General features: G+C 31.8%; 45 protein-coding genes and 4 tRNA genes (1 of these 49 running past the window's edge). 14 read left to right on the top strand and 35 right to left on the bottom strand.

The genetic code is table 11. From position 1 onward, the window contains the following. The 4 genes from BM072_RS05595 to BM072_RS05580 all read right to left on the bottom strand — a co-directional run. Positions 1–1,180: the 5' end (the start) of a hypothetical protein gene (locus tag BM072_RS05595; RefSeq protein ID WP_092907396.1), read on the bottom strand. The gene continues 1,391 nt to the left of window position 1, outside the view; only the first 1,180 of its 2,571 coding nucleotides appear in the window; it begins with the start codon at positions 1,178–1,180; its stop codon lies beyond the left edge, outside the window. Then, positions 1,177–2,166, bottom strand: a complete 990-nt coding sequence (locus BM072_RS05590) for a hypothetical protein (RefSeq protein ID WP_245752062.1) — start codon at positions 2,164–2,166, stop codon at positions 1,177–1,179. Before BM072_RS05590 ends, BM072_RS05595 begins: the two co-directional genes overlap by 4 nt. Positions 2,167–2,217: 51 nt before the next feature. Next, positions 2,218–3,468 (bottom strand): type IX secretion system plug protein, encoded by a 1,251-nt coding sequence (locus BM072_RS05585; protein ID WP_092907394.1) that lies wholly within the window; start codon positions 3,466–3,468, stop codon positions 2,218–2,220. 87 nt (positions 3,469–3,555) lie between these two features. Further along, a complete protein-coding gene (locus tag BM072_RS05580; protein WP_092907727.1) occupies positions 3,556–5,973 on the bottom strand; it encodes an alpha-ketoacid dehydrogenase subunit alpha/beta in 2,418 nt (805 codons plus the stop codon). Between the two features lie 119 nt (positions 5,974–6,092). On the opposite strand from BM072_RS05580, the gene BM072_RS05575 reads away from it, so the two are divergent. Next, positions 6,093–8,834: a M16 family metallopeptidase gene (locus BM072_RS05575; protein ID WP_092907392.1), complete on the top strand. Its 2,742-nt coding sequence runs from the start codon at positions 6,093–6,095 to the stop codon at positions 8,832–8,834. Between the two features lie 217 nt (positions 8,835–9,051). Then, positions 9,052–10,071 (top strand): kinetochore Spc7 family protein, encoded by a 1,020-nt coding sequence (locus BM072_RS05570; RefSeq protein WP_092907390.1) that lies wholly within the window; start codon positions 9,052–9,054, stop codon positions 10,069–10,071. A 65-nt stretch (positions 10,072–10,136) separates the two neighbouring features. Here BM072_RS05570 and BM072_RS05565 read toward each other — a convergent pair whose 3' ends face one another. The 10 genes from BM072_RS05565 to BM072_RS05520 all read right to left on the bottom strand — a co-directional run bounded on the left by BM072_RS05565 (position 10,137) and on the right by BM072_RS05520 (position 25,475). Then, complete coding sequence (locus tag BM072_RS05565) at positions 10,137–11,738, bottom strand: class I SAM-dependent methyltransferase (protein WP_092907388.1); 1,602 nt, start codon at positions 11,736–11,738, stop codon at positions 10,137–10,139. A gap of 120 nt (positions 11,739–11,858) precedes the next feature. Next, the gene (locus BM072_RS05560) at positions 11,859–12,452 is read right to left on the bottom strand and encodes a PepSY-like domain-containing protein (RefSeq protein ID WP_177190263.1); all 594 of its coding nucleotides are present in this window, start codon (positions 12,450–12,452) and stop codon (positions 11,859–11,861) included. Positions 12,453–12,533: 81 nt separating this feature from the next. Then, the gene (locus BM072_RS05555) at positions 12,534–13,913 is read right to left on the bottom strand and encodes an alpha-amylase family glycosyl hydrolase (RefSeq protein WP_092907384.1); all 1,380 of its coding nucleotides are present in this window, start codon (positions 13,911–13,913) and stop codon (positions 12,534–12,536) included. Positions 13,914–14,001: 88 nt separating this feature from the next. Then, entirely contained in the window at positions 14,002–15,660 is a 1,659-nt protein-coding gene (locus BM072_RS05550; RefSeq protein ID WP_092907382.1) for an alpha-amylase family glycosyl hydrolase, read from the bottom strand. 69 nt (positions 15,661–15,729) lie between these two features. Next, positions 15,730–17,901, bottom strand: a complete 2,172-nt coding sequence (locus BM072_RS05545) for a glycoside hydrolase family 97 protein (RefSeq protein ID WP_092907380.1) — start codon at positions 17,899–17,901, stop codon at positions 15,730–15,732. Positions 17,902–17,986: 85 nt separating this feature from the next. After that, a complete protein-coding gene (locus BM072_RS05540; protein ID WP_092907378.1) occupies positions 17,987–19,849 on the bottom strand; it encodes a glycoside hydrolase family 13 protein in 1,863 nt (620 codons plus the stop codon). Positions 19,850–19,957: 108 nt separating this feature from the next. Beyond that, positions 19,958–22,255, bottom strand: a complete 2,298-nt coding sequence (locus BM072_RS05535; protein ID WP_092907376.1) for a glycoside hydrolase family 65 protein — start codon at positions 22,253–22,255, stop codon at positions 19,958–19,960. A gap of 30 nt (positions 22,256–22,285) precedes the next feature. Further along, positions 22,286–22,942: a beta-phosphoglucomutase gene (gene pgmB, locus BM072_RS05530; protein WP_092907374.1), complete on the bottom strand. Its 657-nt coding sequence runs from the start codon at positions 22,940–22,942 to the stop codon at positions 22,286–22,288. Positions 22,943–22,947: 5 nt separating this feature from the next. Continuing rightward, entirely contained in the window at positions 22,948–24,294 is a 1,347-nt protein-coding gene (locus tag BM072_RS05525) for an MFS transporter (protein ID WP_092907372.1), read from the bottom strand. Positions 24,295–24,455: 161 nt separating this feature from the next. After that, complete coding sequence (locus BM072_RS05520) at positions 24,456–25,475, bottom strand: LacI family DNA-binding transcriptional regulator (protein WP_092907370.1); 1,020 nt, start codon at positions 25,473–25,475, stop codon at positions 24,456–24,458. 224 nt (positions 25,476–25,699) lie between these two features. Between BM072_RS05520 and BM072_RS05515 the strand changes: the two genes are divergently transcribed. From BM072_RS05515 to BM072_RS05505, 3 genes are read left to right on the top strand one after another with little or no spacing between them, the layout of a single operon-like run. Continuing rightward, positions 25,700–28,630, top strand: a complete 2,931-nt coding sequence (locus tag BM072_RS05515; RefSeq protein WP_092907368.1) for a SusC/RagA family TonB-linked outer membrane protein — start codon at positions 25,700–25,702, stop codon at positions 28,628–28,630. Positions 28,631–28,643: 13 nt separating this feature from the next. After that, positions 28,644–30,266 carry a RagB/SusD family nutrient uptake outer membrane protein gene (locus BM072_RS05510; protein WP_092907725.1) on the top strand — a complete coding sequence of 541 codons (1,623 nt, stop codon included), beginning with the start codon at positions 28,644–28,646 and terminating at the stop codon, positions 30,264–30,266. 1 nt (position 30,267) lies between these two features. Then, a complete protein-coding gene (locus tag BM072_RS05505; RefSeq protein WP_092907366.1) occupies positions 30,268–31,323 on the top strand; it encodes a SusE domain-containing protein in 1,056 nt (351 codons plus the stop codon). A gap of 77 nt (positions 31,324–31,400) precedes the next feature. Here the strand turns inward: BM072_RS05505 and BM072_RS05500 are convergent, their stop codons facing one another. The 4 genes from BM072_RS05500 to BM072_RS05485 all read right to left on the bottom strand — a co-directional run bounded on the left by BM072_RS05500 (position 31,401) and on the right by BM072_RS05485 (position 34,263). Then, positions 31,401–32,117 (bottom strand): LOG family protein, encoded by a 717-nt coding sequence (locus BM072_RS05500; protein WP_092907364.1) that lies wholly within the window; start codon positions 32,115–32,117, stop codon positions 31,401–31,403. 68 nt (positions 32,118–32,185) lie between these two features. Continuing rightward, positions 32,186–32,929 (bottom strand): Bax inhibitor-1/YccA family protein, encoded by a 744-nt coding sequence (locus tag BM072_RS05495; RefSeq protein ID WP_245752061.1) that lies wholly within the window; start codon positions 32,927–32,929, stop codon positions 32,186–32,188. A gap of 49 nt (positions 32,930–32,978) precedes the next feature. After that, complete coding sequence (pnuC, locus tag BM072_RS05490; RefSeq protein ID WP_092907362.1) at positions 32,979–33,641, bottom strand: nicotinamide riboside transporter PnuC; 663 nt, start codon at positions 33,639–33,641, stop codon at positions 32,979–32,981. After that, the gene (locus BM072_RS05485) at positions 33,634–34,263 is read right to left on the bottom strand and encodes a 4'-phosphopantetheinyl transferase family protein (RefSeq protein ID WP_092907360.1); all 630 of its coding nucleotides are present in this window, start codon (positions 34,261–34,263) and stop codon (positions 33,634–33,636) included. The genes pnuC and BM072_RS05485 overlap by 8 nt, the downstream gene beginning before the upstream one ends. 78 nt (positions 34,264–34,341) lie before the next feature. Between BM072_RS05485 and ahcY the strand changes: the two genes are divergently transcribed. Both ahcY and BM072_RS05475 read left to right on the top strand, forming a co-directional pair. Further along, complete coding sequence (ahcY, locus tag BM072_RS05480; RefSeq protein WP_092907358.1) at positions 34,342–35,655, top strand: adenosylhomocysteinase; 1,314 nt, start codon at positions 34,342–34,344, stop codon at positions 35,653–35,655. 173 nt (positions 35,656–35,828) lie between these two features. Then, a complete protein-coding gene (locus tag BM072_RS05475; RefSeq protein WP_338061007.1) occupies positions 35,829–36,401 on the top strand; it encodes a hypothetical protein in 573 nt (190 codons plus the stop codon). A 32-nt stretch (positions 36,402–36,433) separates the two neighbouring features. On the opposite strand, the gene BM072_RS05470 is transcribed toward BM072_RS05475, so the two are convergent. Further along, positions 36,434–37,060 (bottom strand): hypothetical protein, encoded by a 627-nt coding sequence (locus BM072_RS05470; RefSeq protein WP_092907354.1) that lies wholly within the window; start codon positions 37,058–37,060, stop codon positions 36,434–36,436. Between the two features lie 172 nt (positions 37,061–37,232). Between BM072_RS05470 and BM072_RS05465 the strand changes: the two genes are divergently transcribed. Then, complete coding sequence (locus tag BM072_RS05465) at positions 37,233–38,567, top strand: aspartyl protease family protein (RefSeq protein ID WP_092907352.1); 1,335 nt, start codon at positions 37,233–37,235, stop codon at positions 38,565–38,567. A gap of 29 nt (positions 38,568–38,596) precedes the next feature. Here BM072_RS05465 and BM072_RS05460 read toward each other — a convergent pair whose 3' ends face one another. The 10 genes from BM072_RS05460 to dnaE form a co-directional block, all read right to left on the bottom strand. After that, a complete protein-coding gene (locus BM072_RS05460) occupies positions 38,597–39,184 on the bottom strand; it encodes a hypothetical protein (RefSeq protein WP_092907350.1) in 588 nt (195 codons plus the stop codon). After that, a complete protein-coding gene (locus BM072_RS05455) occupies positions 39,174–39,605 on the bottom strand; it encodes an RNA polymerase sigma factor (protein WP_245752066.1) in 432 nt (143 codons plus the stop codon). Before BM072_RS05455 ends, BM072_RS05460 begins: the two co-directional genes overlap by 11 nt. A 78-nt stretch (positions 39,606–39,683) precedes the next feature. Continuing rightward, on the bottom strand, positions 39,684–39,947 hold the full coding sequence (locus BM072_RS05450; protein ID WP_092907346.1) for a hypothetical protein: 264 nt from the start codon (positions 39,945–39,947) through the stop codon (positions 39,684–39,686). A 116-nt stretch (positions 39,948–40,063) separates the two neighbouring features. Next, on the bottom strand, positions 40,064–40,471 hold the full coding sequence (locus BM072_RS05445; RefSeq protein ID WP_092907344.1) for an NUDIX hydrolase: 408 nt from the start codon (positions 40,469–40,471) through the stop codon (positions 40,064–40,066). A 90-nt stretch (positions 40,472–40,561) separates the two neighbouring features. Next, a tRNA-Asp gene (locus tag BM072_RS05440) sits at positions 40,562–40,638 on the bottom strand. 58 nt (positions 40,639–40,696) lie between these two features. Next, positions 40,697–40,770: transfer RNA gene (locus tag BM072_RS05435), tRNA-Asp, on the bottom strand. Positions 40,771–40,816: 46 nt separating this feature from the next. Next, positions 40,817–40,890: transfer RNA gene (locus BM072_RS05430), tRNA-Asp, on the bottom strand. A gap of 44 nt (positions 40,891–40,934) precedes the next feature. Beyond that, positions 40,935–41,008, bottom strand: a tRNA-Asp gene (locus BM072_RS05425). A gap of 128 nt (positions 41,009–41,136) precedes the next feature. Continuing rightward, positions 41,137–41,454, bottom strand: coding sequence for a thioredoxin (gene trxA / locus BM072_RS05420; protein WP_092907342.1), 318 nt, complete (start codon positions 41,452–41,454; stop codon positions 41,137–41,139). A gap of 109 nt (positions 41,455–41,563) precedes the next feature. Further along, the gene (gene dnaE, locus BM072_RS05415) at positions 41,564–45,967 is read right to left on the bottom strand and encodes a DNA polymerase III subunit alpha (RefSeq protein WP_092907340.1); all 4,404 of its coding nucleotides are present in this window, start codon (positions 45,965–45,967) and stop codon (positions 41,564–41,566) included. 119 nt (positions 45,968–46,086) lie between these two features. Between dnaE and BM072_RS05410 the strand changes: the two genes are divergently transcribed. The 3 genes from BM072_RS05410 to BM072_RS05400 all read left to right on the top strand — a co-directional run bounded on the left by BM072_RS05410 (position 46,087) and on the right by BM072_RS05400 (position 48,561). Further along, on the top strand, positions 46,087–46,497 hold the full coding sequence (locus BM072_RS05410; protein WP_092907338.1) for an RDD family protein: 411 nt from the start codon (positions 46,087–46,089) through the stop codon (positions 46,495–46,497). Between the two features lie 306 nt (positions 46,498–46,803). Then, positions 46,804–47,859 (top strand): DUF2971 domain-containing protein, encoded by a 1,056-nt coding sequence (locus BM072_RS05405; RefSeq protein WP_092907336.1) that lies wholly within the window; start codon positions 46,804–46,806, stop codon positions 47,857–47,859. Between the two features lie 276 nt (positions 47,860–48,135). After that, entirely contained in the window at positions 48,136–48,561 is a 426-nt protein-coding gene (locus BM072_RS05400) for a hypothetical protein (RefSeq protein WP_125113363.1), read from the top strand. A 374-nt stretch (positions 48,562–48,935) separates the two neighbouring features. Here the strand turns inward: BM072_RS05400 and BM072_RS05395 are convergent, their stop codons facing one another. Together BM072_RS05395 and BM072_RS05390 are read right to left on the bottom strand one after the other, a co-directional pair. After that, positions 48,936–49,307, bottom strand: coding sequence for a MerR family transcriptional regulator (locus BM072_RS05395; protein ID WP_092907332.1), 372 nt, complete (start codon positions 49,305–49,307; stop codon positions 48,936–48,938). 9 nt (positions 49,308–49,316) lie between these two features. Continuing rightward, positions 49,317–50,216: a M23 family metallopeptidase gene (locus tag BM072_RS05390; RefSeq protein ID WP_177190262.1), complete on the bottom strand. Its 900-nt coding sequence runs from the start codon at positions 50,214–50,216 to the stop codon at positions 49,317–49,319. Between the two features lie 150 nt (positions 50,217–50,366). Here BM072_RS05390 and alaS point away from each other — a divergent pair, with 150 nt between their 5' ends. After that, a complete protein-coding gene (gene alaS, locus BM072_RS05385) occupies positions 50,367–52,976 on the top strand; it encodes an alanine--tRNA ligase (RefSeq protein ID WP_092907328.1) in 2,610 nt (869 codons plus the stop codon). A gap of 64 nt (positions 52,977–53,040) precedes the next feature. Here alaS and BM072_RS05380 read toward each other — a convergent pair whose 3' ends face one another. The 3 genes from BM072_RS05380 to BM072_RS05370 are packed head-to-tail and all read right to left on the bottom strand — an operon-like array spanning position 53,041 to position 55,731. Beyond that, positions 53,041–54,135 (bottom strand): toxic anion resistance protein, encoded by a 1,095-nt coding sequence (locus tag BM072_RS05380; RefSeq protein WP_092907326.1) that lies wholly within the window; start codon positions 54,133–54,135, stop codon positions 53,041–53,043. A 35-nt stretch (positions 54,136–54,170) separates the two neighbouring features. Then, complete coding sequence (locus tag BM072_RS05375) at positions 54,171–54,944, bottom strand: hypothetical protein (RefSeq protein WP_092907324.1); 774 nt, start codon at positions 54,942–54,944, stop codon at positions 54,171–54,173. Positions 54,945–54,948: 4 nt separating this feature from the next. Beyond that, the gene (locus BM072_RS05370; RefSeq protein ID WP_092907322.1) at positions 54,949–55,731 is read right to left on the bottom strand and encodes a hypothetical protein; all 783 of its coding nucleotides are present in this window, start codon (positions 55,729–55,731) and stop codon (positions 54,949–54,951) included. Positions 55,732–55,830: 99 nt separating this feature from the next. On the opposite strand from BM072_RS05370, the gene BM072_RS05365 reads away from it, so the two are divergent. Beyond that, on the top strand, positions 55,831–56,745 hold the full coding sequence (locus BM072_RS05365; RefSeq protein WP_092907320.1) for a DMT family transporter: 915 nt from the start codon (positions 55,831–55,833) through the stop codon (positions 56,743–56,745). Positions 56,746–56,790: 45 nt separating this feature from the next. Next, entirely contained in the window at positions 56,791–57,231 is a 441-nt protein-coding gene (locus BM072_RS05360) for a DUF805 domain-containing protein (RefSeq protein WP_177190261.1), read from the top strand. A gap of 27 nt (positions 57,232–57,258) precedes the next feature. On the opposite strand, the gene BM072_RS05355 is transcribed toward BM072_RS05360, so the two are convergent. Then, entirely contained in the window at positions 57,259–57,579 is a 321-nt protein-coding gene (locus tag BM072_RS05355) for a hypothetical protein (RefSeq protein ID WP_092907319.1), read from the bottom strand. Between the last annotated feature and the right edge of the window lie 92 nt (positions 57,580–57,671).

Raw genomic sequence — 57,671 nt, 5'->3', positions numbered from 1 at the left:
CCTTATCCGTCGTTTTTTCTGCTTGTTGTTTTGCCAAAGTAATCAATTCATTTATTTGAAAACCTTGTGCTACATTTTCTTCTGCTGTGGTGTTATAAGAACCAAAATCGCTCGTTTTTACAGGTAAAAATAAATCTGTTGGCTTTTTTTCTGGTTTAGAATTGTCCCAATAATATCCGCCAGGATTTTGATCTAAATATTGCCGCTCCGTAACGTTTATTGCGCGCGCAAATAAAACACGTGCCTGCAAAGCATTTGGATCATTGGCAATAATATTTTTCATAGCTGCAACCGGATTCGAAAAATCATTATAACCTATTAATAAATACAAATCATTTTTTTCTTCGTTGGTTTTTGCTTTCGCTAACATTTTTTCAAAATCCAAATCTTGCGTTACTTTCATTGATTGATAAGCGCTTAATTTACGGTCATTTGAATGAGAAAACACTTCGAAAAAATCATAATTTGCTTGAATATAATTTCCTAAACCTCGCTCTGCTCCACCTTTTTGATCTAATGCGTAAAAATACATTGGCGATTTTACACCTTGAGATTCTACATACATTTTGAAATAGTTGATCGCATCATTATATTCATGAAAATAATGTGCAAAACGAACCAATTGATACCCGTAACGAACTTTTAAATCTTTATCTGTTTCGGCATTCCAGCTTTTCTTTAAAACATCTAAAACTTTTTTATAGTTCAGATTATTTACATTTTTTTCGGGACGCACAGCATACGACCATTCACCATTATCTATGTAATAAAACGCCATGTAGGGCTCTAAATACTTGGAATATGAAAGATATAAAAGCGATTGTTTATTGTTTTTTACAAAATCTGAAGTCGCAAAACTATAGTTGTTATTAGATGATTTTCCATTTTTTATCATCAAATCAATTTCTTGTTTTGAAGCTTTAAAAACCAAATTATACGCTTGCTCGTAACTAATACCTAATGTTTTTTGCCACGATTGGATATTCTCATTTTTCTGATTTTGATCTGCATCAAAAAACGGATTATCCATTGTTAGTAAAAACGGTGAATATTGTGGCGCAGCACTTAATGTTTGCGAAAATAAATTATAGTAATAATAATCTTCTCCTCCACCATCTGCACACGCAAAAGCTTGTGTCAAACCAAAAGTTAAACTTAATGTTAGTAAGATTTTTTTCATAATTCGGTTGGTATTGTTTTCAAAAATTTTGAATCTAAATGATAATAGATCAAACGATAATCGTACGTTATTTTTTGATCGATAAATGATTTTGTTTTGACTAATAATTCGGGCGAAATAGTTTCTACTTTTATCGTAAAACCTTTGCTTACATAAAATTTTTCGACAAAAAAATCTGCTGTAACTTCGTAAAAACCATCTCTAATTTTCTTTACAGGTTTTCCTATCAAATCTTGCTCCGAAAAAGAATTAACTAATTTTACTTTACCCAAATGATTGGTTAAAATTGCCCACGAATAAATAGGCAAAGCGACATCTAATTTTATAGGATATTGTTCTAAATTCTGAAGATAATCTTTGGCAATATTTAAATCTAAAATTGAATTATTTTGAGATTGATCAGTCGGATTTTCTGTTGCATAACACATCAAAACCATTTTATCTAATGGCGGAATTCCTTCTTTATCTTTAAATTTGACTTGATGTAAACGCAGGGTTGCCGAAAGTTTTTTGTTCGAAATATGTTTCAATTCTGAAAGAAATAAAAAGTAATTTTCTCGCGTTGATTTTGTCCAATCACAATCAATTTGAATTTCTTCGAAGTGATTTAATTTTCCTCTATTCGCTGTTTCATTCAAAAAATTAAATACATTTTTTGCTAAAATTTTTACTTGATCTTTTGATGTATTGATAAACGTACGATTGGTAATAAAAACTGTCGGAATATAATTGACATTTAATTTTGACGCATCAAAATTTCGGATAATTCCAATTGGTTTTATCTGATCTGCAGTTTTGTCGACATCAAAAAATCGAACATAAATTTTTTGAACTTTTAACGAATCAACTTCTTTTTTTTCGATTTCATTAATTGTGTAATTACTTCGCCAATAATAAAAATCTATCGGCGATTTATTTGGTTTTGAATGACAACCAAACAAAATAATTAAAAAGAAAACCGAAATAATTTTACCTAAAAATTTCATAGTCAAACTTACTTAGAAATCAGATCAAAAACATCGATAATTTTAGTGATTTTATTGTCTAGAATTACCAGATCCATAGCCCATCAAAATATCATAGCGTTGTCCCCAAGGTCGGTAATAAAACAAAGCTTGGTACTGATTTTCTGTCTGCCAAAAACTTCCGCTTACATAACTTGGGTCTATTTGTCCAGTCTTTGTATTTTTTACCACATATTGATAATTGTAATACCCTTGTTTCAAAAATAATTCGGTTACCCAAAGTCCATTATCATCTTTATGTAATTTAGAATCTTCGTTAATTTCCCATTTATTAAACGCTCCAACTACATAAGGTTCGTACAACCCGTTTTGATCTTCAAAAGCATCTAACGCAAAATAAACCCACGAATAATCTGCCTCAGAATTGGCTGCATATTCGTTACCATAACGGTTATTTCTAATGTAAAAATTACCATCAATATCTGGATAATCATCGTAAGGTAAGTTGTATTTCGGAATATCTACACGTAAAACGGTATTGTAAACACTATCTTTTCTAAAAGTTTGTTCGGTTGTTAAACTAGGAACTTCGAGGTTTTTATTATCAAACCAATTGTATTCTGAACCTCCAGCAAAAACAATATTTGTATCATTATACGTTAATTGATTTGGGCGCGAAAAAGTTGGACGATCTACAAATAAACCTTCGTTCCAATTGTTATTTTTCATCAAAAATAACTTTGCACCATCCGGAACTTCAGTTAAATTTTGTGTGCCACTTGCAACTTGAATTTGTAAACGCTGATTTAACTCTTTTATCGTTGGATTATTGTAACGAGAAACCATAACACCAACATCTGCAATTGGCTGATAAACGGCAAAACGTTGCGTAAAAACTGGGTTAGAATCGTTGTCTAGATAGACTTTTAATACATAATTTCCCGAAAGTTTAACATTCATTGCATTGTTCGGAAACTGAATTTGATAATTGGTATACTTTTGATAGGTATTGAATGAATTTTTATACGTGCGCGCATAATCATTATTCATTCCTGTTAAAAACTCAGATTGAAAAATATTAGATTCTGACCAGTCTGCATTTCGATGCTCAATCGAATAATTGTAGCGTTTGTAACCTGCATTTATATCGTCAAACAAAAACAATAAATATTCGCTTGAACCTAGCTTGATAATTGGTGTATTATCATTTGTTTGCGGATTAAAAACTTGCAAACTTTTAATATTTTTGGGTGGTTTAATTTCCTGAAATTGTCCAAAAACTATCGAAGCAATTAAACAAACTATTATCGAATAAAATTTCATTTCCTTTCGTTATTTACGTAAACATACAAAAAAAGCGCATGTACTTTTGTTAAGTACATACGCTTTTATAACTCCATTTTTTATTTTTTAGTACAAAGCAGGAAACTGATTAGGTTTTGCTTCGTGCATTATTTCGTACACTTTTTCTACCATATCATCTACTGATGGTTTAGAGAAATAATCTCCGTCTGTTGCATACGCAGGACGGTGAGCTTTTGCTGTAAGTGTTGTTGGCGCGCTATCTAAATTAAAATAACCACCTTGTTTTTCGATGATTTCTTGTAACAAGAAAGCACTTGCTCCACCAGGAACATCTTCGTCAATAATTAATAAACGATTTGTTTTGGCTAAACTTTTTGCAACATCTCCTTTAATATCAAAAGGCAATAAAGATTGTGCATCAATTACTTCCGCAGAAATACCTAATTGCTCTAATTCTTTTGCTGCTTCCATCACAATTCTCCATGTAGAACCGTATGTTAACAACGTAATATCTTTACCTTCTTTTGTTACTTCAACTTCTCCAATTGGCGTTGTAAAATCACCAATATTTGTTGGTATTGGCTCTTTCAAACGGTAACCATTCAAGCTTTCTACAACAATTGCAGGCTCATCTGCTTGCATCAATGTGTTATAAAAACCTGCGGCTTTTGTCAAATCACGAGGAACTAAAACATTTACACCACGAACCAAATTAAGAATTCCTCCCATTGGCGAACCCGAATGCCAAACACCTTCTAGACGGTGACCACGCGTACGAATAATAACTGGCGCTTTTTGACCTCCGTTAGAACGATAAAGAACTGTTGCCAAATCATCTGAAATTCCTTGTAAACAATAAAGGATATAATCTAAATACTGAATTTCTGCAATTGGGCGTAAACCACGCATTGCCAACCCAATTCCTTGTCCTAAAATTGTTGCTTCGCGAATACCTGTATCCGAAATACGATCGATTCCATATTTTGCTTGTAAACCTTCTAAACCTTGGTTTACATCGCCAATATTACCTGCATCTTCTCCAAAAATTAATGCTTTTGGATATTTCTCGAAAATTTTATCAAAGTTATCACGAACAATTACACGACCATCTTCCATTTCTGGATTTTCTGGATAACTTGGTGCAACTTGCGCTACATTAGTTGCTGTTCCTGAAACTAATTTTGTTGAATAAATTTCTTCTTCAATCTTAAATTGATTGTCTAACCAAGAAATTATTTCTGTTTTAGCAGCGTTATTTTCTTCTCTTGTTAAACGAATCACTTTACGAATTGCACCGTAAACATCACGTTTAAAAGGAGTTTTCTTCGCTTTAAGATTATTAATTTCAATGTTGATAAATGCAGCATTAGAACTTGCATCCGCAACATTTTGTAATAACGCTAATCCTTTATTTTTTAATTCAAGAATTGGGTTTAAATAGTCGTCCCAACATTGTTTTTGAGCAGATTTAACTTCTGCTTTAATTTGATTTTCTACTGCTTCTAATTCTTCAGCAGAAATTATAGATTCTGGCGAATTATCTCCAAAAGCTAAAATATATTCACGGAACTTTTTAATTCCATCAAAATCTTTTTCCCACTCCAAACGATCTTCAGATTTATAACGTTCGTGCGAACCTGAAGTTGAGTGACCTTGTGGCTGCGTACATTCTTGTACATGCACAATACATGGAATGTGGTGCTCACGTGCAAAACTTTCTGCACGAGAATATGCTTCTATCAAAGCTGCATAATCCCACGCTTTTACAGAAATTATTTCGTAACCTCTTTCTTCTGCTGTTCTTTCGAAACCAGATAATAATTCGGAAAGATTAGATTTTGTACGTTGAAATTTAGCTGGTACAGAAATTCCGTAACCATCGTCCCAAATAGAAACAATCATCGGAACTTGTAAAACTCCACCTGCATTTATAGTTTCCCAAAAATGTCCTTCAGAAGTACTTGCGTCACCAATTGTTCCGAAACCAATTTCGTTTCCAGTTACAGAAAATTGTTGTTCTGTATCTGCTTCTGGTACATTACGGTAATATTTTGAAGCTTGTGCTAATCCCAACAAACGTGGCATTTGCCCTGCTGTTGGAGAAATATCTGCACTAGAATTTTTTTGATCAGTTAATTTTTTCCAAGATCCATCTTCATTTAAAGAACGTGTACCAAAGTGAGATGTCATTTGACGTCCACCCGATGCTGGTTCTTTTTCTAAATCTGTTAATGCATACAATTGTGCAAAAAACTGTTCTACTGTTAATTGTCCTATTGCAAACATAAATGTTTGGTCGCGGTAATATCCAGAACGAAAGTCTCCATTTTTGAATACTCTTGACATTGCAATTTGAGGTAACTCTTTTCCATCACCAAAAATTCCAAATTTTGCTTTTCCTGTAAGCACTTCTCTTCTACCTAGAAGACTGACTTCGCGAGACATAAAAGCTGTTTTATAATCAGTAATGATTTGGCTTTTAAATTCTTCGAAAGTAATTTTATTTACCTCTTTTGTTTCCATTTCTTTTGTTTGTTGCAACACAAATTTAACAAAAGATTTGTAACTTAATCACAGAATTTACATCTAATTAGAAGATTAACTATTTATAGAAGACAAACAAATACACTAAAAATTAACGTATGAAAAAAACTTTACTGAGTCTTTGCCTTGTTTTTGCGCTTGCAAATACAAGTTTTGTTATGGCTCAAACAAAAAATCAGGGCGCTACTTTAGTTACCCAAGTAGAAGGAATTAAAGAATATAAATTGCCAAATGGTATGCAAGTTTTATTAATTCCAGATCCTTCTCAAAGTAATATGGTTGTAAATATTGTATACCATGTTGGTTCTAAACACGAAGGTTATGGCGAAAAAGGAATGGCACATTTATTAGAACATATGCTATTTAAATCGACAAAAAACCTTGGTGATATCAAAAAAATGTTGTCTGATAAAGGTGGAGATGCCAACGGAACAACGTATTATGATAGAACAAATTATTATGAAGTTTTTCCTTCTTCGGACGAAAATTTACGTTGGAGTTTAGAGATGGAAGCAGATCGTATGATTAATGCAACGATTAAACAAGAAGATTTAGACAAAGAATTTTCGGTTGTACGAAATGAATTTGAAATTGGAGAAAATAATCCATCAAGTGTTTTAATGGAGCGTGTAATTTCTGCAGGTTATTTATGGCACAATTACGGAAAATCTACCATTGGTTCTAAAGAAGATATAGAGCGAGTAAAAGCACCACAATTAAGAAAATTCTACGAAAAATATTATCAACCAGATAATGCAACTTTAATTATTGCAGGAAAATTTGATGAGAAAAAAACAGTCGAATATATCAATCAATATTTTGCTTCAATACCAAAACCAACGCGTGTTTTAGATGAAATTTTAACAGTAGAACCTGCACAAGATGGTGAAAAATTTGTTGAAATAAAACGTGCAGGCGACAGCCAATCGGTTGGTATTATGTATCACGTGGCGTCTTATAGCGACAAAGATTATGCAGCAATTGATGTTTTAAATCAAATTTTAACTTCAGATCCGTCTGGTTATTTATACAAAGCTTTAGTCGATTCGCACAAAGTTGCTTCAATTTGGGCATATAGTCCCGAAGTTAGAGATGCAAGTTTCTTTTATATTGGAACAGAAATTCCGAAAGATAAAAACCTTGAGCAAATAAAAAATGATATTAGAACTGAATTAGATAAAGTTTCTACGATTAATTTTACGGATCAAGATGTGCAACGTGCAAAAGCAACAATTGTAAAAGGAATCGAAAATAATAAAAATAATACGATTAATTACGCCGTTAATTTAACTGAAATTGTAGGTGCTGGAGATTATCGTTTAGGATTTTTGTACCGTGATAATATCGAAAAAATAACGAAAGAAGATATAAAACGTGTTGCCGAAAAATACTTTAGAGCAAATAACAGAACGGTTGGAACTTTTATCCCAACAAAAGATGAGATTCGTGTAAAACCAAATGAATTTACAAATAAACAAATTACCGAATTAGTCTCAAATTACAAAGGTCGTGCAGTAGAAAAAGAAGCAAAATCTTTTGAAGCATCTATTCAAAACCTGAAAGCTAATTTTGCTGAAGGAAAATTAAATAATGGATTAAAATATGGTATTATTGACAAAGAAATAAAAGGAGAAAAAGTTATTTTATCGTTCAATTTACCAGTTTCTAACGAAAAAGATTTAGCCAACAAAAGCGCAATCGGAATGTTAACAGCCGAATTATTAACTGCTGGAACAAAAAATCTAACAAAAGAACAAATCAAAGATCAATTGGATGCGTTAAAATCATCTGTTGGATTTAGATTTAATGGACAAACTTTATCCGTAAACATCAATACGTATAAAAATTCGTTAGATAAAACGATGGATATTGTTCATCAAATAATTACAGAACCAACTTTTCCAGAAGCAGAATTGGTTAAATCTGTAAACGAATATGTAACTTATTTGGATGCAAATACAAACGATCCGCAAGCTTTGGCGTTTAATGAAATTCAGCGTTTAACATCAAATTATCCAAAAACTTCTATTTATTATACTTCATCTTTCCCAGAATTAACGGAAGATTTGAAGAAAATAAAACAAGCGGATTTAGTTAATTTCTATAAAAATATTTTAGGTGCACAAAATGGTGTAGTTTCTATTGTTGGAACAAATGATAAAACTCAAATCGAGAAATTATTAAACACAACTTTTGGTCAATGGAACAGTAAATCGACTTACCAAAAAGCTTATCCAACATTTACGCCAACTAAAAAAGAGGATAAATTATATAACATTCCTGACAAAGAAAATGCGGCTGCCGTTGGTACAGTTAATTTCAAAATGAATAGAGAAAGTGCAGATTATGCAGCAATGCTTATGGCGAACGAAATGTTAGGAAGCGGTGGTTTCTTATCGGCTCGTATTCCGATGCGTTTACGCGAAAAAGAAGGAATTAGTTATGGTGCGGGTTCTTATGTTTCTATTCCGAACGATTCGAAAAATGATGTTGCTTCTTGGAGTTATTATGCTTTCCTAAATCCGACAAAACGTGATGCAGTGGAAAAAGCATTGAAAGAAGAAGTTTCGAAAGCATTGAAAGATGGTTTTACAGCAGACGAATTAAAAACAAATATTGTAAGCTGGAAAAATAGTAGAAATACTTCTTTAGGAACGGATGGAACGTTGTTAGGTTTATCAAATAATTATTTACTAAACGGAATAAAATTTGACGAATTTGATAATTTAGAGAAAAAAGTAGATGCACTAAATGTGAATCAAGTAAATGATGTCTTGAAAAAATACATTTCTTTAGACAAATTAACTTCTGTTTATACAGGTACTTTTGATAAAAAATAATCAATTTTTTTACTTCATAACAAAAGCTTCAGCATTGCTGAAGCTTTTTTATTTGATGCATATACCTAAAAAATTTCTGTATAATTATTCAAATTAGGTCCAAAACTTAAAAAATTTTGTTAAAAAAGCCTCATTTTAACATTTAAGAAACATTTTGGTATAATAATTTCTTATGGCTAAACACAGAAAAAACAATTAACCGTAAAAAAGAAACAGGATGGAAGGATTAGAAGATAACAATAATCAATCGACGAGTAAAGGAAAAAATGGTTTGGTTTTACCATTAGCATTGGTCGGATTATTACTTGCAGGTAGTGTCGGGTACAATGTTTATCAGGCAAACCAAGTTAGTTCACTTGAAAAAAATGAATCTTTAAATTCTCAGATTCTTAAAAACGAAACAGGTCAAAAAGATCAAGTAAGAAGACAATATGATTCGATTCTGAATGATTATACACAATACAAAGCCCGTATCGAAGATCGCAACAATTTATTAGGTGATAAGGAAAAGATGATTCAGTTGAAAAATCAAGATATTCAACAAATCTTAGACAAAGACAATCCGACACCTGAGGAAATGAATAAAGCGAGAAAAATGATTAATGATTTAGAAGGTAGTGTTAAAAACTACAAATCTGAAGTTTCTCGTTTACAAAAAGAAAATGCTATTTTGGTGCGTAATGTAGAAGATTTAAACAATAAAAATTCTGCTTTAACTACGGATAATAACAATCTAAAAACAAGCAACAAAGAGTTAACATATAGCTACGAAACAGAGAAAAATGTTCGTACAAAAGATAACGCTATTTCAAAAGGTAAAATAAACGAATTAAGTTCTACTTTATCTGTTTCTAACCAAAAAATTACTGGAATTAGAGTAAGAAGTAGCGGAAAAGAAGTTGAAAAAACAAGAGCAAAACGAATTGATAAAATTAGAGTTTCTTTTGATGTAGATCGTAATTCTAGAACAGAATCTGGAGATAAAAAATTGTATGTTGCGATTTATAATCCAGACGGAACTTTAGGAAAATACGGTAATGCACAAGGTGGTCAAATTGAATTGAGATCTGGAGAAACAGTAAATTATTCGGATGCAATTGGATTTAATTACACAAACGGTCAAACAAAAAATATTACGTTTGATTGGGAAAATGAGGAATTCCAAAAAGGAGTTTATACATTTAATGTTTACGAAAACGGATTCAAAATTAGTCAAGCAAAAATTACATTAAACTAATTTTAAAACGATATAAAAACAAAAAAGCTCAGTAAATACTGAGCTTTTTTTATGTCTAAAATTGATTACTTTTTAAGAAGATTAATACTTACAGTCGCCAATTCGTTATTCGGATATTTTTTGAATAATGAATTATCAGGTATCAAACCAGTTTCTTTACAAATGCGATGAAAAACATCAACTTCTACAATATATTGATCCGAAAAACCATGCGTTGCATCGTAAGCCGTTGCAGGTGTATTTCCTAAATTTTTGGCTGTTAAATCTGGTGCTATTGTATGTAATTCGATCAATAATAAACCAAATTTATCTACATAAGGTGCCCATTTTTTTAGGTGATTTAATAAATTCTGTTCCACATCATTATTCGATAATCGCTTTCCTTTGTGTGTAAATGCGCCGGTAGAAGTACTAATTCTAGTCGTTTTTACATCGCCAACATCTTCCCAAATACGGTTATGATCCAAAAAAGTTCTGATGTTTAATAAATCACTTAACTCAATCGCATAATCTTCGCGTAAATCATTTGCCAAACGATCAGGATCGCCAATATCGCCCCAAATTACTTTTGCCCAAATATCATTTTTAATCAAATTTGCACGCGTAACTTTTAACGCAGCTTGGTTATAATCTGCCCCAACCAAGAACAACGGATATTCGTCCAAATGTTTTCCGCGCAAAGTTTGACGTTCAATTACATCATACAAATGCTGTAACAAAGCGCCATTTCCACAACCCATATCCAAAATTCCTTTCGGTTGTTCTTCAATCGGGCGATTAAAAATATCAATTACAAATTCATCTACAACTTTAAAATAAGTTGAATGTGCACCTCCACTTCCCCAAACATTCATCTCACGATTCACATGTTGTTCGTCTTCACCATCTGCAATTTCTCGCAGTTTTGTTGGCGAACCAAATACTAAATCATTCAATTTAGAGAACATTGGCAAATACGAAACCGTTACGCCATACGATGTTGCACGACGCGCAAAAAACAAACCTGCTTCTGTAAACTTATAATTTTTTTCGTGCTTTGTAAACCAACCTAATTCTGCTAAACGCTCTAAAACTTTTTCAAAAGTTTGTGGATTTTTATGAAACTCATCGGCACTAAAAGAAGCTTCCATAAAATATTTATGAAACAAACCGCTCATTCCCATTCTTACGATAACCGGACCAACCAAAACGCCTTCTATATGTTTACAAATCTGATAATGCAAAGGTTTTTCCATAAACTCTTCGGTATCGCTGGTCATCAAATATGTTTTGTATTTATCAAAAAGTTTAATCCATTTTTTACAAAATTCATCCGAAAAATCCGTTTGTTTCAAAACTTCATCTTCTGCCAAAAAAATAGCTAAATCTTTATAAATATCAATATTTGTAAAAGCGCGATCTGAGTATTTATTGGTTTGAATTTGGACTTGATTTTTTTCGTTATCAACCGTATATTCTAACATATTTTGCGACGCCAAAACGCGCAAAGCAACGTTTAAATAGCCCTCGTTTGTCTGAAATTCTTTCGTCAAATCATCTAACATCATCGTTTTATGTTCTACGATATAATGCAAAATTCCTTTGCTCGCTAAGGTATTCAAAACGGGCGCAGTTACAAGTCCGTCAAGATGTCTAAAAATTAGCGATCTCAAATATTTTTTATCCATTTGGTTGATTTATTTCTCTTATAAATATATTGATTTATACGTTATTGTTTTGCCAATAATTTACTAAATATTTCAACTAAAAAAGCCAATCAAATTGATTGGCTTATATGCTTAAAAAGATTAATTTAGTTTGATAAAATTACCATTCAAATCAAATTTTAAATCAAGATTATTTTGAATTAATTCAACTTTAATTTCTTTATCTTTTGTATCCTTTTCTATTTTATTGACATCAATTTTAGAATAATTTGTTTGAATGTATTTCAACACATTTGACGGAAAAAACTTGGTCGGAATTGGTTTATTCATTCCATTTTTCACTTCTTTCCAATCTCCATTTACATCAAATTCTATTTTAGTTCCGTCTTTTAATTGAGTTTTATACTTCGTTTCACTTTTATCAACTTCTTTTATCGAATAATAAACCTCCGAACTTGAGAAGTTTTCTTTGATAAAACTCTGTGCATTTGCAGGAAAATTTTCTAATGCTACTATCGTTTCATCATGATCTAAAGTAACCACTTTTTCTTGACCATTATCTTGCAACACTGTATAACCATTTGTTACTACAGTTGTTTTTTGAACTGATAATGCATCTTGATTAACAGAAGTTTTTTCTGTTGTCTGTGTCGTTTCTGTAATTGTTTTTTTCGGTTCGCACGAATAAAAACCAACCAAAGCTATGGTTGCAATTGCTAAAATTGTTTTTCTCATAATATGTTGATTTTTATAAGAAACCGCAATCATTGTGCCAAAAAAAGTCGCTCATTGAGCGACTTTTTGTTTCTTAAATTATTATTTCTTTTGAACCAAGATCAGGTATTCCCAAGGTTTTAATTTTAGTTTTGTAGCTGCATCAAATGTAACATTCTCATTGTTCATAAAATTTTTATACACTCCATTAATTGGAACGGTTACTTCTTTTTCTGCTTTGGTTAAATTCGCAATAAAATACGCTTCTGTTGTATTCTTTTTACGTTTAAAAGCCAAAATAGCTTTATCATCAGATGTTTTTAGACGCTCATAAGACGCTGCTTTTTTTGCACCATTAAAAGCTTCATTGGTTACTTTTAATTCGCCTAATTTCTCGTAAACGCCTCTCATTTTCGAATTTGGATTACGATCAATCGAATCTTTTACAAAGAATTTTAATCGACGATTAAAATCTTCTTCTTGCCCATTATAAATCAATGGAATTCCTGGTAAAGTATATGTTAATACAGCAAAAGTTTCGACAGCATCGCCCATTCTTTCATATTCTGTCCCTGCCCAAGAATTTTCGTCATGGTTTGATGTAAACAATAATTTATAATCATCGGCTTGCCATTTTTTTGGAATAGAATCCATGTATGTGTCAATTGCAGAAACATTCTTTTTTCCTTTTGCAATATCATTCATAATGTGATGAAGTTCCCAACCATACGCTGCATCAAATGCATTAACCAATAAGTCTGCATTTTCGGTTTCGCCTAACATAAAAATTTCGCGACCATTTGCCAATTGTGGTTTAGCTTCTTCCCAAAAATTGGTTGGTACTTCGTGTGCCATATCGCAACGAAAACCATCAACTTTAAAATCATCTAGCCAATATTTCATGTCCGCAATCATGGCTTGACGCATTTCTTTGTTATCGAAATTCAAAGCCACAACGTCCGTCCAATCATAAGGCGAATGCATTTTTCCGTTCTTGTCTTTTTCGTACCAATCGGGATGTTGTTTTACCCAAGGATGATCCCAAGCGGTATGATTTGCAACCCAATCCATAATCACATAAATTCCGTTTTTGTGCGCTTCATCAACCAATTTTTTGAAATCATCGGCTGTTCCAAATTCTGGGTTTATTCCACGATAATCTTTAATCGAATAATATGATCCCAAACCTTCTTTACGATTTTCTACACCAATTGGATAAATTGGCATTAACCATAAAATTTTAACGCCTAATTTCTTAATATTTGGTATTTCTTTGGTTACGGCCGCAAATGTACCTTCTGGCGAAAATTGACGAACATTAACTTCATAAACCACAGAAGTTTCTGCCATATCTGCTGTAAAAGGAAGAAAAGCAGCTTCCTTTGTAATTTCTTTATCTTCGGTTGTTTCTTCTTTTTTAGTTGTACAACTTGCTAAAAATAAACCCGCAACTAAACTTACTCCTATTATTTTTTTTATCATGGCTTTTATTTTTATCAAACTAAAATTAGCTCTGTTTATCACATTTTTAGATGCAATTCTGAAACTAATTTAGTATGATTTTTATATTTTAATTTACTTTTTCTACTAGCACAATTGTTGTTGGCGCATCAATACTAATTTTTCCATCTTTAACCACAAACTGTTGATTAGAATAAGCATCTCTTACTTTTGTACCATCTGCCCAAACCGATTTTACGTCGATTTCTTTTCGATTTACACTTAAATCTAAACCAATTATAACCTCATCGTCTTTATACTTTCTTATAAAAATATAAGGCGAATTTTGTAAATCTGTTTGTTTACCAGCACCAACCGCAGGATGATTACGTCTAAATTGTCCTAATTTTTGGAAATGTATCAACAATGATTCCGTTTCAGAATTTGGTTTGATATCATCCCAATTCATAAATGAACGAAGATTTGCATCACCATCTACACCTTGCACTTCTAAAGGTCGAGCGGTTTCGTCTCCATAATAAACCTGAGAAATTCCTGGCGCTAACAATAAACGCGTACCAGCATCCCAAGGATTTTCGCGATTTTTATCAAAAGGCGAACCATCATCGTGCGACGTAATATAACTCATTACCGTTTTACCATTCATGTCATTATGTAAAATTTTATCATAACGATCAAAAAGTTGTTGGTACGACTCTTTTTGTGACGAACGTAAATCAAAATTGATTAAAGCATCAAATCCATTTTCAAAATAATTGACTTTTTTATCTGGAAAAGGAAAAATTTGCCCGTCATTAATTGTATAATTATAAACTTCTCCCAATAAAAAGAAATCAGTATTATCAATAGCTTTTGTCGGATTATTTGTCTTGTATTCTGCAAGCGCATCGTTACAAATTTGTTCAAATTTTTTCCAAACATCTTCTTCGGTATGTTTTACGGTATCCACGCGATATGCATCAATTCCATATTTTCTGACATAATCCGAAAGCCATTTCATGATATAATATTTCGGTGCTTTAGGAAGATTATACTTCGCAAAAAAAGCATTTAATTCTGCAACTTCTTTCTCCAAACGACCTTCTTTCGACCATTTTGCTAATAATTGCGGTGGCAACATTACATCGTTTTCTGACTCCGTTAAAATATCTGGTAAATTAGCAACCAACGTACATTCAATCGTTGTTTTATACGATTCGTACGTACATTGTGGCGAAACACGCACCCAATCTGCAGGAAAAACACCGTCTACATTTGTAACTGGACCTGTGTGATTGATAACCGCATCTAACATAATTCTGATTCCTTTTGCGTGCGCTTTATCAACCAATTCTTTCAAGTCTTTTTCTGTTCCGAAATTCTTGTCTAAAGTCGTCCAATCTTTTGTCCAATACCCATGAAAACCGTAGGTTTTTCCTTGACCTTCGTCTACATATCCATGAATTTGTTCTACAATTGGCGTCATCCAAATTGCATTAATTCCTAAATCTGTAAAATAACCTTGGTCAATTTTCTGAATTACACCACGAATATCTCCACCTTCAAAACCACGAAGTTTTGCAGTTTCTGCCGTTCGTCCGTAATTTATATCATTGGTTTTGTCTCCGTTATTGAAACGATCAGTTAATAGAAAATAAACGTTTGCACCGTTCCAAACAAAAGGTTGTTTTTGGGTTGATTTATTTTCTTGATTTCCTTGTACCGTTGTTTTAGCGCATGAACTTAAAAATAAACTTGCTAATCCTATCGTTAAAAATATTTTTTTCATTTTAAAAAGTTTTGAGTTTTAAGTTTTGAGTATTGAGAAAATTTATCCTCAATACTCATAACTCACAACTTATTTAATTTCTTTAATACTTATTGCAAAACCTCCTCCTGGAGCAGATGTTAAATCTAAAACAGTTTTTGAATCAATTTTCTTTGTTTCGATTTTGTACGCTTGTGGATTAGTTTTGAAATGTGCATCTTTTGCATCAGCATAAATAATTGCTTCGTATTTTTTGCCTTTTTCTAAGAAATCTAATTTCAACTTTGTAGAACGTGTATTATCTCCGTTTACATTTCCGACAAACCAATTGTTACTCTTTTTGTCTTTACGTGCAACTGTTAAATATTTTCCTGGCTCTGCTTCTATGTATTTACTGTCTTTCCAATCTACCGGAACATCTTTTATAAACTGAAATGCATCTGGAAAACGTTTGTAATTTTCGATAATATCAGCCGCCATTTGCAACGGAGAATACATGGTTACATACAATGCCAATTGATTAGCTAAAGTAGAATTTACGTGCGAATGATTGTCTGGATTTAGTTTTGTAAGATCCATCTCGAAAATACCTGGTGTATAATCCATTGGTCCACCTAACAAACGTGTAAAAGGAAGTATCGTTACGTGATTAGATTTAGAACCACCAAAAGATTGGTATTCTGTTCCACGTGCAGATTCGTTTCCAATTAAATTTGGCCATGTACGTGCAACTCCTGTCGGGCGAACCGCTTCGTGCGCATTAACCATAATTTTATATTCTGCCGCTTTTTCTAATGCATATTGATAATGATTAACTGTATTTTGACTGTAATGATAATCGCCACGAGGAACAATATCACCAACATATCCACTTTTAACAGACGTGTAACCGTTATCATTCATAAATTTATATGCTTTGTCTAAATGTCTTTCGTAATTACGAATTGCACCAGACGTTTCGTGATGCATCATAATTTTAACACCTTTAGCTTTTGCATAATCGCGTAAACCAACAACATCAAAATCTGGATAAGGCGTTACAAAATCAAAAACATAATCTTTGTGATTTCCAAACCAATCTTCCCAACCTTCATTCCAACCTTCAACTAAAACAGCATCAAAACCGTTTGCCGCTGCAAAATCAATATAATCTTTTACATGTTGTGTATTTGCGCCATGTTTACCATTTGGTTTAGCTTTCGAATAATCTGAAACACCTAATTGTACCGTAGAAAAATCGTCTGTATAAGCCCAAGAACTTTTACCTGTAATCATTTCCCACCAAACACCGATATATTTTACGGGTTTAATCCACGAAGTATCTTTAATTTTAGAAGGCTCATTTAAGTTATAAGTCATTTTAGACGCTACAACTTCGCGCGCATCATCGCTCGCAATTACCGTACGCCAAGGCGTATTAAAAGGCGCTTGTAAATATCCTTTATCTCCTAAAGCATCAGGCGTTAACCACGATTCGAAAACTAAGTTTTTATCATTAAGATTTAAACTCATTGCAGGATAATTAATCAAAGCAGCTTCGTGTAAATTGATGTATAAACCATCTTTCGATTTCATCATCAATGCAGTTTGAACACCCGTTTTTGAGAATGCTTTTTGCGACGCATTACCAATATATGCTTTATCAAATAATCCTTTTATTTCTGATAATTTAGATTCTGTGTAATCATACTCTTGCGTATCATAATCTCCCGGAATCCAGAAAGCAGTATGATCGCCTGCCATTGCGAATTGCGAATGCTCTTCTTTAACAACAAAGTATTTTAAGTTTTTTTGCTCTGGAAATTCGTAACGAAATCCTAAACCATCATCAAAAACACGAAAACGAATAATCATTTTACGGTCTGTTTTTGGTTGAGAAATTGTAACCGCTAATTCATTAAAATGATTACGAATTTTATCTACTTCTCCCCAAACTGGTGCCCATGTTTCGTCAAAAGTTGATGTTTTTGTATCAACAATTGTAAAGCCCGATAAAAAGTTAGCCAAATCTTGCGCGCGTTCGTCTTCTACACGTTCTTGCACCGCAAAATCCATTTCTTTGTGATTTGTTTTAAACTCAAATCCTAAATGACTTGGCTTTATAATTTCTTTTCCTTTATAGCGTAATTGATAAGTTGGTTTTCCGTCTTTAGACAAAGAAAAATCCATCACAAAATTTCCGTTTGGCGATTTTACTTCTTGCCCGTAGACATAACTCATCATTGCGACTCCTAAACCTAGTATAAATTTGAAGCTATTCATGTTTTTTATGTTTTGTTTTTATTTTTAAATATTTAAGCTGAATTTACCTCAACTTGTGTGTTTCTGAAACAAGTTCAGAATGATATTATTTACTTAATTCAATAATCATCGTAGATTTTCCGTCAATCGAGATTTCACCTTTAGAATTAATTGGTAAAACTTTATCCGAAATAATCTCTTTTCCAGTATTAATTCCTTGCAATGATTCGGCAAAACGATCTAATTTGAAGGTTTGCTTTTCTTCGTTTGCATTTAAAATAACCATTACAGATTCGTTTTCATTGTATCTAAAATAGACGTAAACATTTTTCTCGGGCATATAATGTTTTGTTTTCCCTGAATGAATTACTTCTTTATTTTTTCTCCAATTAAAAACTTTGGCCGTAAAATCGTGATACATTTTTTGCTCTGCCGTTCTTCCTTCATTTGTAAAAGCATTTTGCTGATCAGATTTCCATCCACCAGGAAAATCTTTACGAATTTCTGCATCGCCACCATTATTTTTATCACCACGCATACCAATTTCCGAACCATAATAAACTTGTGGAATTCCGCGAACGGTAGAAATTAAAGTTAAGCCTAATTTATAATAAGATGGATTTGATTTGAAGATTTCGTTCCAACGTTCTGTGTCATGATTTTCTAAAAAGACAAACATATTGTTGACATTTGGATACAAAAAATCGTTGGTAAATGAGTTATACAATTTTATCATTCCTTTGTCCCAAGATTCTTCTTCTACAAAAGCTTTTGGCATTTCCGAGAACAAACTAAAATCCATAACCGATGGTAAATTTGAATTATAATTTTCTATTTCGGCAATTTTAGAATCTTTTTGCCAATAGGAAACATGCGCTGGCGAATGCATCCACGCTTCTCCAACTACATTAAATTTTGGGTATTCATCTGTAATTGCTTTTACCCATTTTGCCATTCCTTCTTTGTTATTGTACGGATATGTATCCACGCGCATTCCACCTAATTCGGCATATTCTATCCACCAAATTGCATTTTGTGTCAAATAATTTAAGACCAAAGGATTTGCTTGATTTAAATCTGGCATCGAAGAATCGAACCAACCATTTAATGCAATTTTTTTATCAATATCTGCCGCATTTCTATCAAATTGAGAAGTTGTGCGATAGTTAGAACGTTTGAAACCTTTTTCGCCATCAGGAAATTGATTAATCCAATCTTGCGTAGGTAAATCTTGAATCATCCAATGCGAAATTCCCCAATGATTGGTTACATAATCTTGAATTAAATGCATGCCACGTTTGTTTAACTCGCGCGATAATTCGCGGTAATCTTCGTTTGTCCCGTAGCGTCCATCAATTTTATATAAATCGGTTTGCGCATAACCGTGATACGAATGTTGTTTTTCGTTATCCTCGTTAACCGGCGTCAACCAAACAGACGTTGCACCAAGATTTTGAATATAATCTATGTTATTGATAATTCCTCGTAAATCTCCACCATGACGGCTATCTGGAATTTGACGATTCGCTTTATCTGTTAATTCTTTTTTAGAATCGTTGCTTTCGTCACCATTCGCAAAACGATCGGGCATAATTAAATACACAATATCTTTTGACGTAAAAGAATTGCGATTTGAAGAATTTGGTTGACGATCTTTTAACTCGTATGAATACGAATCAACGATTTTATTTTTATTTTTCTTTTTCAGGTTGATTTTAAACGATGATTTTTTTACATCATTTGTATTAATCGTTACAAAAGCATAATTCGGATTTTCTGTTTTCTGAATATCTTTTATTTTGATTTCATCTGATAATTCGATTGTATAATCACTAATATTTTTACCGTAAACCAAGATTTGAAGTTCAGGATTTTTCATTCCTTTCCACCAAAACATTGGTTCTACTTTTTGTATTTGCGCAAATGCAAATGTTGACAATAGTGATGTTAAAACTAGTATTTTTTTCATGTGTGAGTTGAAAATTATTTTAAATTAAATTAGTTGTTGTAAACAACATTTCTGACAAAAAAACACCCTGAAAGCAAAAGCCTTCAAGGTATTTTAAATTTCCCTTTATTAAATTGAAGGTTGAACAACAGACTTTTCTCCGAAAACATAAACCTCTAATGGTTCTGTTCCTTCTAACTCGAAAGTTGTTTCTCCTTTATTTACGATAACTTTTAGGATTTGATTACGGAAATTGATTTTGAATGAAAATCCTTTCCATTGTTCTGGCAAACGTGGTTCAAAATGTAATGTATCATTTTTAACGCGCATTCCTCCAAATCCTTCTACAATCGACATCCAAGTTCCTGCCATAGATGTGATGTGTAATCCTTCGTGAACTTCTTTATTATAATCGTCTAAATCTAAACGAGAAGTTCTTAAATAAAATGTATACGCTTGTTCCATACGACCTAATGTTGCCGCTTGAATTGAGTGTACACAAGGTGATAATGATGATTCGTGAACGGTTAATGGTTCGTAGAAATCAAAATGTTTTTCTAATTCTTCTTTTGTAAAATCTTCCTCAAAATAATAGAATGCTTGTAACGTATCTGCTTGTTTGATGTAAGCTGAACGCAAGATTCTGTCCCAAGACCATTTCTGATTAATTGGACGTTCTACCTTATCTAACTCAGAAACTGGCGTTAAATCTTTGTCTAAAAAACCATCTTGTTGCAAGTAAACACCTTTCTCTTCGCTATACGGAAAATATATGTTGTCTGCCACGTTTTTCATCGCTGCTAATTCATCAGCATTGATGTTAACTTTTGTAGCAATACGTTCGTAATCTTGTGGATAATTTGTTTTTACAGTATCTATTTGTTGCAACGCATAATTGATACACCATTGCGCACAATAGTTTGAATGGAAATTATTGTTGACATTATTTTCGTATTCGTTTGGACCAGTAACACCCAACATTACAAATTTTTGTTTGTCGGCCGACCAGTTTACACGTTGATGCCAAAAACGAGCAATTCCTAAAAGCACTTCTAATCCAGCTTCCGGAATATAAGTTTGATCGCCTGTAAAACGCGTGTAATTAAAAATTGCAAAAGAAATGGCTGCATTACGGTGAATTTCTTCGAAAGTAATTTCCCATTCGTTGTGGCATTCTTCACCATTCATTGTAACCATTGGATATAAAGCTGCACCGCCTTTGAAACCTAATTTCTCTGCGTTTTCTATTGCTTTATCTAATTGATTGTAACGGTAAGTTAAAAGGTTACGCGCAACTTCTTGGTTTTTTGTCGCCATGTAAAATGGTAAACAATATGCCTCTGTATCCCAATAGGTAGAACCGCCATATTTTTCGCCTGTAAATCCTTTTGGTCCGATGTTTAAACGTGCATCTTTCCCAGAATATGTTTGGTTTAATTGAAAAATATTAAAACGAATACCTTGTTGTGCTTCTGTGTCTCCATCTATTGCAATATCAGACATTTCCCACGTTTTTGCCCAAGCTTCTTTTTGGTTTATCAACAATTGTTCATAACCCAAATCATTTGCTTGTGCCAACACATTTTGAGCAGCAGAAATCAATTCATTTTCGTTGTGATTTGTAGAAACTACATATCCTCCAAATTTCTGAATTGTTGCAACTTCGTTTGCTTTTACCTCAACTTCGTACGTAAATTGAACTTTCGTTTCGGTTTTTTGTTGAGCTGATGGAGCGATTGATTGTTTTTCATTGTTAATGAAAATTTCATTCTCCATAAACGTCACAACATTGAAATGTGTTTTGAATGTACGCGCTTGCACAAAACCTTGCTCACCAATAATTTCAGAAGTAATCGGTTCCCAAAAAGTTTCTTCCCAATTGGCATCTTCATTCTTAACTCCCGCATCAACATAAGGTGTATATATGATTTTTGCATCGCCGTTTAACGGTTTTATATCATATTTTATGACACCTAATTCGTCTAAATCAGCAGCTAAAAAACGGCGTACATTTACTTCGATTTCTAAACCAGAAGGAAGAATGGCAACAAAAGAACGGTCTAATAAACCTTCTTTCATATTTAATTCGCGTTTGAAGTTTTTAACTTCTTTACACGTATTCAAATCCAATTGTTCTCCGTTAATTTCAATATTGATTCCGATCCAAACTGGCGCATTCAATACTTTCGCGAAATATTCTGGATATCCATTTTTCCACCAACCAACTTTTGTTTTGTCGGGATAGTAAACTCCGGCAATATAACTACCTTGAAATGTATCTCCTGTATATAATTCTTCGAAATTAGCACGTTGTCCCATTGCTCCATTTCCAAGAGAAAATATACTTTCAGAGGATTTTACACGATCTTTTTCAAATCCTTCCTCAATAATTGACCATTCATTTGGAATGATATAATCTTGATTCATTTTGTCTTTTTATTGTATGTTGTTTGTTTATTATTTATTGATCAATTCTGTTAAGAATTCTTCTGATATCTGATTAAAATCGTTAAAAACGATATCAGCTTCATGTAAAACCGAAGCTTCGCCAATACCAATACTCATCATTCCTGCATTATTTGCAGCTTGAATTCCTGCTACAGAATCTTCGAAAACAATCGAATTTTCGTTGGGTTGATTTGCTTTTTTTGCACCAACTAAAAATACTTCGGGATCTGGTTTTGCATTCGATACATCGTTTCCGTCAACAATGTCATCAAACAGATGTAAAATATTTACTTTTTCTAAAATAGGGCGTGCATTTTTAGATGCCGAACCTAAAATAATCGGTTGATTATTGGCTTTCAAAAAATTTAAAACCTTCATCACACCTGGTAAAATCTCCGAATCATCCATTGTATTGATGTATCCTAAATAGTCTTCATTTTTCTGAGTTAACCATTCTTCTTTTTGTTCTTCCGTTGCTTCTACGTTTCCTAAACCAAGAATAATTTCTAACGAACGCACACGAGAAACGCCTTTTAATTGCTCGTTATCATCATGTGTAAAATTAATTCCTAATGTATTGGCTAGTTTTTGCCACGCTAAAAAATGATATTTTGCGGTGTCTACAATAACACCATCTAAGTCGAAAATAAATGCTTTAGTTTTCAAAATAATTATGCTTTGATTGGTTTTTCATCGTCTTTTACTTTTAAAACAAAAATGGCTGCAATAATTAGCGCTACACCACTTGTCATAATAGCATAAATTGGATTTCCTCCGTATAAATTTGTAACGATTGATCCACCGAATAGTGAATTAAAAATTTGTGGAGCACATATAAAGAAATTGAAAATTCCCATATAAACGCCCATTTTTTTCGCAGGAATAGAACCTGCTAAAATTGCGTATGGCATTGCCAAAATACTTGCCCATGCAATACCAACACCAACCATTGATAGAATTAATAATTTAGGATCGTGAATAAAATAAATCGAGATTAATCCTAAACCACCAATAACTAAAGAAACTGAATGTGTTGCTTTTCGTCCAATTTTAAGTGCGATTGCAGGTAAAAAGAAAGCAAAAACTGCAGAAACTGCATTGTAAACTCCGAAGATAATACCAACCCAATCTCCAGCCTCATTATAAGTTTGCGAAGAAGTATCGCTTAATGGTAAACCGTATACATGATGCGCAATTGCTGGCGTAGAATATACCCACATACCAAATAATGCAAACCATGTAAAAAACTGAACCAAACCTAATTGTTTCATGGTTTTAGGCATATTTTTGAAATCAGTAAAAATTTGAAAAATACTTGTTTCTTTTTCTTTTACAACTTCTCTGCCTTCGGCTCTTTCTAATGCTTCTAACTCTTCGGGCGAATATTCTTTTGTTGTTAAAATAGTGACCAATACTGATGCTATTAAAACAATTGCTCCGATTATAAATGATAAAATTAAATGAAAAGGAACTTCGCCTTTATCGGCATGGCTATCAACACCAATCCAATTGCTTAAAATATAAGGCAACCACGAACCTAAAACGGCTCCGAAACCAATTAAAGCAGTTTGCACAGAAAATCCTAATGTGCGTTGGTCCGAAGGTAAAATATCTGCCACTAATGCACGGAAAGGTTCCATTGCAATATTAAACGAGGCGTCCATAATCATCAGAAAACCTGCACCCATCCATAAGGCGGGCATCAAAGCGGTAAAAGCACCTGCCTGCGGCAATAAAATTAACCCCAAACTTGCCAAAACGGCTCCTACTAAAAAGTAAGGTTTACGACGACCAAACCTTGTCCAGGTTTTATCAGAATAATGACCAATGATTGGTTGAATAATTAAGCCCATTAAAGGAGCTACTATCCAAAATAGAGGTAATTCGTGCAAATCTGCACCAAAAGTTTGCAGGATTCTACTTGCGTTTGCATTTTGTAGTGCGAATCCCATTTGGATTCCGAAATATCCGAAACTTAAATTCCAGATTTCCCAAAACCCTAATCTACGCTTTTCCATTATCGTAATTTTTTATGTATTTTACGATAAGCGTTTTATGCTTATCAAAACTATATTTTTGTTTTTTGAGAAGTAAAAATATGTTTTGATTTGTTTACAATGTTAAAACTTTTTTTTGGGATTATTGCAAGTCTAACAATAATTTAACCAAAAAAAAGCTACTAAATCGTTGTAGTTTCTCGGTGTAATAATTCGGTTCCTACAACCTCTGTAATATAATGTTCGTGTTCGTTTTCTGACTCTAATTTCTGAATTAATAAACGAGCTGCGATTTCGCCCATTTTAAATGCATTTTGTTTTACGGTAGAAATACTTGGAATTGAATTCTTTGAGATTACACCATCTGTAAAAGCTATTAAATGTAAGTCTTCTGGAATTTTAAAACCTCTTCTCAAAGCCGTTTTCAAAACATTAACTGCATACAATTCGTTAACCGCCATAACTGCATCAAATTTGTTTTTATCAAAAAACTCCTCAATCATAGTGTCCATTTTACTCTCATCTTCGATACGTAAAATCAAGTTTTCGTCCACTTCAATTCCGTTTGCTTCCAAGGTTCTTTTATAACCTTCTGTTCTTAATCTTCCGACACTTATATAATCTGGCGTTGTAATAAAGCCTATTTTTTTGCGTCCTTTGCTTATAAAATACTGAATTGCTTCTTGTGTAGCAAGTACATCATCTATTATTACTTTGTCGGTGTAAACTTCGCGTGTAACACGGTCAAACATCACAACTGGCATGCCTTGGTTGATGATTTCTTTGATGTGATGATAGTCTTTTTTGGCTTGAGTTTCCTTTGATAATGAGATCACAAAACCGTCTATACTACCCGATGCAAGCATTTCCATATTGATTACTTCGCGCTCATACGACTCGTTTGATAAACAAATTAAGACATTATATCCGTATTGATTGGCTAAGTTTTCTATTCCACTAATGACCATTGCGAAAAAATCGTGAACAATTTCGGGAATTATCACCGCTATCGTTTTTGTTTTTCTATTCTTAAGGCTTAATGCAATATTATTGGGTTTATAATTGTACAATTTTGCAAATGCTTGAATCTTTTGACGAGTTGCTTCGCTAATTTCATCGCTGTTCTTTAATGCCTTTGAAACCGTTGAAATTGAAACATCTAATTCTTTTGCAATCTGTTTTAACGTTAAATTTTTTTTCATAATCTTCTCTCTACCTATACCATCAATCTAATATGACTAATTTCTGCCTTTTTTATCAGAAATTAACACTGTTTAGCAAATAATTTAATTATTTATTAACACGCAAACGTTTTCGTTAAACTACTCGGTGTACCACATACACAATCAATCATTTAAACGACTTATATTTGAGATTGAGAAGTAAAAATATAAATTAAAAATTAACGAAACAAAACGAAAAATATATGAGGATTTTAAAACAATCTCTTATTGCCTTAGTTTTATCTAGCCCAGCTATTTTATCTGCTCAAACAGCGGTAAAAGGAACGGTTTACGATAACACAAATAGTGCAGTTCTTGCTGGTGCAGATGTTTCGAACATTACAACAGGAGAGTCTACTATTTCTGACGAACAAGGTAACTTTACATTAGAGGCAAATGATGGTGATATAATTACCATTACATATTTTGGTTATGATGATCAAGAATTTACATTTGCTGGACAAAACGAATTGAAACTACGTTTGGCCAAAACAACTCAAGATTTAAAAGAAGTAATCGTTATTGGTTATGGTACTGCAAAAAAATCTGATGTTACTGGTTCTGTAAATCAATTAAATTCAGAAGATTTTAACAAAGGATCTATTACATCTGCACAAGAATTAATGACAGGTAAAATTGCCGGAGTTGTTGTAACTTCTAGTGGTGGAGCTCCTGGTGATGATCAAAAAATATTAATTCGTGGAAATAGTTCTATTTCATTAAATCGCGAACCTTTATATGTTGTTGATGGTTTACCATTATCTGACGAAAAAATTGGTGGTTCTAGAAATCCATTAGATTTCTTAAATCCAAATGATATCGAAACGATGACAATTTTGAAAGATGCTTCGGCAACTGCAATTTATGGTTCTCGTGCTGCGAATGGTGTTGTTTTGATCACAACTAAAAAAGGAAAAGGAAAACAATTTAAATACAGCTATAATTCTACAACTTCTGTTTACGATCCAATCAAAATGGTTGACATGATGAACGGAGATCAGTTTAGAGCACTTGTAAAAGAGCATGGAAGTGCAGATGATATAGCGAAGCTTGGAAATACAAATACAGATTGGCAAAAATTAATTTATAAAACAGCCGTTGGTTTCGACCATAATTTTAGTGCTGTTGGTAAAATTGGTGATTTTATGCCTGCTCGTTTCTCGGTTTCTAATACAGACCAAGATGGTATTTTAAGAGGTGACAACATCAATCGTACAACGTTGAGTGTTAATCTTAATCCAACTTTATTAGACGATCATTTAAAATTCGAGATTAATGCAAGAGGTTCATACATCGAAAATCAATTCGCAAATCGCGATGCTATTGGTGCAGCTTTAGAATTTGATCCTACACAAGAAGTTTATTCGAATGGTATTAATTCTTGGCAAGGATATAATGTTTATACGCAATTAATTGATGGTAAATATTTCTTGAGAGATTTAACACCAAACAATCCTGTTGCATTACTAAACGAAGTAAACGACACTTCTGAAACAAGACGTTTTGCAGGAAATGCAAAAGTAGATTACAAATTACATTTTTTACCAGATTTAACGGCTACAGTAAATGTTGGTTATGATATTACGAATGCAAACGGACGAAAAGTTTCTAACTACGCTTTGCCAAGTAAAAACACGAAATGGGATGGTTCTTACAGCAACTTTAGTAATGAGTTTTCAAACAAATTATTAGATGCTTACTTAACATATAATAAATCTTTTGGTGCTTCTACTTTAAATGCAGTTGTTGGTTATGGTTATCAAAAATTTGGATTCGATAAATTCTCTTTCGATTCAGAAAAAGCAGAACTTAATCAAATTGCAGTTGTTGTAGACAAATACGAAAGTGTTTTATTATCTTATTACGGACGTGTAAATTACAACTACGACAACCGTTATATCTTAACTGCTACTTTACGTGCAGATGCTTCTTCTAAATTAAATCCAAATGATCGTTGGGGATATTTTCCATCAGCAGCATTTGCTTGGAATGTTGCAAACGAAGAATTTTTAAAAGGAAACACGACACTTAGCGACCTTAAATTTAGAGTTGGATACGGACAAGTTGGTAATGTAAATGGTTTAGAAGATTATTTATATTTAACACGTTATACACAAAGTTTATCGTCAGCACAATATCAGTTTGGAGATAAATTTTATCAAGTTTATCGTCCAGAAAAAGTCAATCCAAATTTGAAATGGGAAATCTCAAATACATTAAATATTGGAATTGATTATGCTTTATTTAACAACAGAATTTATGGTAGTTTAGATATTTATCAAAAGAAAACAAAAGACTTAATTGCCGAAGTTTATGTTGATCAGTTTACCAATTTCTCTAATAAGATTAAACAAAATATTGGAGATATGGAGAACAAAGGAGTTGAGTTTAGCATTAATGCAGATATCATCAAATCAAAAGATTTTGATTGGTCTTTTGGTTACAACATCGCTTACAATGACAACAAAATTGTTAACCTAAAAAATGACAATTATGTTGGTGGAATTGATGGAGGAACTGGAGTTAATGTACAAGTTCACAAAGAAGGTTATACGCCATTTTCATATTTAGTTTACAAACAAATTTATGATGCAAACGGAAAACCAGTAGAAGGTGCTTATGAGGATTTAAACAAAGATGGCGTTATTAACGAAGATGACCGCTATTTACACAAATCTCCATTTGCTGATGTTACAATGGGATTCAATACTCATTTCAGATATAAAAACTGGGATTTATCAGCAACTGCTCGTGCAAGCATCGGAAACTATGTTTATAACAACGTTGCATCTGCAAAAGGGTATTTAGCAAAAGCAACTGGTAACGGACAAGGTTATTTATCTAACGTACATACAGATTATTACAACACTGGTTTTTCTGCAATTACAGCAACTAATCTAACAAGTGATCATTATGTTCAAGATGGATCTTTCTTCCGTATCGACAATATTACTGTAGGTTATAACCTAAAACAAGCGATAAAAGGAATGGATGTTCGCTTATATGGAGCAGTTCAAAATGTTGCTTTATTTACAAATTACGACGGGATTGACCCAGAAGTATTTGACGGAATTGATAGAAATTTCTATCCAAGACCAAGAACTTTTGTCTTTGGCTTAAATGTTAACTTCTAAAATTGTACACAAAATGAAATTAAATATATTTAATATTAACAAAATAGCATTAATTGGAATCTTTTCTTTATTTGCGATGACTTCTTGTCAAGACGATTTAGATTTAGATCCAATAGATCCTGATATGGTAACAGAAAATCAAGTTTTTTCTAATCCACAAGAAGCAAAAGCTGCATTAGGAAAAATATATGCATCATTATCACTTACAGGACAAGAAGGTCCAGCTGGACAACCAGATATCGTTGGTATAGACGAAGGTACATCTCAATACACGCGTTTAATGTTTTATTTAAACGAATTAACAACAGACGAAGCAATTGTTGGTTGGGGAGATGCTGGTTTACCAAATCTACATGCGATGAATTGGGGAGCAAGTAATCCATTTATAGAAGCAATGTATTTCCGTTTGGCACAAACTGTTTCTTTTTCTAATTCATTTATAGAAAAAGCAGAAGCTTTAGGAGAAAAAGATGCAGAAGTAAAGAAATTTATTGCTGAAGCTCGTTTTATTCGCGCATACGCTTATTATAATTTGATGGATATGTTCGCAAACGTTCCATTGGTTACAAAGGTTTCGTTAGAATTACCAAAGCAAAATAATCGCCAAGAAATATATACGTTCGTAGAAACTGAATTAAAAGATTTAGAAGTTCAACTAGCAGAACCAAAATCTAACGAATATGGTCGTGTAGACAAAGCAGCAGCTTATGCTTTATTATCTCGTTTATACTTAAACTCTGAGGTTTATGTTAAACAAAATAAATACAAAGAAGCAGCAGAATATTCTAAAAAAGCAATCGAATCTGGCTATATTTTAAATACAGTTGATAAAAACGGAAACGGATCAGCTTACGACGAATTATTTTTGGCTGATAATGACACAAATGGTGCGCAAAACGAAAATATTTTCGCCATAAATTTTGATGGACGTTATTCAACAACTTACGGAGGAGCAACTTTTATCGTGAAATCTAAAATCGGAGGAACTATGGCTCCTGCAGATTATGGTGTAAACGGTGGTTGGGGTGGTCCACGTACTACAAAAGCATTAGTTAATCAATTTTCTAACTCAGTTTCTCAAAACAATGGAACAGGAAATCCTACTGCTTGGACAGATAAACGCGCTATGTTTCATACAGACGGACAAACTTTCGAAATTGAAAATGTTTCTGAATTTAAGCAAGGTTATGCCATCAAAAAATTCTCGAATAAAAAATCTGATGGAACAAACGGAAACAACAATACAGGTGAACATGCTGATGTTGACATTCCTATTTTCCGTGTTGGAGAAATGTATTTAAATTATGCAGAAGCAGCACTTAGAGGTGGTGGAGATGCAGGTTTAGCGTTAACTTACATCAACAAATTACGCGAACGTGCATACGGAAATACTTCTGGAAATGTAGCCTCTATTAATTTAGATTTTATTTTAGCAGAACGCTCTCGCGAAATGTATTGGGAAGGAACACGACGTGTAGATTTAATTCGTTTCAACCAATTTACAACCAATTACAATTGGCCTTTCAAAGGTGGAATTGCAAACGGAATGAATGTAGATAGTCACAGAACAATTTATCCAATTCCGTTCAATGCATTGGCTGTTAATAAAAACTTAACTCAAAATCCTGGTTATTAAGATGAAAAATTTTATTAAATATATTTCGTTAGCATGTGCAAGTATTTTTACGTTAAGTGCTTGTAGCGAAGATGATTCTATCATTCAATTAGATCCTGCAACTTTTGTTGCACCAGTTGCAGATGCTCCAACATCTAATAATTTGATTTTATTGGAAGAAAATGCAGCACAAAATGCAGTAACTTTTAAATGGGCTGCTGCAAGTTATGGCATTGCGACTCCACCTAAATATGAAGTGCAAATTGCTGTAAAAGGAACTAATTTTGAGAAAACAAAAGTAATTATTTCTACTAGTGAAATTACTGCAGATATTTCTGTAAAAGAATTAAATGCAACTGCAATTGACATGGGTGCTGAACCATTTGTACAAAGCGATTTTGAGTACAGAATTGTTTCTTCTGTTGGTACACCGGGTTCTCAGCAATTAATTTCGAATATCAATTCAATTTCTATCACACCTTATCCTACAGATTTATCTACAAATTGGGGTGTTGTTGGAGATTTGTCAGATTGGGGAGGAAAAAAAGATATTCCTTTCTGGAAAACCGATGTTACCAATGTTTATGTCGCTTATATCAATGTAACTGAATTTAATAAAGATGGTGTATCACAAATTAAATTCAGACAAGACAATAAATGGGAACTTGATTACGGTGACAACGAACCTGTAGATAATAAATTAGACAAAGGTGGTAAAAACATCAATATCCCAGAGCTTGGTTCTTACAAAATCACAATGGATTTAACGAATTTAACCTATAAAATTGAAAAATTTACGTGGGGATTAGTTGGTGATGCAACACCAAACGGTTGGGGTGGTCCAGATACAAAATTAACGTATGATGGTACTATCGATGCTTGGTCTACAACATTAACTGTTAAAGACGGTATGTTTAAATTCAGATTAAATAATGATCCAAATTATGCTGTTAACTACGGAGGTTCAGACACGCCAGGTGTATTAAAAGAAAATGGAGATAATATTACGATTAAAGCTGGGAAATATAAAATAACAGCTAATTTTAATAAGAAAACATATACTGTAGAAGCTCAATAAGTATTTTTCTCATCAATAAATAATTCTAAAAAAAACCTCATCAAATGATGAGGTTTTTTTAGTTTACTATAAGCTTATTAAAAATTAAGCTTAACATTATATTTTTCGTAGAAATTTTTAATGTGAGTTACAGCTTCTTCGGCAGTATCAACTAATCTAAAAAGATCTAAATCTTTCTCGGCGATGTAACCTTCTTCTAATACTGTTTTCTTAATCCAATCCAACAATCCAGACCAATATTCTGTACCAACTAAAACAATTGGGAAACGACCTGTTTTTTTGGTTTGTATCAACGTCATGGCTTCAAATAATTCATCTAAAGTTCCAAAACCTCCAGGCATTACAATAAACCCTTGCGAGTATTTTACAAACATTACTTTACGTGCAAAGAAATAATCAAAATTTATTTCATATTCGCGGTCAATGTACGGATTTAACGACGTTTCGAATGGTAAAGTAATACCTAAACCAACTGACGATCCGCCACCTTTTTGTGCGCCTTTATTTGCTGCTTCCATAATTGATGGTCCTCCGCCCGTTATTACACCAAAACCTATTTTTGTTAACTGAAAAGCAATGTCTTCGGCTAAATCATAATATTTATGCCCTTTTGGTGTTCGTGCAGATCCAAAAATAGAAACACAAGGTCCTATTTTCGACATTGCTTCGTAACCGTTTACAAATTCTGCCATAATCTTGAACAATGCCCAAGAATCGTTAATTCTAATCTCGTTCCAATCTTTTTGACGGAAAGGAGATTTTATTCTATCATCTTCTTTTTCTCTATCTGTCATCTTATTTCAATAAAAAAAACCGTAACAAAAATGCTACGGTTCAATATACAAATTTATTTATATCGTATTTAATCTCTACTCATAAAGATTCTTAAAATGTACCAAAATAATAACATTAATGAAGCAAATAATGATAATGCAGATGCAACATATTGTTGTGTACCAAACTGATATTTTAGTTGATGTGTGTTATATAAAATTGCTCCACCAGCTAATGCGCACATTCCGACAGAAAACCATAATCCTAAATCGAAACCAAATAACATTCCTGCAACAACTAAACCAATTGCTAAGAAAAAACCGATTGTTAATGCGCCTCTTAAAACTGAAAAATCAGCTTTTGTTAAAAAAACAATTGCAGATAAACCGATAAATAATCCACCAGTAACTACTGCGGCTTGTTTTATAACGTAAGTTCCACCATAATTTAGCGCGATGTAAAGCATCGGAACAAAAATTAATGCTTCTGCAATAATATATAAAAAGTAACCTAAATATTGTTTTGATTTAGAAACCGAACCATAAGCCATTTTTTGGGCAACCCAAGTAATTCCCATAAAACCAGCTAATAATACCAACCAAAGATAACCTTGTGTTAAGCTTAACATAAATTTTACTAACGGTTCTGATTTTAACATCAAAGACTCGATAATTACAAAAACTAATACACCACCAGCAACGTGTCCGTAGGTGTGTTTATAAAATGTTGCTCTTTCTGCATCTGTAGCTTCGGCTACCAGTTGGTTTTGATACATTTGTTGATTTTCGATCATATTGTTAGATTTAATATAGTTTCTATTTATTTTATTCATGCTAAAATAGTGAATTTTAATTTTCTAAAAAATCACTAATTTTTGGTAATTATTTAACACTCTTTTTCCATTCAAAAAGTCCTTGAATTGCAAGTATTAAAAAGATTGAATATTGAAAAGATGAAATGGCATATCCTTTATAAATTAATAACGGAATCATAATAATATCGCCCAAAATCCAGAAATACCAATTGTCTATTTTACGTTTAGCCATCAACCACATTCCAATCAAAAAAATACCTGTGCTTGTTGCATCTATAAAATCGACTGGTTTATAACTCCAAATTAAAGTATCAATTTCAATTATATTTTTAAAACCATCAATTATTGGTCGAAAATGATAAAGCACTAAAATAAAAATAAATGTTCCGAAAAATAATCCCAACGATTTTAAATAATCCGTCTTTTTTGCCCAAGAAACATCTACATGCAAATGATCTTTTTCGGTTTGTTTACTCCACAAAACCCAGCCATAAACCGACATTGATGTATAATAAAGATTAATTAACGTTTCGCCATATAATCCCCACGAAAAAAACAAATAGATGTATAAAAACGTGGATAAAATACCGGTCGGATAAACTAAAATATTTCGTTTTTTAGTGTAATAAACAGATAAAACACCAAAAAATGCGGCAATAATTTCTAATATAATTTGTAGTGTAGAATAACTTTTATAGGGCTCTACGATATAATCAATAAAATTATTCATAATCTAAAACCCAAATCAAATAATGATCTTCTACTAATTTGTAAAATGCATGATATTTTCTGCTTTTTACGTCATCAGAAATCCAACAAACAATTTGATTATTCTCGATTAATTCAAATTCTTCTACACGATAATGGTTTAAGAAATTCCATAAATTTCCGCCATTCAACTTATACAAACCTTCTTTTATTCCCCAAATAATGTGCAAAAATTCTATTTCTTGCTCTTTCGGAATCCAATCTTGTTCGTCTTTGCGTGCAAATTTGTGTTTAATATTTAGAATTTTTTTTGGTCGAGCCAATTCTATATCTATCCCAATATTATATTCACTAACGCCAACAGCTACTTTTCCGTAAGAATGTGTAATAGAAATTTCTTTGTTAGTTGGTAAAAAAGGTTTTCCTTTTTCATCATAATTTACATCATAATCTAAATCCAACTTTTTAAGACATGCGCGTAAACCAAGATACTCGCGCGCCTGCTTTGGACGAAGGTTTTGGTACTTCGTCATTCTATATTCTTCTAACTGTAAATACGCTAACAAATCATCATTGTTTTCGTTTACTTCCCAAGTAATTATCCTTGTATGTTTTTGATCGTTTATATAATCGATGACTGGCATTTTTATAATCGTAAATTAGTTTGTAAATTTGTTGCTTATAAACTTTATAAAATAAAAGTTAGTTAAATATATCAATTGATGGATACAAAAACGCAATACATTCCATACAAAGTTAAAGATATTTCTTTAGCTGAATGGGGAAGAAAGGAAATTACGTTGGCCGAAGCTGAAATGCCAGGGCTAATGGCTATCCGTGAAGAGTATAAAGCGGCACAACCGTTGAAAGGTTCTCGCATTGCGGGTTGTCTACACATGACAATTCAAACTGCAGTACTTATCGAAACGTTGGTTGCTTTAGGAGCTGATGTTACATGGTCTTCATGTAATATTTTTTCTACACAAGATCATGCTGCTGCTGCAATTGCTGCTGCTGGTATTCCTGTGTATGCTTGGAAAGGGATGAATGAGGAAGAATTCGATTGGTGTATCGAGCAAACATTATTCTTCGGAGAAGATCGCAAACCATTAACTTTAATTTTAGATGATGGTGGAGATTTAACGAATATGGTGATTGATCGTTACCCAGAATTAGTTGCTGAGATCAAAGGATTATCAGAAGAAACAACAACTGGTGTTCACCGTCTTTACGAAAGAATGGAGAAAGGAACATTACCAATGCCTGCAATTAATGTAAACGACTCGGTTACAAAATCTAAATTTGATAACAAATACGGATGTCGTGAGTCTGCTGTTGATGCGATTCGTCGTGGAACAGATTTAATGATTGCTGGTAAACGTGTAGTTGTTTGTGGTTTTGGTGATGTTGGTAAAGGTACAGCAGAATCTTTCCGCGGAGCTGGAGCAATTGTTACAGTTACAGAAATTGATCCTATTTGTGCTTTACAAGCTGCAATGGAAGGTTACGAAGTTAAAAAATTAGATACAGTGGTTGCAAATGCTGATATCATTATTACAACAACTGGTAACTTTGGTATTGTACGTGCAGAGCATTTTGAGAAAATGAAAGACAAAACTGTTGTTTGTAACATCGGACATTTTGATAATGAAATCGATATGGCTTGGTTAAACAATACTTATGGATCTACAAAAATCGAAATCAAACCACAAGTTGATATGTACAATATCAACGGAAAAGATATTATTATTTTAGCAGAAGGTCGTTTAGTAAACTTAGGTATTGCAACTGGTCACCCATCATTTGTAATGTCAAACTCATTCTCAAACCAAACATTAGCTCAAATCGAGTTATGGACGAATGCTGATGCTTACAAAAATGAAGTTTATACTTTACCAAAACACTTAGACGAAAAAGTTGCTGAATTACATTTAGCAAAATTAGGTGTAGAGTTAGAAGTTTTATCTCAAAAACAAGCAGACTACATTGGTGTACCGGTTGAAGGACCATTTAAACCAGAATATTATAGATATTAATTAATTTTAATTTAGATTTTTTATTTGAAAAAACAACACACTTAACTATATATCCTCGCCCTGAACAAGCGAGGATTTTTTATTTGATTTAATTTTTAGCAATACTACTTTTTAGCAATACTATTAAAAACGCTATCTTTAAAAATTCTGAAATTATTTGAAAACTATTTATGATGAAAAAATTCTTACAACTTGGTTACATTTTAATTGGATGTTCACCACTTTTTGCACAAACCGAAAAACCTTCGGATATTTTCTGGAAAAATCTAGAAAAACATTGTGGTAAAGCATACGAAGGTAAATTAGCAGAACATATTAAACGCGATGATTTTGCTGGAAAAAAATTAACCATGCATGTAAAAAGTTGTTCAGAAAACGAAATAAAAATTCCATTCAATGTTGGAGATAATTATTCGAGAACATGGGTTTTAACGAAAAATGATGGAATCATTACGCTAAAACACGATCATCGCCACGAAGACGGAACTTCAGATTCGATTACTTATTATGGTGGAACAAATACAAATTATGGTTTCAAAGACTTCCAGACCTTTCCAGCAGATCAAGAAACAGCAAATCTGATTGATTATGCCTCAACAAATATTTGGTGGATTACGTTAGACGACAACGTTTTTAGTTATAATTTGCAAAAAGCAGGATCAAAAAATCAATTCAATGTATTTTTTGATTTAACAAAAGAAATTAAAACACCGCCCGCACCTTGGGGTTGGGGAAAAGCAAGATAATAAAAAGCCGAACTAATTGTTCGGCTTTACTTTTATTTCTTAATCAGAATATCAGCGTTTATAGATGGTGTAAGACCTAAAGGTGTTTTTCTCCATTTGTCTGAATCCTTAGCTCGGTACAAACATTTTGCAAGCAATGCTCCACTAAAATAAATTGGTTTATCCGATTTAGTCAATAGCTCTACTTTTATAAAAAAATCTCCCTGAGATTTTATTTTATAATTTCTTAAATCTAACGTAAATATATTGTCGTTTTGGTCTTCTTTTTTAATCACAATTTCAAACGGATTATTAAGTAATGATTTTTCAGGAATACCTTCTTTATTTGTAAACAAATCAACTTTTAAAACAATAGAATCTTCTTTAATTAACTCACTAAAATTAAAATTTAACCGTTGAAAAGTGTACTCTTTCTTAGGCGCATTTAATGGAATTGCAATTTCTTTAATAAACTGAGGAATCGAATCTTTAAAAAGATCAATGTACACTTCTAAACCTATTTGTACTGCTTTTGTTTTGGTATCCGAGCCAACACGTTTCAACTTAAATTTAGATTTATCATACAAAATCGTTTCATTCAATTGAATTGTATCTTTCTTAAAATCTTGCGCATTTGCAAAAGATAAAATAAATAGAAAAAGAAGATAAATTTTTGCCATAAAGTATAGTTTTGATTGTAGATTAAATAATGTTTCAAGTTTAGAGAAATTTAAAACTCAAAACTCACAACAAATCCACAACAACTTGTTAAAGTTTATTTCGAATATTTAAGAATAAACCAATATTCTAATCATTTTTTTACATAAATTTAATAAATACTAAATTTTTATTATGAAATCGAAAATTTACTTTATCCTTTTTGTGTTTATAAATAGTACGTTGATTTCTGCTCAAGAAATTGGTTTACAATTATCAGACAATGTAAAATCTGAAACGATTTCTTTTCAATTAATCAAAAATTTGGTTGTGATTCCAGTTAATTTAAATGGTCACAAAATGAATTTTATTGTTGATTCTGGCCTTCGAGAAACCATTTTACTGAGTCAATTTAATGATGCTTTAGACCATAAAACACTCAAACAAATTAATCTAAAAGGTTTAGGAAATACCGGAGAAGGTACAATTGGATACTATTCGTCGAGTAATATGTTGACAATTGGTAGAAATTATTTTTCTTTCAAAATTCCAATTGTGGTTATTCAAGATGAAAAATTTAACCTTTTTTCTCGCTTAGGAATTGATGTACATGGAATTATTGGCTACGAATTTTTTAGAAATTATCCCATCAAAATAGATTACGTAAAACAGAAAATTACCATTTATAAAACGTTAGAAAACAATAAAAAACTCAAAAAATATACAGTTAATGAATTAGAAATTAGTCCCGAAAAAAAACCTTTTGTTCGTATAGATTTTTCTCATCAGAAAGAATATTTACAACAAAAAATGTTAGTTGATATCGGAAATAGCGACGGTTTGTGGTTATTTAAAACTCAGTTTGATGATTTAGCACAACCAAATCAAGTTTTTTTTGATGAACTTGGCAGAGGTTTTAATGGAACAGTAAGTGGCGAAAGAGGAACAATTAATCAAGTTTCTTTGGGAAAATCTACATTCAAAAATCCATTAATTGCTATTCCAGATCCAAATTCTATCCAATTTATTAATGTAAAAAATGAACGAAAAGGTTCTATCGGAAATGAAATTTTACGCCGTTTTACCATTATTTTAGATTATAATCGGAACAAGTTTTATTACAAACCGAATAAAAATTATGATGATGCTTTTCATTATAACAGAAGTGGTTTAACAATTGTACACGATAGTTTTGAGTGGGATAATTCTGAAATCACAATGAATTATAAAAGCAATAATTCTACAGAAAAAGAAAACATTGGTTTAACTCAAAAAATGAATTACCAAATTGTTTTGAAACCTGTGTATAAAATAGAACATGTTCGGAAAAATTCTAATGCCGAATTAGCGGGTTTAAAAGCAAATGATCAACTCATCAAATTAAATCATAAAAAGGTTGAAAAAATGAGTTTAAGCGATATTGAAAATTTTATGAGAGAACACGAATATGAAACAATTACGATTGAAATTTTACGAAATAATCAACCAAAAAAAATAGAATTCAAACTAGATATTCCGTATCAAAACTAAAAAGAGCAACTATAAAGTTGCTCTTTTTTTTATTCTTCTTCTAATTGATTTAAAATATTTTCTAATTCTAATAATGGTTTTTTATACAATTTATTAATCCACCATTTAAGTATAAATACACATACTATTGCGTAAATTACAAGAGTCAAAATAATATAAATCCACAATAAAAGCGCACTTTCAAAATGTAAAAAGGTGTTTTTTTGGATATAAACAATTCCTAAAAACATAATAATCAAAATAAAAACAATGTATGAATATATACTGTAAATATCGATGGACGATTTGTAGTTATAATAAAACCAATTTATGTTTTTGAGCGAATTATAATCTAAACGATAAGACCTATTGTAAAATCTAAAAATATAGACAAATGGGACTATCATTGTTGCAAAAAAACAAGCAATAACCCACCAAACTAAATTTGTATTTGCATCAAAAAGATAAGGATAAATCAATAACATTGGAAAAGATGTTAACTGAAAAAAGAAATCTTTTTTCATTACAGCTCTTACATTATCAATAACTGTATTTGCTTTTTGTTTTACTTCCGAATCTATCTTCACTTCATCCGAAGACTGATTATTCCATTGTTTTTTTAATTCATCAAAATTCATAACCGTAAGTTTTTATGATGTTTTGTAATTTTTCTTTTGTTCTATTCAATTTTACTCGTGCATTAACTTCTGATATTCCAAGATTTCGACTAATTTCTTTGTGATTTTGTCCTTCTAAAAATAAAAAAATCAATGCCTTTTCTACTTTATTCAACTCATGTATTGCTTTGTAAAACAAATCCAATTGCGTTTCTTTTTCGTTTGTATCCGACTCATCAAGTTTATCTACATTATCCAAAAAAGTATACCGATCGGTTTTCTTCTTTTCTTTTTTAAAATAAGTTAAAGCCGTGTTTAAAGAAACACGATACATCCAAGTCGAAAATTGAGAATTTCCTTCAAAACGTTCAAAAGATTTCCACAATTGCAAAACAATTTCCTGAACCAAATCATTTCTATCTTCCTTATCATCCATATACATTTTAGAGACTTTATGTAAAATCCCTTTATGTTGCTCAATAAGTAGTAGAAATTCGGTTTGCTTTGCTTTCAAAACGGTTTATATTACTTTTTTTAAAGGCACTTGTTTATCATCTACAAAAACAATACAATCAATTCCTAAAAAACCTTGTATAATGTTTGCTTTAATTAATATACGCTCACCTTTCTCATTTTTAAAATGACCACTTAAACGTGGCATCGAAAAGTAATTAACCTGAGAATCTTGTAATTCGTTATTTATAAATAATTTTTCTCCAGAAAACCAATTATTTTCTACCCTAATTACTGTGTTCTCTACATTTGCTTCCCAAATAGATTTCATCTTTATTCATTTTAGTATTAAATAGTAAGTATACAAAAAAAGAAAACGTTACACTATTCCATAAAAAAAGTCAGAAAAATATTTCTGACTTTTTTCTTTTCCATTATTTTAGATTCCTAAAATTCCATTTCCAACCAAATTGGTAAACTAAATTCTTCTAATAAATGAGCTAATTTATAATCGCTGTACGTTTCTTTGGTTATCCAAGCCATTTCATCTATCTCAGAAGCTATTTTTATCGCTTCTACCGAATTCAATTTTACATGAAACACATTTGCATGTACTTTTGTATTTTCTTCGTTTACGGCCAATGTATCGTGTTTACCTAGAAAAGAAACTTCGTGAGCGAGTATATCTACATTAATTTCCTCTAAAAACTCACGACGAAGCGTATCCAATAATTCTTCGTCTTTCTCGCGCTTTCCTCCTACCATCTGAAAATAAATTGAATTCTTTTTTCTAACAGCAAGCATTTTTCCGTCCGTATCCGTTACCAAAGCATTTACAAGATAAATATGATTCATTTGATGAAGTTGAGTTATGATTTTAAAGGTAAAGTTTACGTGACAACAAAGCATAAAAAAAGCTTCACAAAATTGTGAAGCTATAAAAGTTGGCGATCCGGACGGGATTCGAACCCGCGACCACTTGCGTGACAGGCAAGTATTCTAACCAGCTGAACTACCGGATCAATCTTATTTTTATTTATAATTTTCTTTATCGCTCTAAAATAGAAAAAGAAATAGATGCGATCCGGACGGGATTCGAACCCGCGACCACTTGCGTGACAGGCAAGTATTCTAACCAGCTGAACTACCGGATCAAAAATTATAAATGAATATATTTTTTATTAATCTTTTAAAAAATTGCGATCCGGACGGGATTCGAACCCGCGACCACTTGCGTGACAGGCAAGTATTCTAACCAGCTGAACTACCGGATCAGAAATTTATAAAAAATATATTTTGTTAAAGAACGAACTTTTTGCGATCCGGACGGGATTCGAACCCGCGACCACTTGCGTGACAGGCAAGTATTCTAACCAGCTGAACTACCGGATCAAAAAACGTATTGTTTTCGGATTGCAAATATAGATGTAATTCTGAACTTTCCTAAACTTTTTTCAAAAAAAATCTCGGAAATTTTAGTTCCGAGATTCTTTTATTTCAAAATCAACGATTTAAAAAAATTATAAAATCGCGTTTAATTTTTCTTGTAATTGTTCTTTTGGTACAACACCAACAACTTTGTCTACAACTTCACCATCTTTGAAGAATAAAATTGTAGGAATATTACGAATTCCGTATTTCGCTGCAATTTCTTGGTTTGTATCTACATCTACTTTACCTACAACTGCTTTACCTTGGTATTCTGCAGCTAGCTCTTCCACAACTGGACCTACCATTCTACATGGACCACACCACACAGCCCAAAAATCTACCATTGCTGGTTTTCCAGACTCGATAATATCTGATGCAAATGATGCGTCTGTTACTTCTAATGCCATAATTTTTTATTTTTATCTATCTAATAATTTTACAAATCTACACAAAAATTCATTTTTTAAAAACTCGTTTGATATAATCTCTCAATTGCCGAATAGATTAAACGTATAATTAATTCAGTTTAAACGATATTTCTTGTAATTCATCTAGTTCTTTTAACAAATCTCGACAAATATTAACACGAATTTTATTGGCGACAAAATCGACATTATTTAAATGTTCGACCGAGTCAATTAACTTCAATTTCAAAGGTTTTTCGCCTTGATATTTGAATATAATTTCGGACAATTTACTGAAAATTTCTTCAGTAAACTCATTTATTTCAATATTAACCGTAATCTTATCCGATTGATTTTCGATTACTTCGCTTAACAGTTGCATTTTTATGATTTTAGTAAATACACGACTGCTTGTCACATTACCATCTTTGTCTTTAAACTCTCGTTTATTAAAATTAATCCGAAGATTTAAAAACATATTTTCTTGTAAAAAATGACGGTATTTTAAATAATCTTCGCCAAATAAAACAATATCATAAGTATCGGTATAATCGCTAAATGTAAAACTTCCAAATTCGTTTCCATTTTTTGCTATACGATGCTGAATATTTGTCATCATACCAGCCAAAGAAATATCTTTCCCTACATGTTTATCCTCGTTATCTTTTAAATCAGAAAGAGTCATGTTAGAAACCATGCGCGTTTCGTGTTTAAAATCGTCCAAAGGATGTGAAGAAATATAAATTCCGACAACTTCTTTTTCTTTTGACAAACGTTGCAACATATTCCAGTTTTCGCAATCTGGAAGAATTGGAACAACATCGTCTATCGAATTTTCATCATCACCAAAACCGCCAAATAAAGAGGTTTGAGATGAGTTTTTTTGTTCTTGATAATTTCCTCCGTATTTGATTAATTTCTCTAAATTAGTCGTTGTATTTTCGATATAAAAATAACGTCCACGATGAAATTCAAATCGGTCAAAACCTCCCGCTAAAACTAAATTTTCGATGGTTTTTTTGTTTACCGTTCTCAACTCAACTCGTTTCACAAAATCGTACACATCATGAAAAGGTCCATTCTCGTTTCTTTCTGATACAATTGCATTTACGGCTGCTTGTCCAACACCTTTTATCGCGCCCATTCCGAAACGAATTTCGTAATTTTCGTTCACATTAAACTTCGTAATCGACTCGTTAACATCTGGTCCAAGAACCGCCAATCCCATACGCTTACATTCTTCCATAAAAAATGTAACTTGCTTAATATCACTCATATTATTCGAAAGCACAGCCGCCATATATTCGGCAGGATAATGCGCTTTTAAATAAGCCGTTTGATAGGCAATCCACGCATAACACGTAGAGTGAGATTTATTGAAGGCATACGATGCAAAAGCTTCCCAATCTTTCCAAATTTTATCTAAAACTTTTGGATCGTGACCTTTTTCGGCAGCTTGTTCTACAAATTTTGGCTTCATTTTATCCAAAACTGCTTTTTGCTTTTTACCCATCGCTTTACGCAAAACATCGGCATCACCTTTAGAAAAGCCTGCTAATTTTTGCGAAAGCAACATTACTTGCTCTTGATAAACTGTAATTCCGTAGGTTTCAGACAAATATTCTTCCATCGCATCCAAATCATATTTTATTGGTTCTTCACCATTTTTACGGCGAACAAATGATGGAATATATTCGATAGGACCCGGACGATAAAGAGCATTCATGGCAATTAAATCACCAAAAACTGTTGGTCGAAGATCTTTCATGTACTTCTGCATTCCGGCAGATTCGTACTGAAAAACACCAACTGTTTCGCCACGCTGGAAAAGTTCGTATGTTTTTTCGTCATCAATCGGAATTGTATCCGGATCAATTTCTATTCCTGTTCTTGCTTTTACTAATTTGATGGTGTCTTTAATTAAAGTTAATGTCTTTAATCCCAAGAAATCCATCTTTAATAATCCGGCACTTTCTGCAACCGAGTTATCAAATTGTGTTACATATAAATCCGAATCTTTTGCTGTTGTTACAGGCACAAAATTCGTAATATCGTCGGGCGTAATAATTACTCCACAAGCGTGAATTCCTGTATTACGTAACGAACCTTCTAATATTTTGGCTTGCTGAATAGTTTCTGCCGCTAAATCGTTTCCGACTGATAAACGTTTTAATTCGTTTACGGCTTCTAATTCTTCAGTTCTTAAAGCACCTTTTAAGGCGTTATCATCTAAATTAAAGATTTTAGCCAACTTCATATTCGGAATAAGTTTTGCCACTTTATCCGCTTCAAATAATGGTAAATCTAAAACACGCGCAGTATCACGAATTGATGATTTTGCAGCCATCGTTCCGTAGGTAATAATTTGCGCAACTTGGCTTGAGCCATATTTATCAATTACATAATCCATTACCAATGATCGACCTTCGTCATCAAAATCGATATCGATATCGGGCATAGATACACGATCGGGATTAAGGAAACGCTCAAAAAGTAAATCGTACTGAATTGGATCTATATTGGTAATCCACAAACAATACGCAACTGCCGATCCTGCTGCCGATCCACGTCCCGGACCTACAGAAACATCCATGGCGCGTGCGGCTGCAATAAAATCTTGTACAATTAAGAAATAACCCGGATAACCCGTTTTCTCGATTGTTGCTAATTCAAAATCTAAACGTTCTTTTATTTCGTCTGTTAAATCGGGATAACGTTTTTTTGCACCTTCAAATGTCAGGTATTTTAAGTAAGCATTTTCACCACGTTTTCCTCCATCTGACTCATCTTCTGGATGAATAAATTCTGTTGGAATATCAAATTTTGGAAGTAATACATCACGATAAAGTGTGTAATCTTCTATCTTATCTACAATTTCTTGAATATTAATCACAGCCTCTGGAACGTCTTGAAACAAGTGTTTCATTTGCGCTTCTGACTTAAAATAATATTCTTGATTTGGTAATCCGAAACGAAAACCACGTCCACGACCAATTGGCGTTGATTGCTTTTCGGCATCGCGCACACATAACAAAATATCATGTGCATTAGAATCTTCTTGGTTGATGTAATATGTATTATTTGTCGCAACGATTTTTACATCGTGTTTTTTGGCAAAAGCAATTAAAGTCTTGTTTACACGATTTTCATCTTCTTGATTGTGTCGCATCAATTCGATATAAAAATCTTCTCCAAACTGTTCTTTCCACCAAAGCAACGCATCTTCGGCTTGCTTTTCTCCAAGATTCAAAATTTTATTTGGAATTTCTCCTTGTAGATTTCCAGACAAAATAATTAAATCTTCTTTGTATTTTTCGATAACCGATTTATCAATTCGCGGCACATAATAAAAACCATCTGTGTACGCTTTTGACGCCATTTTTGCTAAATGATGATAACCATTTTTATTCTTCGCAAAAACAACAATTTGATAACCATTATCTTTTTTTGTTTTATCTAAATGATTTTCGCAGACAAAAAATTCTGAACCAATAATTGGTTTTATAATAACTTCTGTCGGCTCTTTTCCATCTGCAATTAATTCTTCATTTTTTTCTTTTGCAGCTTTATTGTGATTTTGAACTTCTGCATTAAAATGAAACGCACCCATCATATTTCCATGATCTGTCATTGCAACAGCAGGCATTTTATTTTTGGATGCCGCCGAAACTAAATCTTTAACCGAAATAGTTGATTGAAGTATAGAAAATTGGGTGTGATTATGTAAATGTGCAAATTTTGCATTTTCGAATTGCTCTAAAACTTCTTCCGAAATTTCTACAATTTCATCATCGCCTCCTTGCTTTGCTTTTGCTTTCGCAATTGCTTCTGACGCTTTTTTGAGGTTGATATGATTTAGACCAACTGGCTGAATATTGGTTTGATTGATTTCTGCAAATCGCTGAAAATAATCTTGCTCAACTTGTAATTCATCTTTCGTAAAAATTTGTTTACGAATCAACTCGAAAAAACAACGTGTAGTTGCTTCCACATCGGCAGTTGCGTTGTGCGCTTCGCCAAAAGGAACACCAAATAAATACTGATGTAACTCTGTAAGTGTTGGTAATTTGAAACGACCACCACGACCACCAGGAAGTTTTAATAAACCTGCCGTAATTTCGGTACAAGTGTCTAATACAGCTTTCTCTGTTAAATTATTTTCATAATTTAAACGGTAAAACTCAGCTCCCATAATGTTAATATCGAAACCTAGATTTTGACCAACAATAAATTTAGCTTTTCCTAAAGCTTCAGAAAATTTATCTAAAACATCTTTTAAAGGAATTCCTTTTTCGGTTGCTAAATCGGTCGAAATACCGTGAATACGTTCTGAATCATACGGAATATCAAAACCATCTGGCTTTACCAAATAATCTTGATGCTCAATTAATCGTCCCATTTCATCATGCAATTGCCACGCAATTTGTATACATCGCGGCCAATTGTCTGAATCAGAAATAGGTGCATTCCAGTTTTTAGGAAGACCGGTTGTCTCTGTATCGTATATTAAGTACATGGATTATCGAATTCTTTGAATCTGTAAATTTACGAAATCTTAGTAGAAGATTTTTCTTTAATAAAAGTTAAGATAATAATTTTCATAAACAACATTATCTTTAAAGCAAAATACAATAAATGAATAACCCTAAATATATTGGCAGAAGAATAATTGCTGGTTTTATTGACTACACTATTATCATCTTTTTAACATTTTTATACTTAAAATATTTTGGAGAAATAAATGAAGAAGGCGCTTATTCGGTAAGTGGTTTAAAAACACTTCCTATTATAATTTTTTGGTTAATTTATTTTTGTGGATTCGAAACAATTTTAAGTTCAACTTTAGGAAATTTAATTGTTGGATTAAAACCCGTAAACATTAATACTGAAAAAAATATTACCATTAAAGAATCTTTTTTAAGGCATTTGGTTGACCCAATCGACATGTGTTGTTTTGGTATTATTGGAATAATTTTAATCAAAAACTCTGAAACCAATCAAAGATTAGGCGATATTTTAGCAAAAACTAAAGTTATCAAAAACTAAAAAAGATGAACTTAATTCAAAATTTACTTATTGAAAAATTGGGAAATAAAATTGAATGTTCTCAAGATGAAGATGGAACAAAGTAAGTGAATTTCATTTATTTTAAAGTTTCATAATAATGATTATGTTTAGTAAAATTTTTACTCTGTTTTAAATAAGTATAATATGCATGTAGTGATATTTAAAACAACATGTAATACTCCATCAAAAACAAACATAAAACACTGATTAACAGCTAAAATATTTATTTTCTCACTTATACAATTATTATTACATTGCGTGTATAATTATGTTATGTGATATTTTATGAGAACGAAGGAGCATTTAATCAACTTTTTACTTGAAACAGAAATTCCAGATGATTTGGAATCAAAAGAAGAATCCAAGATTGTTAGCAAAATTTTCAAATACTGTTTGGATATAACTCCAGATAATCTTTATCGTTATCGTACTTGTAATGAACGTAATTTTCAAACTTTACTAGAAGATAAGTTTCTTCTGACAAAACCTACTTTATTTAATGACCCTTATGACTCGTTGTTGTATATTAATAGAGATAAAATCATTTCTGACTTAACTAAAAATCAGGAAGATGATATTGTTGAAAAATTACAAAACGATGCCCAATTCAAAGAAGAACAAACTCAATTACTTGGAAAAGACTTTGTCGAAAAATATGCTAATTTAGAGCCCTTTAAAAGTTCAACCGAAAAAGAAATCTTTAAAACAGCAGCAGAAAAAATTTACACAAAATTTGTTGATCAACTAATTGATGAGTCTCTAAAATCAATGAGGCAATCATCTTTAGTAGCTTGTTTATCAGAAGATTTTGAGTCAATATTAATGTGGTCCCATTACGCGGATAATCATAGAGGATTTGTATTAAATTACGATTTTAAGTCAAGATATTCAATTAAAACAAAAATTCCAGGAGTTATTGCAACTGAATTCGCTGATAAAAAATTATTTCCTGTACGATATTCTGACGAAAGATTTGATGCAACTTATTATGTTGAGTTCCATTTTATAGATAATTACTTTAGAAGTATGGGTCTTAAATTAAATAAGCCTTTTTTTGATAAATTATTTTATTATAAAATTTTACTATTCAAATCAACAAATTGGGCATATGAGAAAGAATGGCGAATAATTAGTCAAACAAACCTAAACTACAATGACGAGAAACCAAACGTTAATTTTATTACTGACATAAAACCCAAAGAAATATTATTAGGTTCAAAAATTTCAAATGAAGATAGATATAAACTTTTAAAAATTTCTGAGCAAAAAGAAATCCCAATCTATCAGATGAACTTAGAACCTTTTGAAAAAGAATATAAATTAACAAAAACTAGTATATAAAAACATCACATAACATGGGCTTGGCGCAATGGCGGGTTAAGTCATAAAACAAAGTTTCGGCTTTCTATTCCGCAAAAAGCCAATTATATTGACTTTTTTCTTAAATTTAATCAATTAATTGGCTTTTGCTTACTGTGTCGCTAAATTGACACTTTTTGCTTCAATTTCCGCCACTGACGCCAAGCCCAGAAACGTTGTACAACATTCTTATTAGATTCTGCAAAAAAATAAATAAAATTGAAAAAATTCCTTATATATAGTTTTTGTACCTTGATTATGACTCAACTATTGAGTTTAACACTACCTCCGTTTGGCTTTATGTTAGGAACTACTATTATTTTACCAGTTTTGATTTGGTTAAATGGCAAGAATAACAAAATACAATATGAAAATATTCTTTGGACAATTTTAGTTTTCTATTTAATTAGTAGAACATTGGATTGGTATATTGCGCCTGGAACTCATGATTCTACAGGAATTGCGTTAATGATTATGATGTCAATTTTTGCAACGATAACAATGATTGGTATTTCTATTATTTTCTTAATACATAAAAATATAGAATTTAAAGAAACTAAAACTTATATAATATTAATTTTCCTATTGATAATTCCGATAATTCACATTATGTTATTAAATAGATTTTGTAACCAAAACCTTAATGTAACAAATAAAACTTTATACGAATACTTAAAAAACTAAATAAAGAACGTCGTACAACATAGCATTTCTCAAAAAAAAAACGGTCTGAAAGTAAACTTTCCAGCCTATGTTTTTTCCAACGCAAAATTGCTTTTTTTTTATATATATTTTAGCAAATTAACTCGATTATGTTTAGTTCGTAATTATAGCGAAATTCTGGTAAAGATTTTCCCACCATCGCAAAGCCGTGGCCCGTTAAAAATATTTATTTTCTTATAACAAATAGAACCCTCCAATTGGAGAGTTTTTATGTTTCTAGAATATAGTCAGCATGTTTTATTTATAAATAATATCTTCTATTTTGTAATTTTTGTTACGCTTCATTTTAAATAAAAAAAGAACTGGCTGTTTAATCAAACCAAAAAAAGATGAACTTAATTCAGTTCATCTTTTTTTAATATTACATCCGAATCATCAAAACTCATTTTCAGTTTTATTAATTCTTCTTTTATGTCTTCTAATTTTTGCACAACATCTATTTCTTCTGTTGTTACAGTTTGTCCTTTTTTACCAATTGCTTGTTTGGCGCCATCTAACGTATATCCTTTTACTTTTACCAAATAATAAATGTTTTTAAAACATTCAATATCATTTTTGGTAAATAGTCTATTTCCTTTTTTGTTCTTTTTGGGTTGAATAATTTCAAATTCTTTTTCCCAAAAACGAATCAACGATGCGTTTACATCAAAAGCTTTGGCTACTTCGCCAATAGAATAATAGAGTTTATCAGGCAGGTCTTCGTTCATTATCAGCGTTTAATCCAAAGATAATGACAATTTTTTAGAATTTTGATAGATTTTAATGAAATCGTCTGGATCTACATCATTGTAAAAATACATGATCGGATCTACAGGTTCTCCATTCTTGTGAATTTCATAATGTAAATGCGCACCAGTAGACAAACCAGTTGTCCCAACATAGCCAATTACATCGCCACGTTTCACTTTTTGACCACTACGTACTTTTGCTCGTGACATATGTGCATACAAACTTTCGTAACCATTTCCGTGTTTCAAAACAACCATATTTCCGTAACCAGAATTAAATTCAGACACTTTTACAGCCCCATCTCCCGTTGCATAAATTGGTGTTCCCGTACTTGCAGCAAAATCTAAACCTTTGTGCATTTTATTTACTTTAAGAATCGGGTGAAAACGAGAACCATAACCAGATGCTAAACGACTAACATATTTATCTGCCACAGGTTTTAGAACGGGCATTGATGATAAATTTGCATCTTTAACACCAGCAGAACGAAAAACTTCGTCCAATGATTTTGATTCAATTTCAATCTTTTCAATTAATTTTTCAACATCTTCTGCTGTATAATTATCAATTTCTTTGTTTACAGAATCTATGTTTTCGCTAACACGCATATCATAAATTGTACGATAAATATTGCGATCTTTTTCTTCGATTTCTGTCAAAGCAGCTTCTACTTCTTTAAATTTTTTATGTAATTCTTGATTTTCGCTCTCCATTTTTTCGAGCTCTGCAAGTAATTTTCCTTCATTATTCTTGAATTTACCTGCTCGCATTGCATATTCTGAATCGTTAAAATGATATCCAATCATTCCGCCAGAAATTGTCGCAAGGCATAAAAAAAGTAGTACGTATAATGCTGTTTTAGGAGTTTTTTGGATTCTTTTCTTCATCCAACTTAAAAAAAATTTTGCAGAATTATACTTATAGTTTTTATTTTCCATTACTTAACCAACCTTTTATTATCTTTGTAAAACGTTTGCAAAGTAACGAATATTGTGTCAGCAAACGTGTTAATCAAATTATAAAAATATATTAATTAGATGAATTCCAAAGATATAAGAAAAGAATTTCTTCATTTTTTTGAAACGAAAGGGCATTTAATTGTTGATTCTGCGCCTATTGTCCTAAAAGACGATCCGACTTTAATGTTCAACAATTCTGGAATGGCTCAGTTCAAAGAATTCTTTTTAGGTAACGGAACACCAAAGAATAATCGTATTGCTGATACGCAAAAATGTCTTCGTGTTTCTGGTAAGCATAATGATTTAGATGATGTAGGAAAGGATACTTACCACCACACAATGTTTGAAATGTTAGGAAACTGGTCTTTCGGGGATTACTTCAAAAAAGAAGCAATTGCGTGGGCATGGGAATTGTTAACAGAAAAATATGGAATTTCGAAAGATCAAATTTATGTAACCGTTTTTGAAGGTGATAAAGGTGATGGAACTACTTTGGACGAAGAAGCGCTAGAACTTTGGAAACAACATATTGCTGAGGATCGTATTTTGTACGGTAATAAAAAGGATAATTTCTGGGAAATGGGAGATATTGGACCTTGTGGACCATGTTCTGAAATTCACGTTGATATTCGCCCAGAAGCCGATCGTTTAGCTGTAGACGGTAAAGCCTTGGTTAATATGGATCATCCACAAGTTATCGAAATTTGGAACTTGGTTTTTATGCAATACCAACGTAAAGCTGACGGTTCTTTAGAATCTTTACCTGCTCGTCATATTGATACAGGAATGGGATTTGAGCGTTTAGCAATGGTTTTACAAGGAAAATCATCAAATTATGATACAGATGTTTTTCAACCAACAATCCTAAAATTAGAAGAAATTTCTGGTGTAAAATACGGAGCAGCAGAAAAAACAGATATCGCAATTCGTGTAATTGTTGACCATTTACGTGCAGTTGCATTTGCAATTGCTGACGGTCAATTACCATCTAACACAGGTGCTGGTTATGTAATTCGTCGTATTTTACGTCGTGCAATTTCTTACGGATACCGTTTCTTAGATTTAAACGAACCTTTTATTTACAAATTATACCCAATCTTGAAAGCTGAAATGGGCGACTTTTTCCCAGAATTAGTAAAACAAGAAACAATAGTTACGGGCGTAATTCGCGAAGAAGAAGCTTCTTTTTTAAGAACAATCGAACAAGGATTAAATCGATTAAATCAAATCATTCAACAATTAGGAGATTCTAAAGTTGTTCCTGGAGATGTGGTTTTCGAATTATATGACACATTTGGTTTCCCTGCAGATTTATCTCGTATTGTTGCAGAAGATCATGGTTTCACGATTGATGAAGCTGGATTTGAAGCTGAAATGGCGAAACAAAAAGAACGTTCTAAGAAAGCAACAGCTTTAGTTACGGATGATTGGGTTATTTTAGATGCTGCCGGAAACGAAACTTCTATTGCTTACGATACGAAAACTGCTGATGTAAAAATTACACGTTACCGTAAAGTAAAAAATAATAAAGGAGAATTTTTTCAATTAGTATTCAACCAAACACCTTTCTATGCAGAATCTGGTGGACAAGTTGGTGATGTAGGAACTATTTCGACATTAAACGAAACTATAGAAATTGTTGATACAAAGAAAGAAAATAATTTAGTTATTCATTTCGTAGAAACTTTACCAGAAAATGTAAATGCTACTTTTTCTGCAAAAGTAAATACAGAAAAACGCAACGAAATAACTAAAAATCATACTGCAACACACTTAATGCACGAAGCTTTACGCGAGGTTTTAGGAACGCATGTAGAGCAAAAAGGTTCTTATGTTGGTGATGATTATTTACGTTTTGACTTTTCTCATTTCGCAAAAATGACTGAAGCAGAAATTGCACTTGTAGAGCAAAAAGTAAATGATAAAATTGCTGAAGCTTTACCATTAATCGAAAAAAGAGATTGCGAAATTTCTGAAGCTTTAGCTGATGGTGCAATGGCTTTATTTGGAGAAAAATATGGTGATAAAGTTCGTGTAATTCGTTTTGGTTCTTCAATCGAATTATGTGGAGGTACGCACGTAAAAAATACAGCAGACATTCGTTTATTCAGAATTTTATCTGAATCTTCTACTGCCGCTGGTATTCGTCGTATCGAAGCAATTACATCTAATAAAGCAATCGAATCTTACAAAGAAGCGGATAAAAATTATAATGATGTTTTAGCTGCATTAAAAACTAAAAATGATGCTGTGAAAGCTGTTCAACATTTATTAGATGAAAATGCTGCTTTGAAAAAACAAGTTGAATCTTTTGTTGCACAACAAGCCTCTGCTGAAAAAGCAACTTGGAAAGCTGCAATTAAAGAAATCAATGGAATTAATTTCTTAGCAATTAAAACAAATTTAGATGTTGGTGCTGCCAAACAAAATGCAATAGATTTGACAAAAGAAATCGAAAATGCATTTATCGTAGTTGGTACTAATGATGCTGTAAAACCATCTATCACTATTTCTATCGCTAAAAATTTAGTTGACAAAAAAGGTTTAAATGCTGGTAATATTGTAAAAGAAATCGCGAAACACATCAATGGTGGCGGTGGTGGTCAAGCTTTCTTGGCAACTGCTGGTGGTAAAGATGTAAACGGTTTGGATGCTGCTTTGAAACAAGCAGAAGATTTTGTAAAATAACAGTTTATAAATAATAAATGAGAAAGCGACTTGAGTTTCAAGTCGCTTTTTTTATTTTTATATTTTAAGCAATATATTTTTGATTCTCACCATTTAATAAATGACTTCTTAACTCTTCTTCAGATTTTTTTAATTCCTCCTCTACAGTTAAGCGTTTATTTCGTCCATCTTCTTGAATGCGGAGAACTTCATTAATTGTTGTAATAATATCTGAATTTGCTTTTTGAATTGTCTCAATATCCACAATACCTCTTTCACTTTCTGTTGCAATTTTTATCGTAGATTCTTTCAACATTTCACTATTACGTTGAAGTAATTCGTTTGTTGCATCTGTTACAGCTTTCTGCGCATCTAAAGCGTCTTGTGTGTGGGCAATTCCTAAAGTAAGTACCATGTGATTTTTCCAAAGAGGCAATGTATTTACAATACTCGATTGAATTTTCTCCATTAATACTGAACTATTATTTTGGATCATTCGGATTTGAGGCGCAGTTTGTAAAGTTATCATACGCGTTAATTTCAAATCATGAAGCTTTTTTTCGAAGCGATTAACTTGTTGCTCTAAATCTTTATACTGTTGTATTTTATTTTGATCTGTTGAGGTAGAAACCTCTTCTTTCATTTTTGGAAGAACCTCCTCTTTCATCTCTTTCAATTTCTCAGTTCCAGCAATAATATAAAGTGATAAATCTTTAAAATACAATTGATTTTGCTGAAAAAGTTTATCAAAAATATTAATATCTTTTAAAAGAATTTGGTAATGTTTTTCTAACTTTATTTCAATTGCAGTTATATTTTTTTCAATACTTTCGTATTCTGATTTAAATCTTAATACTCGTTTTTTAATCGTCTCTAAGAAAGAGAAAAAACTTTTTTTATGTAAAGATTCATCAAATGAGTTTATATTATTTCTCAAATCAAGCAAAATATCCTTTGCAAATCCCAAATCTTTTGCGCGAACTTGTCTTAGAATTTGGTCAGAAAAAGCACTAATTTGGTTTTGACTTGATAAACCATATTGAATAATATTTTGTGTCGAATTAAAATCTATTTTTTGTTTATAAAGTTCTAATTTTTGTTTGTCTTCTTCCGTCAAAATAACTTCTGGTTCATCTGCTTCCGCTATTGTTACAGGTTTATATTCTTGTCCTAAGTCCATTTTATAGTATTTATAAGTTTGTTTATTATTATTCTCTAAATAATATCTTTATTTCTAAGCGTTTGAATATATGCATCTGTTTCTGCATTCACCTCAAGAATTTCAGTTTTAAAAAGATTTGTCAATTCGTTTTCAAAAGCTAAAAGTGAAATAGAAAGCGTATTTATTAGTTTTTCTTTGGATGATTTAACTGTTGCATTCTCTAATTTAGAATTTTCTAAATCATCATATTGTTTTAACACTGCATTAATTGTACTTCTATGTCTTACCAAAATAATTTTTGAAACACTTTTATCTTTATCTTCAATTTGCTTAATTAATACTATTATTTCATTAATATTCTTTTTTATTGATACTTCATCAATCTTTTCTTTCCACAATAAAAGCTCTGCTCTAAAATCTATATTTTCTGCCTCTTTCTCTAGCGCTAAAGCTTTATCCATTAATTTATAATACGGATATTCTTTTCCCCATTCTAAAGAAACAATTCGACTTAAATCTAGCCTTTTTAAATAACTATCTATAAAAAGCATAAGAATAATATTACCTATTATTGGAGCAAAAACTACCAGAAATATATGTGCAAAACTATTATATTTATATATATGTAAGTAAAATGCATATGTTCCAATTATTAGTCCGAGCACTCCTAGTAAAATCCAATTTATTTTTTTTGCTTTCCAGCCAATAATCAGCAAAGCAATCGGATAAAAAGGAATTGGATAGGGAAATACCAACAGAATGGATAAGAAAAACATCCACGAATTTTTTAATTCCCACGATTTAGAATTGTTTGTAAACCAACCCATTTTTTTAAATTATATTTTTATTTTTTAGATTTTGCAAATACGCTTCAGTTTCAGCATCAACATCTAGTATTTCTGATTTAAATAAAAGAGTCAATTCATTTTCAAATCCTTTTGTTGCTAAATGAATGGATTCTGTTAGTTTATCTTTTGATTTTTTTATAATCTCATTATCTAAATTTGTATTTTCAAGCTCATCATATTGTCTTAACATTTTTTCAACAACATTAGTATGACGCGCAAAAAATTTAGCGCTTTCCGTATTATCTTTTTCTCCAATAACTTTTATTAAAGTTAACATTTTATCGATATCTTTTTTAATCGACAACTCATCAATTTTATCTTGCCATTTTAACAAAACAATACTAAATTCTTCGGCTTCAGAAAGCTGTTTAATTTCTATTGATTCTGGAATATCTTTATCATAAGGATATGTTTTTCCCCATTCTAATGTTTTACCTAATAATTGTAAATCTAATCTTTGGAGGTATTCTTTTGAAATAAAAGCGGCAAACAAGCAATTAATAAAAGGAAATACAAACCAAGCTGCTTGAACAAAAGTGTTAATATTTTTAAATAATAATAAAAATAAAAAAAAGTACAACATTGTAATAATGTAATTAATTATCGCAAATATTATCCAACTACGTTTCTTTACACTAAATCCCATTGCGATTATAAAAGCACTTTGTAAACCAGAAAAAACCAATATAGAAAAAAGGAATGTTAAAAAAACTCCCCACATATTTTTTAGCTCCCACGATTTACTTCTATTTGTAACCCAACCCATTTTTATTAATTTGATTTGAACAAAATTAACATAAATATTTAGATTATTTTCTCATATTTTAAAACACTATATTGCATTAAAATTATCATCTTTTTAACTTTGAAAGACATTAAACTTTTGATTGCCGTAACCATTGTTGCCGTTGTTTGGGGAACAACATTTTTAGGAATTCGAGTTGCAGTAGAAACAATTCCGGGGTGGTTTGTTGCAGGAATTCGCCAATTTTTGGCAGGAATAATTATGCTGATTATTCTACTCTACAAAAAAGAATTGAAATGGATTGGTTGGAAAAATCTTTCTTACCAACTTATTTTCTCTGTTCTAATGTTGATTATTGCGAATGGATTAACCACTGTTGCAGAAGAAAATTTATCGAGTAGTTTAGCTTCTTTAATAAGCGCGACTTCGCCAATACTTGTGTTTATAGGAAGTGTTGCAATTGGCTTACAAAAGTTTAGTTTTAGAGGATTAATCGGTATTATAATGTGTTTTTGTGGCATCCTATTTATTTTTTGGGATGGTTTACACGAATTAGCTAATCCGATTTATAGAACTGGAATTATTTTACTTTTTTGTGCGATAACTGGTTGGGCTTCGGGTACAATATTTACGAAAAAGATGAACATTCAATCAAAAAATATTTCACTTAATTTATTCTATCAATTTATGTTTGCTGGTATTGTACAAATTTGTTTTGCATTTATGTTTAGTGAAAATTACAACTTCGGAAATTGGAGTTCAAAAAGTATTGCAGCAATGTTATATTTAGCCGTTTTTGGATCAGTGATAACCTTCTTCTCATTTCATTATGCGTTAACCAAAATCTCACCAATACAAGTTTCTATCCTTTCTTATTTCAATACAATTATTGCTATAATTTTAGGTTGGTTAATTTTAGACGAAGAAATTTCTGCAAAATTTATTATTGCTGCGGTTCTAATTATTTGCGGCGTTTTTATCACAAATTATAACCCCGAAATGTTTAAGAAAAAGCCAAAACTAATTGATAATTAATTTTTTAGAATGATTTATTATGAATAGTTTTAAAAAAACTAAATTATGATTGATTGGTATAAAAAAGTAGTGCAAGAAAACTATGCAAACTTTACGGGAAGAGCTCGCCGTAGCGAATATTGGTATTTTGTTTTATGCAATTTTATAATCACAATGGTACTTTATATTCCTATGATATTCTCAATTGGAATAAATAAAGATTCAGATTCGCCAGGCTTTTTATTCTACTTAGCTTATGCCTTATTAATGATTTATAGCTTAGCTGTCTTTATTCCTTCTTTAGCCGTTACTGTACGTCGTTTACATGATGTAGGCAAAAGTGGGTGGTTTTATTTGATTGGATTAATTCCATTAGTAGGGCCTATTATATTGTTGGTTTGGTTTGCTACCGATGGCCAACCAGGAACTAATCAATGGGGAGTAAATCCAAAAGAAGAAAGCAATTTTATTGACGAAATTGGAAAAGAAATCGAAGATAGATTATAATAAAAAAGCAACCAATTGGTTGCTTTTTTATTGCGTTTTAAGTTGCAATAATTTTATCCATTGTTTGTAATTATAACGTCTAAATAATCCTAAATAACGACGACTATAAGAGTTAATCCAAATTGAATTATTTTCACAATATATTATTACACTTTCTGTATGATCTCTTGTTCTTAAATTATATTTATATAAAACATTTTTTTCTTCGTAATCAAATACAAACAATCCTTTTTGCTCTAAAGATTCACTAAAATTATTTTGACGAAGCGCTAAATCTTTTATCAATGCAATATTTCCATCAATAGAATTTGAAGTTTTTATTTCTATAAAAAAGCGATCTTTAATCAATAGCGTCCTAAACGTTTAAAAAAAGTTCAAAAAAAGAGGGTTGAATTTTGTATCTCAAATTATCTTTGAGTTGCAAAACAAAAACTCACCCT

The organism is Algoriella xinjiangensis (assembly GCF_900115015.1).
GTDB classification, from domain to species: Bacteria; Bacteroidota; Bacteroidia; order Flavobacteriales; family Weeksellaceae; genus Empedobacter; species Empedobacter xinjiangensis.
The sequence above is the reverse complement of the archived record's forward strand: the minus strand, read 5'-3'. Positions and strand labels throughout refer to the sequence as shown.

Excerpts from the sequence above, each read along its gene's own strand:
- BM072_RS05510 (WP_092907725.1), top strand. The coding sequence starts at position 28,644 with ATGAAATTAAATATATTTAATATTAACAAAATAGCATTAATTGGAATC.
- BM072_RS05515 (WP_092907368.1), top strand. The coding sequence starts at position 25,700 with ATGAGGATTTTAAAACAATCTCTTATTGCCTTAGTTTTATCTAGCCCA.
- BM072_RS05470 (WP_092907354.1), bottom strand. The coding sequence starts at position 37,060 with ATGGCAAAAATTTATCTTCTTTTTCTATTTATTTTATCTTTTGCAAAT.
- BM072_RS05575 (WP_092907392.1), top strand. The coding sequence starts at position 6,093 with ATGAAAAAAACTTTACTGAGTCTTTGCCTTGTTTTTGCGCTTGCAAAT.
- BM072_RS05525 (WP_092907372.1), bottom strand. The coding sequence starts at position 24,294 with ATGGAAAAGCGTAGATTAGGGTTTTGGGAAATCTGGAATTTAAGTTTC.
- BM072_RS05375 (WP_092907324.1), bottom strand. The coding sequence starts at position 54,944 with ATGGGTTGGTTTACAAACAATTCTAAATCGTGGGAATTAAAAAATTCG.
- BM072_RS05360 (WP_177190261.1), top strand. The coding sequence starts at position 56,791 with ATGATTGATTGGTATAAAAAAGTAGTGCAAGAAAACTATGCAAACTTT.
- BM072_RS05545 (WP_092907380.1), bottom strand. The coding sequence starts at position 17,901 with ATGAATAGCTTCAAATTTATACTAGGTTTAGGAGTCGCAATGATGAGT.
- BM072_RS05405 (WP_092907336.1), top strand. The coding sequence starts at position 46,804 with ATGAGAACGAAGGAGCATTTAATCAACTTTTTACTTGAAACAGAAATT.
- BM072_RS05585 (WP_092907394.1), bottom strand. The coding sequence starts at position 3,468 with ATGAAATTTTATTCGATAATAGTTTGTTTAATTGCTTCGATAGTTTTT.
- BM072_RS05455 (WP_245752066.1), bottom strand. The coding sequence starts at position 39,605 with ATGTATATGGATGATAAGGAAGATAGAAATGATTTGGTTCAGGAAATT.
- BM072_RS05590 (WP_245752062.1), bottom strand. The coding sequence starts at position 2,166 with ATGAAATTTTTAGGTAAAATTATTTCGGTTTTCTTTTTAATTATTTTG.
- BM072_RS05400 (WP_125113363.1), top strand. The coding sequence starts at position 48,136 with ATGACTCAACTATTGAGTTTAACACTACCTCCGTTTGGCTTTATGTTA.
- ahcY (WP_092907358.1), top strand. The coding sequence starts at position 34,342 with ATGGATACAAAAACGCAATACATTCCATACAAAGTTAAAGATATTTCT.
- BM072_RS05390 (WP_177190262.1), bottom strand. The coding sequence starts at position 50,216 with ATGAAGAAAAGAATCCAAAAAACTCCTAAAACAGCATTATACGTACTA.
- BM072_RS05475 (WP_338061007.1), top strand. The coding sequence starts at position 35,829 with ATGAAAAAATTCTTACAACTTGGTTACATTTTAATTGGATGTTCACCA.
- BM072_RS05520 (WP_092907370.1), bottom strand. The coding sequence starts at position 25,475 with ATGAAAAAAAATTTAACGTTAAAACAGATTGCAAAAGAATTAGATGTT.
- BM072_RS05410 (WP_092907338.1), top strand. The coding sequence starts at position 46,087 with ATGAATAACCCTAAATATATTGGCAGAAGAATAATTGCTGGTTTTATT.
- BM072_RS05395 (WP_092907332.1), bottom strand. The coding sequence starts at position 49,307 with ATGAACGAAGACCTGCCTGATAAACTCTATTATTCTATTGGCGAAGTA.
- BM072_RS05580 (WP_092907727.1), bottom strand. The coding sequence starts at position 5,973 with ATGGAAACAAAAGAGGTAAATAAAATTACTTTCGAAGAATTTAAAAGC.
- trxA (WP_092907342.1), bottom strand. The coding sequence starts at position 41,454 with ATGGCATTAGAAGTAACAGACGCATCATTTGCATCAGATATTATCGAG.
- BM072_RS05460 (WP_092907350.1), bottom strand. The coding sequence starts at position 39,184 with ATGAATTTTGATGAATTAAAAAAACAATGGAATAATCAGTCTTCGGAT.
- BM072_RS05485 (WP_092907360.1), bottom strand. The coding sequence starts at position 34,263 with ATGCCAGTCATCGATTATATAAACGATCAAAAACATACAAGGATAATT.
- BM072_RS05450 (WP_092907346.1), bottom strand. The coding sequence starts at position 39,947 with ATGAAATCTATTTGGGAAGCAAATGTAGAGAACACAGTAATTAGGGTA.
- BM072_RS05560 (WP_177190263.1), bottom strand. The coding sequence starts at position 12,452 with ATGAGAAAAACAATTTTAGCAATTGCAACCATAGCTTTGGTTGGTTTT.
- dnaE (WP_092907340.1), bottom strand. The coding sequence starts at position 45,967 with ATGTACTTAATATACGATACAGAGACAACCGGTCTTCCTAAAAACTGG.
- BM072_RS05445 (WP_092907344.1), bottom strand. The coding sequence starts at position 40,471 with ATGAATCATATTTATCTTGTAAATGCTTTGGTAACGGATACGGACGGA.
- BM072_RS05565 (WP_092907388.1), bottom strand. The coding sequence starts at position 11,738 with ATGGATAAAAAATATTTGAGATCGCTAATTTTTAGACATCTTGACGGA.
- BM072_RS05540 (WP_092907378.1), bottom strand. The coding sequence starts at position 19,849 with ATGAAAAAAATACTAGTTTTAACATCACTATTGTCAACATTTGCATTT.
- pnuC (WP_092907362.1), bottom strand. The coding sequence starts at position 33,641 with ATGAATAATTTTATTGATTATATCGTAGAGCCCTATAAAAGTTATTCT.
- BM072_RS05500 (WP_092907364.1), bottom strand. The coding sequence starts at position 32,117 with ATGACAGATAGAGAAAAAGAAGATGATAGAATAAAATCTCCTTTCCGT.
- BM072_RS05555 (WP_092907384.1), bottom strand. The coding sequence starts at position 13,913 with ATGATAAAAAAAATAATAGGAGTAAGTTTAGTTGCGGGTTTATTTTTA.
- BM072_RS05465 (WP_092907352.1), top strand. The coding sequence starts at position 37,233 with ATGAAATCGAAAATTTACTTTATCCTTTTTGTGTTTATAAATAGTACG.
- BM072_RS05505 (WP_092907366.1), top strand. The coding sequence starts at position 30,268 with ATGAAAAATTTTATTAAATATATTTCGTTAGCATGTGCAAGTATTTTT.
- BM072_RS05370 (WP_092907322.1), bottom strand. The coding sequence starts at position 55,731 with ATGGGTTGGGTTACAAATAGAAGTAAATCGTGGGAGCTAAAAAATATG.
- BM072_RS05535 (WP_092907376.1), bottom strand. The coding sequence starts at position 22,255 with ATGAATCAAGATTATATCATTCCAAATGAATGGTCAATTATTGAGGAA.
- BM072_RS05550 (WP_092907382.1), bottom strand. The coding sequence starts at position 15,660 with ATGAAAAAAATATTTTTAACGATAGGATTAGCAAGTTTATTTTTAAGT.
- BM072_RS05570 (WP_092907390.1), top strand. The coding sequence starts at position 9,052 with ATGGAAGGATTAGAAGATAACAATAATCAATCGACGAGTAAAGGAAAA.
- BM072_RS05495 (WP_245752061.1), bottom strand. The coding sequence starts at position 32,929 with ATGAATAAAATAAATAGAAACTATATTAAATCTAACAATATGATCGAA.
- alaS (WP_092907328.1), top strand. The coding sequence starts at position 50,367 with ATGAATTCCAAAGATATAAGAAAAGAATTTCTTCATTTTTTTGAAACG.
- BM072_RS05380 (WP_092907326.1), bottom strand. The coding sequence starts at position 54,135 with ATGGACTTAGGACAAGAATATAAACCTGTAACAATAGCGGAAGCAGAT.